Origin of the sequence: Streptomyces sp. NPDC085481 (assembly GCF_044541845.1) — a bacterium.
Lineage (GTDB): Bacteria > Actinomycetota > Actinomycetes > Streptomycetales > Streptomycetaceae > Streptomyces.
This window is the reverse complement of record NZ_JBITTJ010000001.1, coordinates 1,240,879-1,285,092: the sequence shown is the minus strand read 5'-3', so window position 1 is coordinate 1,285,092 and position 44,214 is coordinate 1,240,879. Positions and strand designations below refer to the sequence as shown.

The window sequence follows — 44,214 nt, the reverse complement described above, 5'->3', positions numbered from 1 at the left end:
CGGATGTGGAAGCCCAGTAATGGGTGGAGCTGACCGGTACTAATAGGCCGAGGGCTTGTCCTCAGTTGCTCGCGTCCACTGTGTTAGTTCTGAAGTAACGACCGTGTTGTCATCCGGTTGGTCAACTTCATAGTGTTTCGGTGGTCATAGCGTTAGGGAAACGCCCGGTTACATTCCGAACCCGGAAGCTAAGCCTTTCAGCGCCGATGGTACTGCAGGGGGGACCCTGTGGGAGAGTAGGACGCCGCCGAACAATCATTGTGGGAAAGCCCCGCACCTTATGGTGCGGGGCTTTTCTGCGTTCAGCGGCCAGTGGGGCGGCCCCGGTCCGGCCCGGAGCTGCCCTGCTGCTTACAGCCGGCCTGCCGCCTTCAAAGCCAGATAGGCGTCCGCGAGTGCGGGGGCCAGGTTGTCAGGAGTGGCGTCCACGACCGTGACGCCGTGGCGTTGGAGTTGTTCCCCGGTGCGGAGGCGCTGGGCCTGGGCCTGGGTGGCGGCCGCGGCCTCGTAAACGCCGTCCAGGGTGCCGCGGTTGGCGGCCATGCGGGCGATGTGCGGGTCGGCGACGGAGGCCACCAGGACCGTGTGGCGCTGGGTGAGTCGAGGGAGGACCGGGAGGAGGCCCTCTTCGGTGGGGGCCGCGTCCAGGCCGGTCAGGAGGACGATCAGGGAGCGTCGGGGGGCGCGGGCCAGGGCGGTGGCGGCCAGGCCGCGGGCGTCGGTCTCGACGAGTTCGGGTTCGAGCGGAGCCAGGGCGTCGACGACGGCCGGCAGGACGTCGCTCGCGGAGCGGCCCTGGACCTGGGCGCGGAGGCGGCGGTCGTAGGCCAGCAGGTCCACGCGGTCGCCGGCGCGGGAGGCCAGGGCGGTCAGGAGGAGGGCGGCGTCCATCGAGGCATCGAGCCGGGGGACGTCGCCGACACGGCCGGCCGACGTGCGGCCGGTGTCGAGGACGATCAGGATGTGGCGGTCGCGTTCGGGGCGCCAGGTGCGGACGGCGACGGTGGTCTGGCGGGCGGTGGCCCGCCAGTCGATGGAGCGGGTGTCGTCGCCCGGCACGTACTCGCGGAGGCTGTCGAACTCGGTGCCCTCACCGCGGGTCAGAACGCTGGTGCGGCCGTCGAGTTCGCGGAGGCGGGCCAGCCGCGAGGGCAGGTGCTTGCGGCTGGTGAACGGCGGCAGGACGCGGACCGTCCAGGGGACCTCGTGGTTGCCCTGGCGGGCGGCGAGTCCGAGCGGTCCGTAGGAGCGGACCGTGACGCGCTCGGCGCGGTTGTCGCCGCGGCGGGTCGGGCGCAGGGCCGTGGTGATGCGCCGGCGTTCGCCGGCGGGGACCGTCAGGTCTTGGCGGGAGGGGGTCTGGGTGCTGCTCGGGGGCCAGGCGTCGCGGAGTTGGGCGCGCAGGCGGCGGCGCGACGGGTTGGTGACCGTGAGCTGGACGTCGGCACCGTCACCGAGTCGAACGCTTGTATCACCACTTCGGGTGAATCGGAGCGTTCGCACTGGCGCGGCCATCGCGTAGTCGCACAGAATTGCGAGTGAGAGGGGCGCGTTGACCGCGAGCATCCCCGTCCAACTGGGCGCGAGGATGCCCACGGGAAGCGATCCGAGGGCGGCGAGCAGCGCGGTTCGTCCGGTGAGGGCCATGGGGCGCCGTTCTCAGCGGGGTACGGGGACGTGGGCGAGGATCGAGCTGATGACGGAGTCGCAGGTGACTCCCTCCATCTCGGCCTCGGGCCGCAGTTGGATGCGATGACGCAGGGTCGGCAGGGCCAGGGCCTTCACGTCGTCCGGGGTGACGTAGTCCCGGCCGGTGAGCCAGGCCCAGGCGCGGGCCGTGGAGAGAAGGGCGGTGGCTCCTCGGGGGGAGACGCCGAGAGTGAGCGAGGGGGATTCACGCGTGGCACGACAGATATCGACGACATAGCCGGCGATCTCGGGGGAGACCGCCACCTTGGTCACGGCTTCCCGGGCGGCCTCGAGTTCGGCGGGGCCCGCGACGGGGCGGACTCCCGCGGCCTTCAGGTCGCGGGGGTCGAAGCCGGCGGCGTGGCGGGTCAGGACGCTGATCTCGTCCTCGCGTGAGGGCAGAGGGACCGTCAGCTTGAGCAGGAAGCGGTCGAGTTGGGCCTCGGGGAGAGGGTAGGTGCCCTCGTACTCGACGGGGTTCTGGGTCGCCGCGACCAGGAAGGGCTCGGGCAGCGGGCGGGGGGTGCCGTCCACGGTGACCTGGCGTTCCTCCATGGCCTCCAGGAGCGAGGACTGGGTCTTCGGAGGCGTGCGGTTGATCTCGTCGGCGAGCAGCAGGTTAGTGAAGACCGGGCCGGGCTGGAAGGAGAACTCGGCGGTCCGGGCGTCGTAGACCAGCGAGCCGGTGATGTCGCCCGGCATCAGGTCGGGGGTGAACTGGACGCGCTTGGTGTCGAGTTCGAGGGCCGAGGCGAGCGCGCGGACCAGGAGGGTCTTGGCGACGCCGGGGACGCCCTCGAGGAGGACGTGTCCGCGGCAGAGCAGGGCGACGACGAGACCGGTCACGGCGGGGTCCTGGCCGACCACGGCCTTGGCGATCTCGGTGCGCAGGGCCTCCAGGGAGGCGCGGGCGCTGTCCGAGCTCGTGGCGGTCTCGGGGGTCGGGGCGCTCATGAAGTGCGTACCTCTCTTTCGAGGGCGTCGAGTTGGTCTGCCAGGCGGATGAGAGCGGCGTCCTCGGAGGGAGCCGCGCCGAAGAGGAGCTGCCGGTGGTGTCCGGAGTCGGTGGGGAGCCGGGAAGAGAGCGCGGGGAGGAGGAGCTCGGGGGAGTGGGCGTCCTTGGTGGGGACGCCGAGGAGCGGGGCCAGCCGGCCGCGGGTGGCGGTGCGCAGGACCGTGGCGGCGCGGTCGCGGGCGCCGGCCTTGCGGTAGAGGCGGGCGCGGCCCTCGGTGGCCTCGGAGGCGCGGACGGCGACCGGGAGCCGTTCGGTCACCAGGGCGCCGAGGCGGCGGGCGCGCCAGACGGCGGCCAGGAGGGCTGCGACGGCGAGTTGGAGCGTGCCCCACAGCCAGCCGGAGGGGATCAGTTCGAGGAAGGTGCTGCCGGGGGAGTCCGCGGAGTCGGGGGTGGCAGGCGCGTCGGCGAGGGAGGGGAGGTACCAGACGAGATGGGGCCGGGAGCCGAGGAGTTGCAGGGCGAGCGAGGCATTGCCCCGCTGGTCGAGACGCTTGTTGGAGAGAAGCTCGGGGGAGCCGAGCAGGACGGTGTCGCCGGCGCCCCGGCCGGGGATGCGGACCAGGGTCGGCCGGCCGTCGGCGAGGTAGCAACGGTCTGCGGTGCCGTGGCTGGTGAGGTAGCGCTCGCCGCCCAGGTCGACGGTTCCGGCGCGGGTCGCGGCGGTCAGGGTGCAGGCGGGCTCGAGCGGTTCCACGTGCGTGCTGACGTCCGTGCTGACGCTGGGGACGAGGGTGGCGAGGGAGGCAGGGCCGGGGCCGAGGAGGACGGTGCGGCCGGCCGAGCGGGCCATCGTCTCGTGCAGGGTGGACTGCTGGTCCCCGGTCAGCAGGTCCGGGGTGGTGACCAGGAGGGTGGTGTCCGCGCCGGTGGCGGCGGTGGCCTCGGCGAGGGTGCCGGCCAGGTCGACGGTGACGCCCTGGGCCTTGAGGAGTTCGGCGACGGCCCGGCTGCCGGACGGGTCGGCGGAGCGCGGGTCGAGGCGGCCGTGGTGATCGGCGGAGCGCATCGTGGCCACGACGATGCCGCCGATCAGGATCAGGGCGAGGATCAGGAGGGCGCTGCGCGCGCGGGTCCAGATCTGGCGGGCGGACAGCGAGGTCGACGTGGGGCTGGTGGCCGTCCGGCTCATCGGGGAGCCGCCGCGAAACCGGGGGCGGCGGTGGCCGGTTCGAGGGTCGGCTTGGTCCGCTCCAGGGCGGTGTCGAGTTCCTCGATGCGGCGGTACGCGGGTTCGTCGGCGGTGCGGCCGCCGTACGTCACGTCGTCGAAGGCGCGGGCGGCGGTTCGCAGTGCGTCGGCATGGGCGGGCAGGTGCCGGCCGGCTTCGGCGGCCGCCTCGTCGGCGGTGCGGCCGGGGCGCGGGTCGAGCAGGGTGCGCTCTTCGAGGGAGCGGACGATGGCCCGCATGCGCTCCTGGACGGCCTGGTTCCACTGGCCCGCGGAGGCGTGGCGGGCGGCGGCGATCCGGTGCTCGGCGGCGGTGCGGGGGCCTTCCTCGAACAGGGAGTCGGCGCCGGTGGAGGGTGAGCGGCGCGGGGTGCCCAGGCGCCACCACAGGGCGCCGATCAGGGCGAGCACGACCATGACGATGGCCACGAGGCCGACGACGCCGCCGGGGGTCGCCCCCGCGGCCGAGTCGAAGAGCCGGCCGATCCAGTCCCAGAAGCGGTCGAGGCCGCGCTGGAGCAGGTTGGGATCGTTCTCGTGGTACATCGGTTTGGACAGTTCCCGCTCCGCCGCCTCCTGGGCGGGGACGCGGGGGATGTCCACCGGTACGTCGCCGGTCGTGCCCCCCGTGACCGTCACGCCATCAGCCTCCGTAGCCGGGCAGTCCGGCGGCGCGGGCCAGTTCGAGGTCCAGTGCCTCCCGGCGGATGCGCTGGTCGACGTAGAGGAGGGCGGTGACTCCGGCGGAGATCGGGTAGGTGATCGCGTTGATGATCACGCCGCCGATGCCGGTGATGATCAGGAACGACCAGGTGTTCTCCGGGACGGTGCCGGCGAGGAAGCCGTCGAAGCCGCCGTCGCTCGCGCCTATCGCGATGGCCGCGAAGGGGATCGTGATGATCATCGCGACGAGGAAGATGAGCAGCTGGGTGAGCAGGGTGATGCCGAAGATCCGCCACCAGGAGCCCTGGACCAGTTTGGCCGAGCGCTTCAGCGACTTGATCACGCCCTCGCGCTCCAGCATCAGCGCGGGCGAGGCGAGGCTGAAGCGGACCGTCAGCCAGATGACGGCGACGGACGCGCCGACGCCTCCGAGGAAGGCGAGGCCGGCTCCCCCGGCACCGCCGAGGATGAGGCCGGGCAGCAGGCCGGCGAGCATGATGCCGGCGCTCATCGCCATCAGCAGCAGGGTCAGTCCGAGCAGCTGGAGGAGCCGCGGGCGGGCCTCCTGCCAGGCGGCGCCGATGGTGACCGGCTTGCCCAGGACGGCGCGGCTGATCACCACGGTGAGCAGGGCGGCGCTGACCAGTGTCGCGGCCACCATGATGAGGAAGGCCGGCGCCATGCCGATCAGGCTGCTCTGCATCGAGTCGACGGACTGCCGGAGCATCTCGGCCTGGCTGGCGTCCCGGTCGATCTCCGGGGGTGCCGGGACCAGATAGCGCTGGGCCAGGATCTCGGCGATCTGGCTGATCACGCCGACCGTGACGGAGACGGCCAGGACGGTCTGCCAGTAGCGGCGCATGGTCGACACGGCGCCGTCGAGGATCTCGCCCATGGTCAGCGGGCGCAGCGGGATCACTCCCGGCTTGGCGGCCGGCGGCCTGCCCCACGGGCCGGCCGGGCGCTGTCCGGCCCGGCCGAGACCCGCCTGGGCCGGCGGCGGGGTGCCGGGGACCGGGCCGGTCGGCGGCTGCCACTGGCCGGCGGGCGGCTGGTCCTTGGACCACTGGGGGGCGGAGCCGTCCGCGTCGCCGGGCGAGGCGGGCCGGGGAATCCCGGTGTCGTCCTGGCCGTCGGAGGGAGCAGATCCGGGCGAGGTCCAGCCCGGAGTGTCGTTCACGGTCGTCCACCTCGAGGAATGGTCGCGGGGCCGGATCGGCGAACCGGCTCGGTCACTGAGGCCGTTCGCCAGGCGTGGCAGCGGGCCGGGAGCCATCGTGCCACGCGCGACCCGCCCGCGGGCCGGGCCGGTATCAGCGCCCGGTGTCCCTCCTCAGGACACCGGTCGGGTTGTCACGGTGGTGACGGATTCCCGGAAAGCCACGACACGTTGAAGCGCGGAGCGACGCGCTCTACTCCACCGTGACCGTCTGCGGTACCGCCGGCTTCGGAGCGGTCGGCCCGCGAAGCGAACCGGTCCGGCTGTCGGTCACCGGGCAGTTGGTCCGCGACCTGCTGCTGATCGGTGTCGCTGCCCGAATGCCGGTGCCGGCAGTCGAACGAGGCAGGGGGCAGTCGGGCCGTTCGGGGACGCGACCGTAGGCCCCGGCCAGCGGCGCGGGGTACGGTTCTGGGCGGCCACGGGGGTGACTTCCATGACTGACGTCCACACCCACGGACACGGACGGTCATCAGCAGCCGTTCCGGGACGATGCCGCAGGTCAGTGAGGTATCTCACCAGCCGCCTTACGACTGATACGGAAATGGGATGATGTCGATATGAAGGGACGCGTTCTTGTCGTCGACGACGACACCGCACTGGCCGAGATGCTCGGGATCGTGCTGCGTGGTGAAGGATTCGAGCCGTCGTTCGTCGCGGACGGCGACAAGGCGCTCGCCGCATTCCGTGAGGCCAAGCCGGACCTGGTGCTGCTCGACCTGATGCTGCCCGGACGGGACGGCATCGAGGTGTGCCGGCTCATCAGGGCCGAGTCGGGTGTGCCGATCGTCATGCTCACGGCCAAGAGCGACACGGTCGACGTCGTGGTGGGCCTGGAGTCCGGGGCCGACGACTACATCGTCAAGCCGTTCAAGCCGAAGGAGCTCGTCGCCCGGATCCGGGCGCGGCTGCGGAGGTCGGAGGAGCCGGCGCCGGAGCAGTTGGCGATCGGCGATCTGGTGATCGACGTGGCGGGTCACTCGGTGAAGCGGGACGGGCAGTCCATCGCCCTGACGCCGCTCGAGTTCGACCTGCTGGTGGCGCTGGCCCGCAAGCCGTGGCAGGTGTTCACCCGTGAGGTCCTGCTGGAGCAGGTGTGGGGCTATCGGCACGCGGCCGACACCCGACTGGTGAACGTGCACGTCCAGCGACTGCGCTCGAAGGTCGAGAAGGACCCCGAGCGCCCGGAGATCGTGGTCACCGTGCGCGGTGTCGGGTACAAGGCGGGGCCGAGCTGACATGAGCGCAGGCAGTACTGCTCCGAAGCCCGGGGAGCCGGGAGTCCGGACGGGGCGGGCTGCCGGACCGGGGCGGGGGGGTTCCCGTTTCGGCCGTCTGCTTCAGGACGGGGCACCGGGTGGGCCGGTGTTCCGGCTCGTGGCGCGCTGGGTGCGCCGTCCGTTGCTGCCCGCCGTACGCCTGTGGCGGCGCAACCTGCAGGTGCGGGTGGTCGCGGGCACCCTGCTCATGTCCCTCGGAGTGGTCCTGCTCCTCGGCCTGGTCGTCATCGGCCAGGTCCGCAACGGTCTGCTCGACGCCAAGGAGAAGGCCGCGCAGAGCCAGGCCGCCGGCGGTTTCTCCGCCGCCCAGGACCGGGCGGCGACCACGCCGCCGGCCCCGGGCGGGCAGGACGGCGGCCGGGCCGGCTCGTCGGTGAACTGGCGCTCGACCCTCGTCGAGCAGCTGGCCAGCGGCGGGCAGAGCGCGTACAACGTGGTGGCGCTGTCCCTGGAGACCGGGGACACCGCGAGCCGCGGCGCGCGCGCCTCCGGTGAGGTCGATCCGACCACCAGCATCCCCGCCGACCTGCGGCACAGCGTGGCCCAGGGCACCAGTACCTTCCAGAAGTTCGCCAGGATCCACTACACCAGCGGCAAGGCGTCCGAGGCCGGGCTGGTGATCGGCAAGCGGCTCAACGACGCCGACGGCACCCCGTACGAGCTGTACTACCTCTTCCCGCTCACGCAGGAGGAGGACTCCCTCGCCCTGGTCAAGGGCACCCTCGCGACCGCGGGTCTGTTCGTCGTGGTGCTGCTCGGCGCGATCGCCTGGCTGGTGGTGCGGCAGGTCGTCACTCCCGTACGCATGGCCGCCGGGGTCGCCGAGCGGCTGTCCGCCAGTGGGCTCCAGGAGCGGATGAAGGTCACCGGCGAGGACGACATCGCGCGCCTCGGCGAGGCCTTCAACAAGATGGCCCAGAACCTCCAGCTGAAGATCCAGCAGCTGGAGGACCTGTCGCGGATGCAGCGGCGGTTCGTCTCGGACGTGTCGCACGAGCTGCGCACCCCGCTGACGACCGTACGGATGGCGGCCGACGTCATCCACGAGGCGCGGGTCGACTTCGACCCGGTCACCGCGCGCTCCGCCGAGCTCCTCGGCGACCAGCTCGACCGTTTCGAGTCGCTCCTGTCCGACCTCCTGGAGATCAGCCGCTTCGACGCGGGCGCGGCGGCCCTGGAGGCCGAGCCGATAGACCTGCGCCAGGTGGTACGGCGGGTCATAGGCGGAGCGGAGCCGCTGGCCGAGCGCAAGGGCTGCCGGATCCTCGTCGTGGGCGACGAGCAGCCCGTCGTGGCCGAGGCGGACGCCCGCCGGGTCGAGCGGGTGTTGCGCAACCTGGTCGTGAACGCCCTGGAGCACGGTGAGGGCCGGGACGTGACCGTGAAGCTGGCCGCCGCCGGCGGGGCCGTCGCCATCGCCGTACGCGACCACGGTGTCGGGCTCAAGCCGGGCGAGGCGGCCCGGGTCTTCAACCGGTTCTGGCGGGCCGACCCGGCCCGTGCGCGGACCACCGGCGGTACGGGCCTCGGTCTGTCGATCGCCGTCGAGGACGCCCGGCTGCACGGTGGCTGGCTGCAGGCGTGGGGCGAGCCGGGCGGCGGCTCGCAGTTCCGGCTCACCCTGCCGCGTACGGCGGACGAGCCGCTGCGTGGCTCCCCGATCCCACTGGAGCCGGAGGACTCGCGGCGCAACCGCGAGCAGGCGGCGGCCACGGCCGGCTCGGGGCCGCGCCTGACGGCGGTGCCGGTGCAGCCCGCAGGGGGCCACCCGGCGCTGCCCGTACCGCCGCGGATGACGCCCGTGCCGCGGGCGACGGTGGACCCGACGGCCCTGCCGGGCAGCGGCGCCCGGGTGGTCGCCCGGTCCGCGGCGGGCGCGGACGACGACGGGGGAGAGGCGATGGCGTCGACGCGCGCCGAGGGGGAGGACGGGACAGGTGGGCGCTGACCTTCGAGGGAAGCGGGAGACACCGGGGCGGGGAAGGCCGGTGCGCGGTGCCGTGCTGCTCGCGTGCTGCTCGCTGCTCGCGGCGGGCTGCGCGACCATGCCCGACAGCGGGGACGTACAGCCCGTGAAGGCCTCCAACCCGGGCGACTCGCAGGTGCGCGTGTACGCGGTCGCGCCGCGGGACAACGCCGATCCGGAGGAGATCGTCGACGGCTTCCTCGAGGCCATGACCAGCGACGACCCCGGTTTCGCCACGGCGCGGAAGTATCTGACGAAGCAGGCCGCCCGCACCTGGCAGCCCGAGGCGCGGATCACCGTGCTCTCCACCGCCCCCGACCGCGACCAGGCCGACCGGATGGTCGACCAGGAGACCCGGGGGCGGACCTATCCGATCTCGGGGCGGCGGATCGCGACGGTCGACGCCCGGCACGCGTACGGGCCGGAGGTCCCCGCCGAGTACAACGAGGCGATCCACGTGGTCCAGCAGCCGTCGGCGGACGGCAAGACCAAGGAGTGGCGCATCGACAGCCTGCCGTCGGGCCTGGTGCTCGGCGAGGCGGACTTCCTGCGCAACTACCGCTCGGTCAACAAGTACTACTTCGCCTCCGGGGAGAACTGGGTCGTCGCCGACCCCGTCTACATCCGGCAGCGCCAGGACCCGGTCACCCGCATGGACCCGGTGACGCAGACCGTCAAGGCGCTCCTGGAGGGCCCGACGCGCTGGCTGAGCCCCGCCGTCGACTCGCGCTTCCCGTCCGGCACGGAGCTGAGGAAGGGCGTCACGTCGCTGACGACCGACGACCAGTCCACGCTGAAGATCCCGCTCAACGCCAAGGCGGACCGGGCGAGCGCCCTCGCCTGCAAGGGGATGGCGGCGCAGCTGCTGTTCACCCTCGGCGACCTGACCTCGGTGCGGGTCGAGCAGGTGGAGCTGCAGGGCAGCGACGGCAACCGGCTGTGTCTGCTCGGCAAGGGGCAGGCCCTGGACGAGTTCTCGCCGGTCGAGGACCCCGGCCGGGCCGAGAACACGTACTACGTCGACGCGCACGGCAGGCTGATGGTGCTGTCGGCCGGCGGCAAGCAGCCGGACAAGCCGCTGGCGGTGCCCGGCCCGTTCGGCCAGAGCACGCAGCCGCTGCGGTCCGTCGCCGTGGACCGCGAGGAGAACCGCGCCGCGGGGGTCGTGCAGGAAGGGCGCGAACTGCGCGTCGCGTCGATCACCGCGGACGCCTCGGACTTCTCCGACAGCTACGGGACGTCCGGCGCCGCCGGGACCACCGAGGAGCTGCCGGCGCCGGTCGTGACCAGCAGCGCGCTGAGGCCCCAGGACCGCCTTTCCGCGCCGAGCTGGGACGGCCACGGCGACCTGTGGGTCGCCGACCGCAACCCGGTCAGGCCGCGGCTGTGGATGGTGCCCGGCGGGACGGGGGAGCGGGTCGAGGTCAGCACGCCGTGGCTGAAGGACGGTGCGCGGATCGAGTCGCTGCGGGTCTCCGCGGACGGTGTGCGGATCGCGCTCCTGGTGAAGAAGAACGACCGCACCACCCTGCAGATCGGTCGGGTCGAGCGGTCCGCCGCAGGCGGTCAGGAGACCGTCTCCGTCGTCGACCCGAAGCGGGTGGCGCCGCGCCTGGAGTCGGTCACGGCCGTGTCCTGGGCGGGTCCGAGCCGGCTCGTCGTGGTCGGTACGGAGGCCGGTGGGGTGCAGCAGGTGCGGTACGTGCAGACGGACGGCTCGACGTCGGCCACGTCGGTCCTGCCGGGCCTGAACGGGGTCACCGCGGTCGCCGCGCCGCACGGCGACCAGGTGCCGGTGGTCGCGGACTCCGGCAACGACGGCATCGTGCGCCTCGTGCCCGGGGCGAACTGGCAGCCCATGGTCAAGGACGGGACCTCGCCGGTCTACCCGGGGTGACCCGTGGCCCGGTGCTCCGGTCGATGCCCGGGTGAGTCTCTTGCCGGTCGACGCCCGGGTGAGTCTCTCCCGCCTCTGCCGGGCCCGGGCCGACGCTCTGCCGACGCCTCTGCCGGCGACCGGGTGGCCCGTCGCCGCTGTCCTGTCCGCCCCTGGTTTTCCACAGGGGTGGCCGGACTCGCGCGGCGGGGGGACAGTGGATCCATGCGGGGGTGGTGGCGCGAGATCGCCGGGCTGGTGCTGCCGGTCGCCTGCGGAGGCTGCGGGAGACCCCGTACGGCACTGTGCCCGCGGTGCGGGACCGAGCTGACCGGGCGCGGTCCGCGCCGGGTGCGGCCGCGGCCCGAACCGGCCCGGCTGCCCGTCGTCCACGCCGCCGCGCCCTACGAGGGTGCGGTGCGCGCGTTGCTCCTCGCGCACAAGGAGCGCGGGGCGCTGCCGCTGGCCGGACCCCTGGGCGGCGCGCTCGCTCGGGCCGTGGAGGCCGCCGCCGGGCCCTGTGACGCGATCGGGGCAGGCCCCCTTCTCCTCGTACCGGTGCCGTCCTCGCGGAGCTCCGTACGCGCGCGTGGCCACGATCCGACCCGGCGGATCGCGCTGGCCGCGGCCGGGCGGCTGCGGCGGGCCGGCCGGGCGGCGCGGGTCCTGCCGGTGCTGCGGCAGTGCCGGCCGGTGGCCGACCAGTCGCAGCTCGACGCGCGCGGTCGGCTCGCCAACCTCGCGGGGGCACTGGAGGTCGCCGCGGGTGGCGTACGGCTCCTGGACGAGGCCGCGCGGACGGCCGGGCGGGTGGTGCTCGTGGACGACCTGATGACGACCGGGGCGTCGCTCGCGGAGGCGGCGCGGGCACTGGATGCCGCACGCTCGGGCGTACACCGGCAGTTCATTCCCGGATTACGGGACAGCTCGAAGGAGCACGTGGCGGAAGGCGTATTCGAACAGCCGGTGGCGGCGGTAGTCGCATCCTCTCCGTCGTCGTTCGAAATAAACCGGAACTCGCGGGGAAGTTGCATCGTTGCAGGTGGTGAGAGGTGAGAGCACCCGAATGGAGGTAACTGCCGTCAGCGGGTGCCGACACCCGGCCGAACGAGCTATGTTCGGTTGTGAGGAATGGCGAAGGCTACGCCTCATCGAAAACACGGGTGCGCCTACAGGACAGGAGTTCAAGGCGAATTAACCTCGCGTTGGTGGGGTGGGGAGCTGGTCGGCGGGGGAGGAGAGGCTTAAGTCGCCAAGTCCGAGACCCCGGTAATCGCCGGAGTCTGGTGCAAAGGGAGAGGCTCGACGGCCAAGGAGCCGTACCGAGCGAATCCGGGAACGGAGTTCTGCGTGGACATCGTCGTCAAGGGCCGCAAGACCGAGGTGCCCGAGCGGTTCCGGAAGCACGTGGCCGAGAAGCTGAAGCTGGAGAAGATCCAGAAGCTCGACGGCAAGGTGATCAGCCTCGACGTCGAGGTGTCCAAGGAGCACAACCCGCGGCAGGCCGACCGGTCCGACCGCGTGGAGATCACCCTCCACTCCCGAGGCCCGGTGATCCGGGCGGAAGCTGCGGCTGCCGACCCGTACGCAGCGCTCGACCTCGCCAGCGACAAGCTCGAGGCGCGACTGCGCAAGCAGCACGACAAGCGGTTCACCCGCCGTGGCAACGGCAGGCTTTCGGCGGCCGAGGTCGCCGACGTGGTGCCCGGCGTCGCCCAGCTCAACGGAAGCGGCGAACTGGTCGCCGACGAGTCCGGCACGGTGCCCACCACGATGATGGGCTCGATCGAGGTGCAGGGCGAAGGGCCGCTGGTGGTCCGCGAGAAGACCCACAGTGCCGCACCGATGACGCTCGACCAGGCGCTCTACGAAATGGAGCTGGTCGGGCACGACTTCTATCTCTTCGTCGACTCCGACACCAAGCAGCCCAGCGTCGTCTACCGGCGACACGCGTACGACTACGGCGTCATCCACCTGGAGAGCGACCCGCTCGCTGAAGGCGGCGGCGCCGGCGGCGCACTCGGTGGCTGACCCGAAGTCGCGGACCTGACACACAACTGACACTCATGGTGCCCCTGGAGCGCCCCGCGCGCCCCCAGGGGCACCCCTGTGCGACCCCGTGCGACCCATGGGTTCACCGCACGGTCGCCCAGGCATGAAATCATGGCGTGCACGCCCAACCGGTGCTCTCCGAGGAGCGGTTGGACGCCAAAAGTGATGCAGGCACGACTTCAGGCCACGGCCTTCATGGGGGAGGAACGATGGCGGACAGCTTCGGGCCGGTGCACAGCGGGCGAGAGTCCCTTGGCACGGTGAACCCGGAGGGATCGGATTCGGACACCGGCGCGTCCCGCGACGAGCCGATCCGGGTTCTCGTCGTGGACGATCACGCCCTTTTCCGCCGCGGTCTCGAGATCGTCCTCGCGCAGGAGGAGGACATTCAGGTCGTCGGTGAGGCCGGGGACGGCGCGGAGGCCGTCGACAAGGCCGCCGATCTGCTTCCCGACATCGTTCTGATGGACGTACGGATGCCCAAGCGCGGCGGCATCGAGGCCTGCACCTCCATCAAGGAGGTCGCACCCAGCGCGAAGATCATCATGCTGACGATCAGCGACGAGGAGGCCGACCTCTACGACGCGATCAAGGCGGGGGCCACCGGCTATCTCCTGAAGGAGATCTCCACCGACGAGGTAGCCACCGCGATCCGCGCGGTCGCCGACGGCCAGTCGCAGATCAGCCCGTCGATGGCCTCGAAGCTCCTCACCGAGTTCAAGTCGATGATCCAGCGCACCGACGAGCGCCGGCTCGTGCCCGCGCCCCGGCTGACCGACCGCGAGCTGGAGGTCCTCAAGCTCGTCGCGACCGGGATGAACAACCGGGACATCGCCAAGGAACTGTTCATCTCCGAGAACACCGTGAAGAACCACGTCCGCAACATCCTGGAGAAGCTGCAGCTGCACTCCCGGATGGAGGCCGTGGTGTACGCGATGCGGGAGAAGATCCTCGAGATCCGCTGAGTCGCCCTACCTCGCGTCGCCCTACCTCGCGTCGCCCTACCTCGCGTCGCGCTTCTTCGGTCGCGCGCGCTTCCTCTAGTGCTTTCAGCCGAGGGCCTTCACCAGTTCGGGTGCAAGGTCCGGGGCGTCCACGCGCTCCACCGCCACGGCGTCGCAGCCCACCCACTCGGCCGCCTCGCGCAGCGCGGTCGCCACCGCGGGCACCGCCTTGGGGCCCTCCAGGGTCACCTGCCGGGCGACCAGGGTCCGGCCGTCCCGCGCCGGGTCCACCCGGCCGACCAGCCGGCCACCGGCCAGGACCGGCATCGCGAAATACCCGTACACCCGCTTCTGCTTCGGCACGTACGCCTCCAGTCGGTGCGTGAAGCCGAAGATGCGCTCGGTGCGGGGCCGCTCCCAGATCAGCGAGTCGAAGGGCGAGAGCAGCGTCGTGCGGTGCCGGCCGCGCGGCTCGGTCGCGAGCGCCGCCGGATCGGCCCAGGCCGGCTTCCCCCAGCCGGCCACCGTGACCGGGACCAGACCCGAGGCCTCCACCACGGAGTCGAAGGACTCGGCCTTGATCCGGTGGTAGTCGGCGATGTCCGTGCGGGTGCCGACGCCCAGGGCCTCCCCGGCCTGCCGTACGAGACGGCGCAGGCACTCCGTGTCGTCGAGGTCGTCGTGCAGCAGCGCGTCCGGGATCGCCCGCTCGGCCAGGTCGTAGACCCGCTTCCAGCCGCGCCGCTCGGTGACCACCACCTCGCCGTACATCAGCGCCCGCTCGACGGCGATCTTCGAGTCGGACCAGTCCCACCACTCGCCCTTGTTCTTGGCGCCGCCCAGCTCGGTCGCGGTCCGCGGCCCCTCGGCCCTGAGCTGCGCGATCACCGCCTCGTAGGCGCCGTCCGAGAGCTGGTGGGCCCAGTGCGGGCGGTCGCGGTAGGCGCGGCGGCGGAAGGCGAAGAGCGGCCACTCCTCGACGGGCAGGATGCAGGCCGCGTGCGACCAGTACTCGAAGGCGTGGCCCTCGGTCCAGTAGGCGTCCTCGACCGTGCGGCGGCCGACGGCGCCCAGGCGCGCGTACGGGATCAGCTCGTGCGAGCGGGCCAGGACCGAGATGGTGTCCAGCTGGACCTGGCCGAGATGGCGCAGCACGCCCCGCACCCCGGCCCGGCGGTCGGGGGCCCCGAGGAACCCCTGGGCCCGCAGGGCGATCCGGCGGGCTTCGTCGGCGGAGAGTTCGGCGGCGGGGCGCGGCGCAGTCGTCATGGTCCGCACCCTAGAGGGCGGCACTGACAGCGGGCCGGGCACCGGTGCGTACGGCAATGGCGGGGGCCCGGGCCCGGTGGGTGCGGCAATGGCGGGGGCCGGGCCCGGTGGGTGCGGAGTGCGGGCCGGGCCCGGTGTGTGCTCGCGCCGGGCCCGGTGTGTGCGTCGTGTCGGGCCCCCTGCGTGCGCCTGGTCAGTCGTGGGTGCGGACCTGCGCCGGCAGGTACGGGACCGGGGACGGCAGGCCCAGGTCGGAGGGGAGCAGCGAGCCGATCCACGCGTCGCGGACCGTGCCGTTGTTGACCAGACCCGCCCGCTCGACGCCCTCCAGCGTGAAGCCGGCCCGCTCGGCGACCGCCCGCGAGGCCGTGTTGCCGACCTCGGCGCGCCACAGCAGGCGGTGCACGCCGAGCGCGGTGAAGGCCCAGTGGGCGAGGGCGCCGACGGCCTCCGTCATGTAGCCGCGGCCCCGGTGCTCCTTGCCCAGCCAGAAGCCGACCTCCCGGATGCCCTGGCCCCGCGCGTGCAGACCCGCCGCGGCGAGCAGCGGCCCGCCCTCCAGCGGCTCGACCGCGAAGGAGTACTCCCCGTCCTGGCGCCAGCCGTCCGGCACGATGCGGGTCACGAACAGCTCGGCGTCCGCCCGGACGTACGGCGAGGGGACCGTCGTCCAGCGCTGGATGTCGGGGTCCTGACAGGCAGCGTGGACCGCCTCGGCGTCCTCCGGCACGAAGGGGCGCAGCCGCAGTCTGTCGGTGGTGAGTGTGATCGGGTCCATGACGGAATTGTGGTGACCCGCCCGGGTCGATGCGAACACTTTTCGGCCGGGCGGCACCTTCGGGCCACCTCGTGCGTTCTCTCTTACGGGCGGGAGAGGGGCCTCCTGGCATGCGGGCCTCCCTCCGCGCGTGCGGTCTCGCTTACGATGGCCGTTGCGGTGGGGACCACCTGCCGTGCCCGCGCCCGAGTCATGACAAGACCCAGTGCCAGGCCCGACCGGCAAGGAGACCAGCCTCAGTGTCCGTCTTCAACAAGCTCATGCGTGCAGGCGAAGGCAAGATCCTGCGCAAACTGCACCGCATCGCGGACCAGGTCAACTCCATCGAAGAGGACTTCGCCAACCTCTCCGACGCCGAGTTGCGGGCGCTCACCGAGGAGTACAAGCAGCGGTACGCCGACGGTGAGAGCCTCGACGACCTGCTCCCCGAGGCGTTCGCCACCGTCCGCGAGGCCGCCAAGCGCGTCCTGGGCCAGCGTCACTACGACGTCCAGATCATGGGCGGCGCGGCCCTCCACCTCGGCTATGTCGCCGAGATGAAGACCGGTGAGGGCAAGACCCTCGTCGGTACCCTCCCGGCGTATCTGAACGCGCTGTCCGGCAAGGGCGTGCACCTGATCACGGTGAACGACTACCTGGCCGAGCGCGACTCCGAGATGATGGGCCGGGTGCACCGCTTCCTGGGCCTGAACGTCGGCTGCATCCTCGCCAACATGACGCCCGCCCAGCGCCGCGAGCAGTACGCCTGCGACATCACGTACGGCACGAACAACGAGTTCGGCTTCGACTACCTGCGCGACAACATGGCGTGGTCCCAGGAGGAGCTCGTCCAGCGCGGTCACAACTACGCGTGCGTCGACGAGGTCGACTCGATCCTCGTCGACGAGGCCCGTACGCCGCTGATCATCTCCGGCCCGGCGGACCAGGCCACCAAGTGGTACGGCGACTTCGCCAAGCTGGTCACCCGCCTCACCAAGGGCGAGCCCGGCAACCCGCTGAAGGGCATCGAGGAGACCGGCGACTACGAGGTCGACGAGAAGAAGCGGACCGTCGGCATCCACGAGTCCGGCGTCGCCAAGGTCGAGGACTGGCTGGGCATCGACAACCTCTACGAGTCCGTGAACACCCCGCTCGTCGGCTACCTGAACAACGCCATCAAGGCCAAGGAACTGTTCAAGAAGGACAAGGACTACGTCGTCATGGACGGCGAAGTCATGATCGTCGACGAGCACACCGGCCGTATCCTCGCCGGCCGCCGCTACAACGAGGGCATGCACCAGGCGATCGAGGCGAAGGAAGGGGTGGCGATCAAGGACGAGAACCAGACCCTCGCCACGATCACCCTCCAGAACTTCTTCCGCCTCTACGACAAGCTCTCCGGCATGACCGGTACGGCCATGACCGAGGCGGCCGAGTTCCACCAGATCTACAAGCTGGGCGTCGTGCCGATCCCGACGAACAAGCCCATGCAGCGACTGGACCAGCCGGACCTGATCTACCGGACCGAGGTCGCCAAGTTCGCCGCCGTCGTCGACGACATCGCCGAGAAGCACGAGAAGGGCCAGCCGGTCCTCGTCGGCACCACCTCGGTCGAGAAGTCCGAGTACCTCTCGCAGCAGCTCAGCAAGCGCGGCATCCAGCACGAGGTGCTGAACGCCAAGCACCACGAGCGCGAGGCCGCGATCGTCGCCCAGGCGGGCCGCAAGGGCGCCGTCACCGTCGCCACGAACATGGCCGGCCGCGGTACGGACATCAAGCTCGGCGGCAACCCCGACGACCTCGCCGAGGCCGAGCTGCGCCAGGCGGGCCTGGACCCGGTCGAGCACGTCGAGGAGTGGGCCGCGGCCCTTCCGGGCGCCCTCGAGCGGGCCGAGAAGGCCGTGAAGGCGGAGTTCGAGGAGGTCAAGGAGCTCGGCGGGCTCTACGTCCTCGGCACCGAGCGGCACGAGTCGCGGCGTATCGACAACCAGCTGCGCGGTCGTTCCGGTCGTCAGGGCGACCCGGGCGAGTCGCGGTTCTACCTTTCGCTGGGCGACGACCTGATGCGGCTGTTCAAGGCGCAGATGGTCGAGCGGGTCATGGCGATGGCCAACGTGCCGGACGACGTGCCGATCGAGAACAAGATGGTCACCCGGGCCATCGCCTCCGCGCAGGGGCAGGTCGAGAGCCAGAACTTCGAGACGCGTAAGAACGTCCTGAAGTACGACGAGGTCCTCAACCGGCAGCGCGAGGTCATCTACGGCGAGCGCCGCCGCGTCCTCGAGGGCGAGGACCTGCACGAGCAGGTGCGCCACTTCATGGACGACACGATCGACGACTACATCCGCCAGGAGACCGCCGACGGCTTCGCCGAGGAGTGGGACCTGGACCGGCTGTGGACCGCGTTCAAGCAGCTCTACCCGGTCAAGGTCACGGTCGACGAGCTGGAGGACGCGGCCGGGGACCGGGCCGGCATCACCGCCGAGTTCATCGCCGAGTCGGTCAAGGACGACATCCACGAGCAGTACGACGCGCGTGAGAAGACGCTCGGCTCGGACATCATGCGTGAGCTGGAGCGGCGGGTCGTCCTGTCGGTGCTCGACCGCAAGTGGCGTGAGCACCTCTACGAGATGGACTACCTGCAGGAGGGCATCGGCCTCCGGGCGATGGCCCAGAAGGACCCGCTGGTCGAGTACCAGCGCGAGGGCTTCGACATGTTCTCCGCGATGATGGAGGGCATCAAGGAGGAGTCCGTCGGCTACCTGTTCAACCTGGAGGTCCAGGTCGAGCAGCAGGTCGAGGAGGTCCCGGTGCAGGGCGCCGTCGAGGGCACCTCGCTGGAGAAGCAGGACGCCGTGCCGGCGGGCGCCGGGCGACCGGAGATCCGCGCCAAGGGGCTGGACGCGCCGCAGCGGCCGGACCGGCTGCACTTCTCCGCGCCGAAGGTCGACGGGGACGGGTCGGTCATCGAGGGTGACTTCGCCTCGGACGAGGGCGGGGCCGGTTCTGGTGACGGGATGACGCGTGCCGAGCGCCGTAAGGCGCAGAAGAGTGCGGGTGGGCGTCGGCGTAAGAAGTAGCGCGCCGTTTGAGCGGAAAGGGCCGGTCGCCGTTGTGGTGGCCGGCCTTTCGTGTGGTGGGTGAGGGTCGGTCGTCGTTGTGGTGGTCGGTGCGTGGGGGCCGCTGCGGGGGCTGTGTTCGGGACTGCATGATTTACGGCGCGGTCGGCTGCCTGAGAAGCGCGGGGCCTTGTTCCGCGCCACAAATCACGCTTTACGTCCCGAACCCAGCCCCCGCAGCGGCCCCCACTCCCGTTGTCGGCGGGTCGGCGCGCCGGTGGGGGGCTCAGGGGCGCCTCGTGGTCCCTACGCGGGTAGGCCGTCCAGTTCCACTGCCGCGCAGCGCCAGCGGCGGTCCTGGCCCCGTTCCAGGCGGAAGGCGAGGGCTCGGACGCGGTCGCCGGTGGTGAAGTTGGCGCAGACCTCGACCGCGTCGGGGCCTGGTGGGTGGGCGGAGCAGCGGCGCAGGACCGGGCGGCCGCCGGAGCGGAGTGGTGTCTCAGGGGCCAGGGCGACCAGCTGGTCGTACGCCTCGCCGACGGTGTGGCCCAGCATCCAGTGGACCGGGCGTTCCCCGCTCAGTACGGCCAGGAGGCGTTCGGCGAACATCACGTGCGGCAGTACGTGGCGTGGTGGCCTCGTGCCAGCCCGCCCGCGCGGGCCCGTTCCGGCCGGCCCGGCGGGGCGGGCCGGCCTGGGGTGGGTGGGTGTCGTCGGCATGGGATCCCCGTTCGTCGCGTTGAGTCACCGTCGTTTACCAGTCGGTAACTTTGTTGGTGATCTTGTACGGGGATGGGGCCGCGGGTGGCAAGGGCGGGTGGGGTGGGGTGTTCGCGGTTGGCGGATTCACCTATCAGGGTGATGGGGCGGTGTCGTAGCCGTATTCGGGGGGTGCGTGCGCCGTCGGCGAGGGGTCGCGCGGGGGCTGGGTCCTGCCCCCGAAGGGGGACTCCGCACGTATCCTGAGGGCGTCTCCGACTACGAAAGCGGCCAGCCATGCGCGTGTACGTCCCCCTGACCCTTCCCGGTCTCGCACAGGCGCACAAGGCGGGCGAGCTCGGGCCCGGGCCCCTCACCGCCTACGCCGTCACCCCGGCTTTGCGAGAGTGGTACGTCTCCGACGACATCGAGGAGCTGGAGTACGCCGCCCTCAACCGTGCCGCCGCCGCCTCCCTCCGGCTGCTCGCCGGTGACCCGGGCGCGGCCAGGCGCCGGATCGTCGTCGCCGTCGACGTCCCGGACCGGGACGCGGTCGTCGACCCCGATCGTGGGCTCGACGCCAGTGCGCTCGGGGAGGTGCGTATCGCCGCCGCTGTCCCGCTGGTCAAGGCCGCGGCCGTGCATGCGGATGCCGATGACGCCGAGGGTGACGTCTCGGCCGCCGCGGACGCGCTGGGGGCCGCCGACCAGGGTGACGACGACGCGCAGTTCGTGGTGGACGGTGCCGAGGACCACGAGCTGCTCTGGTTCGGGGTGCAGGAGATTCCGGGGCTGCTCGGCTGACCCGGCGCGGTACCGTGGCCTGCTATGGGGAAGCACGCTAAGCACCTGGTCTGGGACTGGAACGGCACTCTGCTCGACGACATCAGTGCGGTCATCGGGGCGACGAACGCCGCCTTCGCCGAGCTGGGGCTCGAATCGATCACTCTGGAGCGGTACCGGGAGCTGTACATGGTGCCCGTGCCGAAGTTCTACGAGCGCCTGATGGGGCGGCTGCCCACGGATGAGGAATGGGTCCTCATGGACGGTGCCTTTCACCGGCACTACTGGCAGCGGGCCGAGGGCTGCGGGCTCACCGCGGGCGCCGCGGAGCTGCTCGCGGCGCGGCAGGCGTCCGGGCTCACCCAGTCGCTGCTGTCGCTCGCGCCCCACGGGGAGCTGATACCGCTGGTGCGGCGGCACGGGATCGCCGAGCGGTTCCTGCGTGTCGACGGGCGGGTCGACCGGTCCACGGACGGCAAGTCGGGGCACATGGTGCGGCACCTCGCGGCGCTGGAGGGGGTGCCGGCGGAGCGGGTCGTGGTCATCGGTGACGCGGCGGATGACGCTGTCGCGGCGGCGCACGTGGGCGCCAGGGCGGTGCTCTACACCGGGGGGTCGCACAGCCGGGCGTCGCTTGAGCGGGTCGGTGTGCCCGTCGTCGACTCGCTGGAAGAGGCGGTCGCCGTGGCGGAGGAGCTGGTCTAGGCCTGTCTTCCGGATCAGCCCGATGCATGGCTTGGGTGCCTTCGGGGTGCAGATGTGCCGCACCCCGCGGCCCCGGGATGATCCGAAAGGCACGGGTCAGGCGCGGGTCGGCTGCGGGGGGTTCGCCTTGCTCCCGCCCGCGCGTCCTTACGCCTTCGTTTCCCGCAGGACCCTCAGGAACTCCCGCATCCACGTCGGGTGGTCCGGCCATGCGCGGGACGACACCAGCATGCCGTCGACCACCGCCGCAGTGTCCTGGAAGCTCGCGCCCGCGGCCTGCATGTCCAGTTCCAGGGCCGGGTAGGCCGTGACGCGGCGGCCCTCCAGGCTGCCGATGGCGGCGGTCAGGAGCGGGCCGTGGCAGATCTGGGCCACCGGCTTGTCCGCGTCGAAGAACGACTTCAGGATCTTGCGGAGTTCCGGGTCGTTGCGCAGGTACTCCGGTGCCCGGCCGCCCGGGATCACCACCGCCACGTACTCGCCCGGGTCGACCTCCGAGAAGGCCAGGTCGGCCGGCCAGGTGTAGCCGGGCTTCTCCGTGTACGTGTCGTAGCCGGGCTCGAAGTCGTGGACGACGAACCGCAGCTGTTTGCGGGCCGGGGCCGCGATGTCGACCTCGTAACCCTCTTCGAGGAGGCGCTGGTACGGGTACATGACCTCCAGCGACTCCGCCGCGTCCCCGGTCACGATCAAGATCTTCGCCATGGCGACTCCCAGATCCCTGATGTCGATGGGCCCCGGGTAACCATTCGTCGCTGTCCAGATCGTCAAACTTCCCGTCCTGCTTTTGTACACATAAGGCTCATGACGGCCAGGGGGGCAACAGCGATAGGCTTTTGCCGTGATCAGCGCGATACGCCGAGGGGGCAGTGCAGCCCCCGGCCTCCGCCCGGCGCGCCACAGGCGCCGGGCCGACGGTGCGTTCGCCGATTCTCTCCGTCCGGGCGCGACAGGCGCGACACCCGTCGTGGCCGAGAACGGCCCGGACATCTCTCATCGCGGCATAACGTCTCTTTCGACCGGTACCACCGCGTCGTGGCGTTGTGTCCTTTCTTCCACCGACGTCACGCAATGGCGCGCGACAGGAGTCAGAGGACATGCAGACCAAGCTGGACGAAGCCAAGGCCGAGCTGCTCGAACGGGCCGCCCGGGTAGCTGAGAACAGCCCGGTCGGGGGGCGACTTCCGACGGGGCCGGAGAACGGGGAGCGTCCGGACCGGGACACCCTGCTCGACTACCTCCAGCGCTACTACCTGCACACGGCGCCCGAGGACCTGACGGGCCGCGATCCCGTCGACGTCTTCGGTGCCGCGCTCTCGCACTACCGCCTCGCGGAGAACCGCCCGCAGGGCACCGCGAACGTCCGCGTCCACACGCCCACGGTGGAGGAGAACGGCTGGACCTGCAGCCACTCCGTCGTCGAGGTCGTCACCGACGACATGCCCTTCCTCGTGGACTCCGTCACCAACGAGCTGTCCCGCCAGGGCCGCGGCATCCACGTCGTCATCCACCCGCAGGTCCTCGTCCGCCGGGACCTGACCGGCAGGCTCATCGAGGTCGTCACCCACGAGCCCAAGGGCGACCTGCCGCACGACGCCCTCGTCGAGTCCTGGATCCACGTCGAGATCGACCGCGAGACCGACAAGGCCGACCTCAAGCAGATCACCGCCGACCTGCTGCGCGTCCTGTCCGACGTCCGCGAGACCGTCGAGGACTGGGAGAAGATGCGCGAGGCCGCGCTGCGCATCGCCGACGGACTGCCCGGCGAACCCACCCCCGCCGACCTGCGGCCCACCGAGGTCGAGGAGGCCCGCGAGCTGCTGCGCTGGCTCGCCGACGACGCCTTCACCTTCCTCGGCTACCGCGAGTACGAGCTGGTCAACGGTGACGCCGCGCTGTCCGCGATCCCCGGCACCGGCCTCGGCATCCTGCGCTCCGACCCGCACCACAGCGGTGACGACCAGCACGCCCACCCCGTCTCGCCGTCCTTCAGCCGGCTGCCCGCCGATGCCCGCGCGAAGGCGCGTGAGCACAAGCTGCTCATTCTGACGAAGGCCAACAGCCGGTCCACCGTGCACCGGCCGTCCTACCTCGACTACGTCGGGGTGAAGAAGTTCGACGCCGACGGGAACGTCGTCGGTGAGCGGCGGTTCCTCGGGCTGTTCTCCTCGGCCGCGTACACCGAGTCCGTGCGCCGTGTGCCCGTCATCAAGCGCAAGGTCCAGGAGGTCCTGGAGGGCGCCGGCTTCTCGCCGAGCAGCCACGACGGCCGCGACCTGCTCCAGATCCTGGAGACCTACCCGCGCGACGAGCTCTTCCAGACCCCGGTCGACGAGCTCCAGTCCATCGTCACCAGCGTCCTGTACCTGCAGGAGCGGCGGCGGCTGCGGCTCTACCTGCGCCAGGACGAGTACGGCCGCTACTACTCGGCCCTCGTCTACCTGCCGCGGGACCGCTACACCACCCGCGTCCGGCTGCGGATCATCGACATCCTGAAGGAGGAGCTGCAGGGCACCAGCGTCGACTTCACGGCCTGGAACACCGAGTCGATCCTCTCCCGCCTGCACTTCGTCATCCGCGTCGAGCCCGGCACCGAGCTGGCCAAGCTCACCGAGGCCGACATCGACCGCATCGAGACCCGGCTGGCCGACGCCGCCCGCTCCTGGGCCGACGGCTTCGGCGAGGCGCTCAACGCCGAGCTGGGCGAGGAGCGCGCCGCCGAGCTGCTGCGCCGCTACGGCAACGCCTTCCCGGAGGGCTACAAGGCCGACCACTCGCCGCGCGCCGCCGTCGCCGACCTGGTCCACCTGGAGGCCCTGGCCGGCAGCGACAAGGACTTCTCGCTCTCCCTGTACGAGCCGGTCGCCACCGCCCCCGGCGAGCGCCGTTTCAAGATCTACAAGACGGGCGACCAGATCTCGCTCTCCGCCGTCCTGCCGGTCCTCAACCGGCTCGGCGTCGAGGTCACCGACGAGCGCCCGTACGAGCTGCGCTGCTCCGACCGCACCCACGCCTGGATCTACGACTTCGGCCTGCGGATGCCCGCGGCCACCGGCAACGGCGGCGACTACCTCGCCGACGACGCCCGCGAGCGCTTCCAGGAGGCCTTCGCCGCTACCTGGACGGGCGAGGCCGAGAACGACAACTTCAACTCGCTCGTCCTGTCCGCCGGGCTCACCTGGCGCGAGGCGATGGTGCTCCGGGCGTACGCGAAGTACCTGCGCCAGGCCGGTTCTACCTTCAGCCAGGACTACATGGAGGACACCCTCCGCAACAACGTCCACACCACCCGGCTGCTCGTCTCCCTCTTCGAGGCCCGGATGGCGCCGGAGCGCCAGCGCGCCGGCACCGAGCTGATCGACGGTCTCCTGGAGGAGCTGGACGGCGCCCTTGACCAGGTCGCCTCCCTCGACGAGGACCGGATCCTGCGGTCGTTCCTCACCGTCATCAAGGCGACCCTGCGGACCAATTTCTTCCAGAAGTCGGCCGACGGCAACGCGCACTCCTACGTGTCGATGAAGTTCGACCCGCAGGCCATCCCCGACCTGCCCGCGCCCCGCCCGGCCTTCGAGATCTGGGTGTACTCGCCGCGCGTCGAGGGCGTCCACCTGCGCTTCGGCAAGGTCGCCCGAGGCGGTCTGCGCTGGTCCGACCGGCGCGAGGACTTCCGTACCGAGATCCTCGGCCTGGTCAAGGCGCAGATGGTGAAGAACACCGTCATCGTGCCGGTCGGCGCCAAGGGCGGCTTCGTCGCCAAGCAGCTCCCGGACCCGTCCGTGGACCGCGACGCCTGGCTGGCCGAGGGCATCGCCTCGTACCGGACCTTCATCTCGGCGCTGCTCGACATCACCGACAACCTCGTCGGCGGCGAGGTCGTGCCCCCGGTCGACGTGGTCCGCCACGACGAGGACGACACCTACCTGGTCGTCGCCGCCGACAAGGGCACCGCGACCTTCTCCGACATCGCCAACGGTGTCGCGGAGTCGTACGGCTTCTGGCTCGGCGACGCCTTCGCCTCCGGCGGCTCGGCCGGCTACGACCACAAGGGCATGGGCATCACCGCCCGCGGCGCCTGGGAGTCGGTCAAGCGGCACTTCCGCGAGCTGGGCCACGACACGCAGGCCCAGGACTTCACCGTCGTCGGCGTCGGCGACATGTCCGGCGACGTCTTCGGCAACGGCATGCTGCTGAGCGAGCACATCCGGCTCGTCGCCGCGTTCGACCACCGGCACATCTTCATCGACCCCAACCCGGACGCGGCCACCTCGTACGCCGAGCGCCGCCGGCTCTTCGAGCTGCCCCGTTCGTCCTGGGCCGACTACGACACCTCGCTGCTCTCCGCGGGCGGCGGCATCCACCCGCGTACCGCCAAGTCGATCCCGGTCAACGCGCACATCCGGGCCGCCCTCGGCATCGAGGACGGGGTCACCAAGATGACCCCGGCCGAGCTGATGAAGGCCGTCCTGCATGCGCCCGTCGACCTGCTGTGGAACGGCGGCATCGGCACGTACGTGAAGTCCTCGGTCGAGTCCAACGCCGATGTCGGCGACAAGGCCAACGACGCCATCCGCGTCGACGGCCAGGACGTCCGCGCCAAGGTCATCGGCGAGGGCGGCAACCTCGGCGCGACGCAGCTCGGCCGCATCGAGTTCGCCCGCACCGGTGGACCCGCGGGTCTGGGCGGCAAGGTCAACACCGACGCCATCGACAACAGCGCCGGCGTCGACACCTCGGACCACGAGGTCAACATCAAGATCCTGCTCAACGGTCTGGTCGCCGACGGCGACATGACCGTCAAGCAGCGCAACAAGATCCTCGCCGAGATGACGGACGAGGTCGGCGCGCTGGTGCTGCGCAACAACTACGCGCAGAACACGGCCCTCGCCAACGCCGTCGCCCAGTCGCCGTCCCTGCTCCACGCCCACCAGCGCTTCATGCGCCGGCTGGGCCGCGACGGGGCGCTCGACCGGTCGCTCGAGTTCCTGCCCAACGACCGGCAGGTCCGCGAACTGCTGAGCGGCGGCCGTGGCCTGAGCCAGCCGGAGCTGGCCGTCCTCCTCGCGTACACCAAGATCACGGTGGCCGACGAGCTGATCGGTACGGAGCTGCCGGACGACCCGTACCTGCGCGGGCTGCTGCACGCGTACTTCCCGACGCTGCTGCGCGAGTCCTTCACCGACGCGGTGGACCACCACCCGCTGCGCCGGGAGATCATCACCACGGTCCTCGTCAACGACACCGTCAACACCGGCGGCTCGACCTTCCTGCACCGGCTGCGCGAGGAGTCCGGCGCCTCGATCGAGGAGATCGTCCGCGCGCAGACCGCGGCCCGTGCGATCTTCCGGCTGGGCGAGGTCTGGGACGCCGTCGAGGCGCTCGACAACAAGGTTCCGGCCGAATTCCAGACCCGGATGCGCCTGCACTCGCGCCGCCTGGTCGAGCGCGCCACCCGCTGGCTGCTCAACAACCGGCCGCAGCCGCTCCAGATCGGCGAGACCATCGAGTTCTTCTCGGACCGGGTCGCGCAGGTCTGGGAGAAGCTGCCGCAGCTGCTGCGCGGCGCGGACCTGGAGTGGTACCAGTCCATCCTGGACGAGCTGACCGCGGTCGGCGTTCCGGAGGAGCTGGCGCTGCGCGTGGCCGGGTTCTCCTCCGCGTTCCCGACGCTCGACATCGTCGCGACCGCGGACCGCACGGCCAAGGACGCGCTGGCCGTCGCCGAGGTGTACTACGACCTGGCCGACCGGCTGCGCATCACCGACCTGATGGACCGGATCATCGAGCTGCCGCGCAGCGACCGCTGGCAGTCGATGGCCCGGGCCTCCATCCGCGAGGACCTGTTCGCCGCGCACGCCGCGCTCACGGCGGACGTCCTGGCGGCCGGGAACGGCACCTCCACGCCGGAGGAGCGGTTCAAGGCATGGGAGGAGAACAACGCGGCGATCCTGGGCCGGGCGCGCTCGACCCTGGAGGAGATCCAGGGCTCGGACGCCTTCGACCTGGCGAACCTGTCGGTGGCGATGCGGACGATGCGGACGCTGCTTCGTACGCACAGCTAGTCACTGTCGGCGGCGGCGGAGTCGTCACGGGTCGAGGGGCGCCCTCGCCGGTTCACCGAGAACCGGTGGGGGCGCCCCCTTTTTGTCTCAGGTGGTCGGGCCTTCCGCCGTGACCGAGGCCGTCCACAGGCGCCTCGCCGCCAGGGCCGCCGCCGCGAGCAGCACGCCGTTGCGCAGGGTCATGACGGTGAGGCCCGCCGGGGTGCCGGCGAGGACGTCGTCGTAGAGGACCGGGTAGGCCAGCGCGCTCAGGGCGGCGGCCGGGAGGAGCAGCAGGGCGACCGGGCGCATGACCGTGCGGCGTGAGGTCAGACAGACGGCTCCCAGGCCGAGCAGCCAGATCAGGTACTGGGGGCTGATCACCCGGCTGGTGACGGTGAACAGCAGCACGGCGGCGAACGCGGCGTCGAGCGGCGTTGCCTCGGTCCAGCGGCGGGCCTGGAGCCGCCACAGGAGCAGCCAGATGAAGGCGGCGACGGTGAGCAGCAGGGCGAGGTGGCCGATGGTGGAGACGTACGGGCCGACGTACTCGAAGGCGCCGTAGCGGAACTGGACGGTGCCCGGCCAGGCGCCGGTCGCCTTCGCCAGGGCGAGGGCGGTGCCGCCGAGGGACTCGATCTGGACGCCCCGGTGGCCCTGCTGGCGCAGGAAGCCGAGGGACCCGGAGAAGAACAGCGCCAGGGTGGCGAGCAGGACCGCGGCGGTGACGGCGGCGGCGGTCCAGGCCTCGCGGGTGGTACGGCCCCGGGGGGTGCCGATCAGGGTGAGAGCGGGCCAGACCTTGACCATGGCGCCGAGTCCGGCGAGCGCTCCGCCGAGCCGGTGGGCGGCGCTGGAGCGGGACTTCAGGGCGAGCAGGGCGAGTACGGCGAGGGCGGTGGTCTGCACGTCGTAGCGGGCGAGCGGGGTGTGCAGGAGCAGGGGGAGTCCGGCGGCCCAGTACCAGGCGCCGTGGGTGAGGCGGTCGCTGTCGGCGTGGGCGAGGGCCGCGGTGACGGCGGCGTCGGCGATCAGGGTGAGCAGGACGAAGCCCTGAAAGTAGGTGAGCCAGGGGACGAGGCCGGGCGACATGATGACCAGGCCCGCGCCCGGCGGGTACTGCCAAGCGACGTCGCCGGGCGGGAAGGTGCCCTGGGCGAACTGGCCGTACCACTGCCGGTAGAGGACGTAGACCTCGCTGGCGACGCCCCGGATGCCGAGGTTGTCGCGCCACAGCAGGAGCAGCATCCCGGCGCGGGTGAGCAGCCAGAGCACGGCCAGGGCGAGCCGGGGGCCGCCGCCGACGGTCACGAAGGTGGCGGAGGTGAAGGTCTCCGACTCGAAGGGGGAGCGGGTGAGGGACGGTGGCGCGGGGGTGGTCGCACGGGTGGGGTCGTGCGGCGCGGGGGCGGCCGCCGGGGTGGGTTCGTGCGGGGGCGGGTCGGTGGTCATCCCTCCGCACTCTAGTCCGCTATGCCCCCTTTCTTCCGTGTCTTGGCGGCCGACCCGGTGAACTCTTCGTACGCCGCCACGACCTCCTGGGCCGGCCCGTCCATCCGCAGCGTGCCCGCCTCGAGCCACAGCGCGCGGTCGCAGGTCTCGGTGATGGTGGAGTTCGAGTGGCTGACCAGGAAGACCGTGCCCGCCTCGGCGCGCAGCTCGTCGATCCGCTGCCGGCTGCGGCGGCGGAAGGGCGCGTCGCCGGTCGCGAGCGCCTCGTCGATCAGCAGGACGTCGTGGCTGCGGGCCGCGGCGATGGAGAAGCGCAGCCGGGCGCCCATGCCGGAGGAGTAGGTCCGCATCGGGCGGGAGATCGCGTCCTCGTCCTTGTCGTTGATCCCGGAGAACGCGACGATGTCGCCGTAGCGCGCGCCGATCTCCTTGCGGCTCATGCCCATCGCGAGGCCGCCGAGGATGACGTTCCGTTCTCCTGTCAGATCGCCCATCAGGGCCGCGTTGACGCCGAGCAGGGCGGGCCTGCCGCGGGTGTAGACCCGGCCCTCGCTGGTGGGGAGCAGGCCGGCGACGGCCTTGAGGAGGGTCGACTTCCCCGATCCGTTCGAGCCGATCAGGCCGATCGCCTCGCCCCGGTACGCGGCGAAGCTGACGCCCCGGACCGCGTGGACGCTGCGGGCGCCGCCGCGCTCGGTGTACGTGACGTGGACGCCGTCGGCGACGACGGTGGGTTCACGCTCCTGGTGCTCAGCCACGGCCGTACGTCTCCTCGGCCTTCCAGAAGTAGACGAAGCCGCCCGCGAAGGTCAGCGCCGCCCAGCCGGCCGCCACCGCCCAGACGTGCGGCGGGAGCTGGGCGCCGGTGAAGCTCTCGACCAGCGCGAAGCGCATGAGGTCGATGTAGACCGCCGCCGGATTGCACTGCAGGGCGAGCACCACCGCGTCCGGGAAGCGCCCGCCGCCCGCGAGGTGCTGGATCGACCACATGACCCCGGACGCGTACATCCAGGTGCGCAGCACGAAGGGCATCAGCTGCGCGATGTCCGGCGTACGGGACGCGAGCCGGGCCAGCGCCATCGCGAGGCCGGTGCTGAACAGGGCCTGGAGCAGCAGTGCGGGGACGGCCAGGAGCCAGCTCGGGCGCGGGAACTCGCCGAAGCAGAGCAGGATCACCACCAGCGCGCCCAGCGAGAAGGCGAGCTGCTGGAGCTGCTGGAGGGCGAGCGCGATGGGCAGGCTGGCGCGCGGGAAGTGCAGGGCGCGGACCAGGCCCAGGTTGCCGCTGATGGCCCGGGTGCCGGTCATGACCGTCTGCGAGGTGAAGGTCCACACGAACACGCCCGTGATCAGGAACGGGACGTAGTCGGGGATGCCGTGCTTGACGTCCATGAGCACGCCGAAGATCGCGTAGTAGACCGCCGCGTTGAGCAGCGGGGTCATCACCTGCCAGACCTGGCCGAGCCGGGCCTGGCTGTACTGCGCGGTCAGCTTGGCCGTCGCGAAGGCGGTGATGAAGTCCCGCCGGGACCACAGCTGCCGTACGTACGCGGGGAGCGGGGGGCGGGCGCCGCTCACGGTCAGGCCGTGGCGCCGGGCGAGGGCCCGCAGCTCCTCGGAGGAGGGCGGGGCGGGCGGGGTGAGTGTGTGCGGGGTGGGGGTGTGGGGGGTGGCGAGGGTCTGCGTGGTCACGGGCATCGCTTTCGATGGAACGGGTCCGTATCGTCGCTACGGGGAGAGTAGGACGCCCGCACGTCGAAACGCAACCGTGTCGTCGTCACGTAACCGGTGGTTAAGATCCTGTGCATGACGACACCTTCGGGAACCCCTCGCCGCACCCCCGCGGGCGCCGCCGTGCTCCGGGAGGACGTCACGGAGGCCATCCGCACCGCCGTCCTCGAGGAACTGGCCGCGGTCGGGTTCGCCCGGATGTCCATCGAGGGCATCGCCCGCCGCGCCGGGGTCGGCAAGACCGCCGTCTACCGGCGCTGGAAGTCCAAGCTCTCCCTCGTCCTCGACCTGGTCGGGGCCTTCGCCGTCCAGGGGCTGCCCGCGCCGGCCACCGGCTCGCTCCACGGCGACGTACGCGCTCTCCTTGAGGTCGCCGCACACGCCCTGCGGCACCCGGTGGCCTCGCAGGTCATCCCGGATCTGCTGGTCGAGTCGGTACGGAACCCCGAGATCGCGGACACCCTGAAGGCCGCCCTGCTCGACCCGCAGCAGGGCGTCGTGGCCCAGGTCGTCCGCTCCGCCGCCGAGCGCGGCGAGCTGCCCGCGGGCGCCGACGCCGACCGCGCCCTCGACCTCGTGATCGGGCCGCTCTACTGGCGGCTCGTGGTCGTGCGCACCGAGCCGCCCAAGGGCTACCTGGACGACCTCGCGCGGTCGGCGGTGGCCGCGCTCACCGCGTGACGCCCCGGCCGCACGGACTACTTCACCGCGCCCGCCATCACCCCGGACACGAACTGCCGCTGGAAGGCGAAGAAGACCAGCAGCGGGATCACCATCGACACGAAGGCGCCGGGCGCCAGCACGTCCACGTTGTTGCCGAACTGCCGCACCTGCTGCTGAAGCGCGACCGTGATCGGCGGCGACTGGGCGTCCGCGAAGATCAGCGCCACCAGCATGTCGTTCCACACCCACAGGAACTGGAAGATGCCGAGCGAGGCGACCGCGGGGCCGCCCAGCGGCAGGACCACCCGGGTGAACAGCCGGATCTCGCCCGCCCCGTCGAGGCGGGCCGCCTCGAGCAGCTCGCGCGGGATCTCCGCGAAGAAGTTCCGCAGCAGGAAGATCGCGAACGGCAGCCCGAAGGCCGTGTGGAACAGCACCACGCCGAGCGTCGTCTCGAAGATCCCGACCGTGCCGAACAGCTTCGACACCGGCACGAGCGCCACCTGCACCGGGACCACGAGCAGCCCCACGACCACCAGGAACCACCAGTCCCGGCCGGGGAAGTCCAGCCACGCGAAGGCGTAGCCGGCGAGCGCGCCGATCACGATGACGAGCAGGGTCGCGGGGACGGTGATCAGGACGGTGGAGACGAGCGAGTCGGTGATGGCGTCGTCGGCGAGCAGGTTCCGGTAGTTCTCGGTGGTCAGCTGGGCCGGGGTGGTGAAGACCTGCCACCAGCCGCCCGAGGCGATGTCGGACGGGGAGCGCAGCGAGGAGAAGAGCAGTCCCACCGTCGGCATCAGCCAGAACAGCGCGATGAGGACGAGGAAGACGCGTAGGGCGCCGCCGGCGGTGCGGGCGGCGATCCGGGACGCCGTGGACGCGGGCCTGGAAGGGCTCCGGGAGGACGGGGTGCGGGACGAGCTCCGGGAGGACGGGGTCCTGGAGGCGAGGGACGTCACCTGCGGGTCTCCCTTCGCATGCGGCGGATGTTGACCGCCATCACCGGCAGGACGAACAGCAGGAGCAGCACGGCGATGGCCGAGCCGATCCCGAGATCGGCGTCCGTGCCGAACGACGAGCGGTACAGCTGGAGGGCGAGCACGTTCGCGTCGTCCTGCGCCGAGCCCGGCGCGATGATGAACACCAGGTCGAAGACCTTCAGGACGTTGATCATCAGGGTGACGAGGACGACGCCGAGGACGGGGGCGAGGAGCGGGACGGTGATCCGCCGGAACACCTGCCACTCGTTCGCCCCGTCGACCCGCGCGGCTTCGAGGAGTTCGCGCGGCAGTCCCGCGAGCCCCGCCGCGATGAGCACCATCGCGAAGCCGGCCCACATCCACACGTAGCTGCCGATGATGGCCGGGGTGACGAGCGAGGGGCCGAGCCACTGCACGCCGTTGTACTGCTCGCGGAAGTTGCTCGCGGGCAGGCGCAGTACGGCTCCGTCGGCGGCGGCCGGCAGGGTGAAGGTGCCGTCGGCGGCCGCCGTGGCGCGCGCGACCACCGTGCCGTCCTTCACCGCCTCGATCCGCAGCCCCTTCAGGCCGAGTTCCTTCGGGTCGACCGTGTTCGGCCGCCCGCCGCCGCCCCGGGTGAAGTCCAGCCAGGCGACGCCGGTGACGGCGTCGTTCGTGGTCGGCGGAGCCGGGCTGGCGGGGCGGGCGTCCTTCGGCATCTGCGCCGGGGCGACGCCGATCAGCGGCAGCCGGGCGATCTCCCCCGTACGGACCGGGGACCTGGTCTCGTACGCCCCGCCGCCCGCCTCCTTCAGCGGGTGCACGGGCAGCGGCCGGGCGCGCGGGAAGCCGGACGCCTCGGCGAAGGTGTCGTGGACGCCGACCCAGACCGCGTTGGCGACCCCGCGGTCCGGGTCCTGTTCGTACACGAGCCGGAAGATGATGCCCGCGGCGAGCATGGAGATCGCCATCGGCATGAAGACGACCAGCTTGAACGCCGTTCCCCAGCGCACCCGTTCGGTCAGCACCGCGAAGACCAGGCCGAGGGCCGTCGCCACGGCGGGGGCGACGACCACCCAGACCACGTTGTTGCGGACGGCGGTGCGGATCGACTCGTCCGTGAAGAGGGTGACGTAGTTGTCCAGGCCCGCGAAGGAGTCGCCGGCCTTGTCGAAGAACGAGCGCTGGACGGAGTAGCCGATGGGGTAGACGACCAGCGCGCCGAGCAGGAGGAGGGCGGGGAGGAGGAAGGCCGCGGCGGTGACGGTCCCACGGCCCTTGCTCCGCGTGCGGGTGCGGGTGGTGCTGCGCGTGGCGGTCACCGGTCAGCCCTTGTACGCCTTGGCGGCCTCGGCCTCCAGCCTCGCCTGGGTCCCCGCCACGTCCTTCGGGTTCTTCAGGAAGTCCTGGAGCGCCTTCCACTCGCCCTTGCCCGGCGTCCCGCCGAACGACTGCGGCATCTGGTCCGACATGTCGAAGCGGAAGCCGTCGCCCGCCCCGATCAGCGCAGTGGCGATCTTGCGCTGGACGTCGTTCGGGTACACGGCGGTGTCCAGGGACTTGTTCGGGGAGAGGAAGCCGCCCTCGGCCGCCCAGATCCCGGCCGCGTCGGGCGAGGCGAGGAAGGTCAGCAGGGCCTGCGCGCCCTTGGTGTCCTTCAGGGCCACGGCCGCGTCGCCGCCGGTCACCACCGGGGCGGCGCCGGAGCCGACGGCCGGGAAGGGGAACACCTTTGCGTCCGTGCCGACCTTGGCGCCGGTCTCCGCGATGTTGACCGCCGAGAAGTCGCCCTCGAAGACCATCGCCGCCTTCGCCCGGTCGCCGCCCGTGAAGGTCTGTGTGACGGAGACGGGGAACTCGGTCTGCAGCGCGCCGTTCGTCCCGCCCGCGAGGAGGGCCGGCTTGCCGAACAGCTCGGCCAGCGTGTTCAGGGCCTGGGTGACGGACGGGTCCGTCCACTTGATGGTGTGCTTGGCCAGCTGGTCGTACTTCTCCGGCCCGGCCTGGGAGAGGTAGACGTTCTCGAACCAGTCCGTGAGGGTCCAGCCGTCCGCGCCGCCGACGGAGACCGGGGTGACGCCGGAGGCCGAGATCGTCTCGGCGGTGGCGAGGAAGTCCTTCCAGGTCTTCGGCTCGCTCGCGCCCGCGTTGTCGAAGGCGGCGGTGTTGTACCAGACGAGGGACTTGTTGGCGGCCTTGAAGTAGACGCCGTACGGGGTGCCGTCGACGGCGCCGAGGTCCTGCCAGCCCTTCGAGAAGTTCTTGGTCAGCTGGGCCTTGGCCTCCGGGCCGAGCGGCTTGATCCACTTCTGGGCGGCGGCCTGCTGGATCGCGCCGACCTGGGGGAGCATCGCCACGTCGGGCGGGGAGCCGCCGGCGATCTTCGTACCGAGGAAGTTCACGATCGGGTCCTGGGCGGGCACGAAGGTGACGGTCGCGCCCGTGCGCTTCTCGAACTCCTTCAGGACCTTGGTGAAGTTCTCCTGCTCGGGGCCGGTCCAGACGGCGGCGACCTCGATCTTCTCGCCCTTCAGGGAGGGGAGCGTGAGCCCCGTCCCGCCCGTGCCGGCACTCGCCGTGGGGCCGCTTCCCTTGCCGCCGTCCCCGCTGCCGCAGCCGGCGGCCGTGAGGACGGCGACGGCCGTCACGGCGACGAGTTGAAGAGTTCTGGTGGTACGCATTCGAGCCCCGCCTCTCCCGCGTTTCCTGGTCCCGTGGGCTCAGGTCTACGCCGGGGCCGCGGGGCCCGCAATACCGCCTTCCGTGTCAAGTGGAGGATCGTGATCGGCTCGTGACGTGCTGTCAGGCGTGCGTGGGCGAGGTCAGCGGGGGTACCGGAGCGGCGTCGACGGAACGGGCGGCGCGGTCGAGCGCACTGGCCAACAGGGCCAGGTCCGTCGGGCCGTTGCCCAGCTCACGGACCGGGCGACGGGTGGGCGGGTCGCCCATCCGCTCCCACTCCAGCGGGACGACCGTGGGGCGCAGGGTCGCCGTGCGCGGGATGCGCCCGGTGACCCGGCCGGCCTGGAACGGGGTCACCCGGCCGTCCGGGTGACCGAGCCGCCCGCGGCCAGGCTGCGGCGCGTCAGGGCCGGGCGCGGCGGGCGGCGCGTCCAGCACGATCCGCAGCCGTGCTCCGTGCGCCAGCTCCGTGTCCGCGGTCCGGTCCGGCCGCGCCGAGGTGGCGACCAGATGGACCCCGAGCCGCGCCCCGTTCCGCGCGACCGCCTCCAGCGCCCGTACGACGGACCCGGCCGCGGGCCGCCCGGGCGCGCCGAGCGCGGGTGCGACCAGCGCGTCGAAGTCGTCCACGAGCACGACGAGGCGGGGGAGCGAGCCGGCGCTCTCGGGGCCGGGGGCGCGCCCGCCGGGCGTGGCGCCGTGGGGCGGGTTGCGGTCGCCGGTACCGGGGTGGGGGAGGCGGTCGCCGGGGGTGTCGCCGAGCAGGTCGGTGTCGGGGGGCGGGGTGCGGTCGGCGGACCCGGAGCGGGGCAGCCGCCCGCTGGGCGTGCTGCCCAGGTCCCCGGCTCCTGCGGGGTACGCCCGCCCGTCGGCGTGCTCGCGCAAGTCGTGGGCGCCGGTGCGCAGGGTGCGGCTGCCGGGGCGGTCGCCGAAGTCGGTGGCCGCGGGGCGCGGCAGGCGGCCGCTGGGCGTGTCACCGACGCCACCGCCGGCGGCCGTGCGCAGGGTGCGGCCGCCGGCGCGGCCGTCCGGTTCGGCGGCGCCGGGGTGGGAGCCGTGCGCCGGGGACCGGTCGGCGGCCGTGTGCAGGGTGCGGCCGCTGGTGCGGTCGGTCGGGTCGCCGGCGCCCGGGCGGTCACCGGCGCCCGGGCGGGGCACGCGGCCACTGGGGCGGTCCGCGAGGTCCGCGCCCGCCTCCCCGCGGGCGTCCGGGACGCGGGTGGTGGCGCGGGGGCCCGGGGGCATCGACTCGGCGGGGCTCGCCGCGCGCTGGGCGATGAGGCGGCCGGAGCGGCGGTCGGCGAAGTGGGTGTCGCCCAACAGCTCGGCGCGGCGCTTCAGTTCGGCGCCCAGGGCCTGCGCGAACTCGCGCATGCGGACCGGGTCCGAGGCGACCAGGTGTTCGGTGACGTGCGGCAGCTCCGTACAGGCCGCGAGGCCCTCGCCGCGCTCGCCGCCCGCGCCGTCGACCAGCAGGAGGCCGAGGCGGTCGGGACGGCCGCCCGCGGCGAGGGAGGCGGCGATGGAGCGCAGCAGCTCGGTGCGGCCGCTGCCCACCGGGCCCTCGATCAGCAGGTGCGGGCCCTCCGCCGTCAGGTCCACGGCGACCGGCCCGCGCGGCCCCGCGCCCAGGACCGCCGTGCCGTCCGCGGCCGAGGCCCAGCGGGCCATCAGGGACGCGGGGGTGGCCCGGGCCAGGCCCAGCTCGTCAAGGAGGCGTGACGAGGGCGGCAGTGCGGCCGCCCGGCCGTACCCGGCGCCCGCGGCCGTCTCCGTGCGCAGCGGGGCCAGCGCCCTGCCGAACCGCTCGGCCCAGGCGGCCGACACCGCGTCCACCACGCCGACCGTGCCGTGCCCCGCGGCCCGGCCGCCGGCCGTCCGCAGCAGCCGCAGGGCCGTCGCCACGTCACCGCTGAGCAGCGCGGCCGCCCCGCACTCGCGGAAGGCGAGGGAGGCCGCACACGCCGTCTCGTAGGTCGCGGCGACCGGCGAGGACGGCGAGGCGGCCGGCGCCTCGGCCAGGCACAGCAGATGGATGCCCGCAGCGGCGCCCGCCCCGGCGAGCCGCGCCGCGGTCTCGCGCAGGGCGGCGGAGCCCGGGTCGCCGTCCACGATGACGACCGTCGCCGGTCCCTCGTGGCGCGCGGCGGCCTCGGCGACCGCCGCCCGGTCGGCGCTGGGCCAGCCGGGCCCGAGCGGCCCGTCGTCCAGGCGCCGGGTCAGCTCCGTCATCCGCGCGTGGGCCTGGTCGCGGTCGTACGCGAGGAGCAGCCGGCAGTCCTGGCCGTGGCCGGGCCGGACGTGCGGGAGCCAGCCGAGCCAGCCCCAGGTCCGGCGCCGCTCCTCCAGGGGGCGGTTCCGGTCGGCGCTGATCAGCACGATCTCCAGATCGGCGGGGGAGTGCAGGGCCGCGAGCTGGGCGACGACCGAACGGGCCAGGCCCGTGAGCCGCGGGCCCGGTCCGGCGAGCCCGAGGGCGCCGGCCTCGCGCAGGCCGACCGTGACCGGCACCCCGGACAGCTCGGCCCGGTCCGTCGTGCCGAGCCGGACGACCAGGGCCTCGGGGTGGTCGAGGCCCCGCTCCCAGAGGCGCGGCCCGGGGCCGAGGGCCGTGAGGAGTACGGCGGCGGGGTCGGGCCAGCTGTCGGGCGAGGGGCCGGTGGCGTCCCCGGCGCCGCCTCCGGGGCGGGCCCCGGCGAAGGCGGGGACGGGCGCCACGCCGTACTCGGCGTCCTGCGCCCCGTCCTTGCCGCCCGCCAGCCGCCGCGCCCAGGCCCCGAGCCCGCGCCGGCGTGCCTGTCGGGTCCTGCTGTGGGCATGGAGCTCGGCCTCGCGCTCGTCGGGGAGCTCCGCCGCGCGGGCGTGACCCTCCCCGTCGCCGCGGCCAGGAGCTCCGCCGCGGGTGGCGTCGGCGCTGTCACGGCCCCGAGCCCCGCCGTGGGTGGCGTCAGCCGCGCCGCGGCCACCGGATCCGCTGCCAGGGGTGTCCGCGGTGCCGCGCCTACCCGGCCCGCCGTCGGTGGCGTGTGTGTCCCGGAGCCCGCGAGCTCCGCCGCCGGAGCCGTCCGCGTCGCTGCGGCCACCGGTTCCGCCGTGGGCGGCGTCGCCGTCGTCGCGTCCGAGGGTCCCGCCGCGCGAGGCGTGCGTGTCGCCGCGTCCGCCCGGCCGGCCTGGGTCGGCGTACGCGCCGTCGCGTCCGCCCGCCCGGCCGCCGTCGGCGTCCGCGCCCTCGTGCCCCGGGGCCCCCGTCCCCCGGCCGCCGCCCTGGGCGCCGTCCCCGGCACCCCGCGCCCCGCCGTACGTCACCTCCCCGGCACCCCGCCGGCCGCCGCCGTACGGCGCTGCCTCATAGGGCGCCGCCCCCTGACCCGTACCGCCGTGGTCCACGCGCAGGTGGCCCTCGCCGTCCGGGGTCGTGGGGAGGTGCCCTGCCACGCCGTCCCGGCCGCCGGTGAGGCGCAGGGCGGACTCGCCGACGCGCAGCACCGCGCCGGGCGGGAAGCGGACGGGCTGGGGGCCGACGGCGACGCCGTCGAGGGTCGTGCCGTTCGTGGAGCCCGGGTCGGTGACCGTGACGCGGCCGTCCGGGCCGACCGTCACCGTGCAGTGGGACCGCGAGACGTCCGGGTCGTCCAGCGGCACGTCGGCGTCCACGGAACGGCCGATTCTGATCGCTCCGCCGTGCAGGAGATGGACGCCGCCGGCGTCCGGACCCGCCACCACGTGCAGCCGGGCCGCGGCTCCCTCGTCGATCGCGTCGTCCGCGCCGGGCACCTGGAGGGAGAGCACGGCCCCGTCGACCAGCGGCGGCTCGCCGAGCAGGCAGCGCCGGGTGTCGAGGCGCTCGCCGCCCGCGTAGAGGACGGTGGTGCCGGAGGAGGAGGTGTCGGGGCCGGAGACGGCAGCGGCGAGGGAGGAGGCCACGGCGGCCAGCTCCGTCCCCGCGGGGGCGGTGACGAGCACGTCGCAGGCGCGCCCGACGCCGTGGCCGGCGTGCGGCGCGAGGACGGTCAGCCGGATCTGCATCGCCGTCAGCGGTCCCTTCTGCGCGGCGCGCCCGGCAGGGGAACCACCCGCTGTCTCCCCCCACCCGACACGGACGCGTCGTCCGGTACAGGTCGGCACGGCGCGGGGGCTCCCGACCCCCGACACGACGTGCTGTACGCATCCTCGCACCTGCCACCGACAGCCCGCCCCCGGGTCGCCCTCAAGTGATCTTGTTCGGTCGCCTGTCGACGTGAAAACGCCTGGTTACGTACGTCTCGCGTCGCTTCCGGCAACCTCCGCCCCGCTCCGGGCGTCTCCTTTCCGGACACGTCCGGTGACCGTATTCCGCCGGAGCCCTGCCGGAATCCGCCATCCCGGGGACGGTCGGTGACCCGATCGGCGGCACTAAAGTGGGTCGGACACCCGGACGGGTCACAGAACACACAGGAACCCCGGGGACCCTCCACCGACCACCCCAGGACCACGATCAGCAGGGAGCGCGTGACGTGCGGCCTATCGGCAGCAAGTACCTGCTCGAGGAGCCGCTCGGCCGCGGCGCCACGGGCACCGTCTGGCGAGCCCGCCAGCGGGAGACGGCCGGCGCCGACGCGGCCGTGCAGGGCCGGCCCGGCGAGACCGTCGCGATCAAGGTCCTCAAGGAGGAGCTGGCCAACGACGCGGACATCGTGATGCGCTTCCTGCGCGAGCGGTCCGTGCTGCTGCGGCTCACCCACCCCAACATCGTGCGCACCCGCGACCTGGTCGTGGAGGGCGATGTCCTCGCCCTGGTCATGGACCTCGTCGAGGGCCCCGACCTGCACCGCTACATCCGCGAGAGCGGCCCGCTCACCCCGGTCGCCGCCGCCCTGCTCACCGCGCAGATCGCCGACGCCCTCGCCGCGAGCCACGCCGACGGCGTCGTCCACCGCGACCTCAAGCCGGCCAACGTGCTGCTCGCCGAGCGGGACGGCGCCATGTTCCCGATGCTCACCGACTTCGGCATCGCGCGGCTCGCCGACTCGCCGGGCCTGACCCGCACCCACGAGTTCGTCGGCACCCCCGCGTACGTCGCCCCCGAGTCCGCCGAGGGCCGGCCGCAGACCTCCGCCGTCGACATCTACGGCGCCGGCATCCTGCTGTACGAGCTGGTCACCGGCCGGCCCCCGTTCGCCGGCGGCACCGCCCTCGAGGTGCTGCACCGGCACCTGAGCGAGGAACCGCGCCGCCCCTCGACCGTGCCCGGGCCGCTGTGGACGGTGATAGAGCGCTGCCTCAGCAAGAACCCGGACCACCGGCCCAGCGCCGAGAACCTGGCCCGTGGCCTGCGTACGGTCGCCGCCGGCATCGGCGTGCACGCCACCCCCGCCCAGATCGAGGCAGCGGACGGCGTGGGCGCGCTCCTCGCCCCCGACCCGGCCCCGGCGCCGGTCCCGGGGGCCCCGGGGGCGGCGGACCCCACGCAGGTCCTGCCCAGCGGCGCCGGTCAGTACGACCCCGCCGCGCCGACCAGCGTGATGCAGACCAGCGGCCCGGCCGGCGGTCCCGCCGGTGCGGCCGACCCGACGGCGGTGCTGCCCGCGACGGGCGCCGCCGACCCGACGGCGGTCATGCCGCCCGTACCGCCGCAGCCGCCGCAGTCCGGGCAGCAGAGCGACGAGCCGCACCCGTGGCAGAGCCAGCTGCGCGCGGCCCGCGACCGCAACGAGCAGACACAGGTGCAGTACCTGGACCCGAGCCAGGACCCGCTGCGCCGCCGCCCGCAGCGCCAGCCGCAACAGCCCCACCAGCAGCAGCCGCAGCAGTACCAGCAGCCGCAGCGGCCCCCGCAGCCGCAGCAGTACCAGCAGCCCCAGCGGCCGCCGCAGCCCCAGCCATACCAGCAGCAGCCCCAGCCGTACGCCCCACAGCGGCAGCAGTACGCGCCCCAGCCGCAGCAGCAGCAGTACGCGCCCCCGCAGCCGCCGCCCCAGGGCCCGGCCCCGGCCCCCGCCCAGCGCGAGCCGCGCGAGCCGCGCCGGCGCAGCTCCAACCCGATGCGGATCCCGGGCCTCGGCTGCCTCAAGGGCTGCCTGTTCACGATCGTGCTGTTCGTGGTCGCGGGCTGGCTGATCTGGGAGCTCACCCCGCTCCAGGACTGGGTCGCCCAGGGCAAGGGCTACTGGCAGGCGATCGGCGACGGCATCTCGTCCTTCACCGACTGGGTCTCCTCGCTCGCCGACAGCGGGAGCGGTACCGGAGGCACGGGCACGGGACCGTAAGGGCTCCCGGGGCCCCCGAGAGGGGTCACACTGTCGCTTTGTCGACTTCCGAGGGGTGATTTCCCCTCGGAAGTGCCGGTGGGCGCCCTCGGACGCGTAACTTTGACGCGAACCGCAGCCGCTGAGGGAGCAGTCTTGGCACGGAATATCGGCAGCCGCTACACGGCCCACCAGATCCTCGGGCGGGGCAGCGCCGGCACGGTGTGGCTCGGCGAGGGCCCCGAGGGCCCCGTCGCCATCAAGCTGCTGCGCGAGGACCTCGCCTCCGACCAGGAGCTCGTCGGCCGCTTCGTCCAGGAGCGCACCGCCCTGCTCGGGCTCGACCACCCGCACATCGTGTCCGTCCGCGACCTCGTCGTCGACGGCAACGACCTCGCGCTCGTCATGGACCTCGTCCGCGGCACCGACCTGCGCACCCGCCTCGACCGCGAGCGCCGGCTCGCCCCCGAGGCGGCCGTCGCGATCATCGCCGACGTGGCCGACGGCCTCGCCGTCGCCCACAAGGCCGGCGTCGTGCACCGGGACGTCAAGCCCGAGAACATCCTGCTCGACATGGAGGGCCCGCTCGGCCCCGGCGGCGCCCACCCCGCCCTCCTCACCGACTTCGGCGTCGCCAAGCTGATCGACACCCCCGGCCGCACCAAGGCCACCAGGATCATCGGCACCCCCGACTACCTCGCCCCCGAGATCGTCGAGGGCCTCCCGCCGCGCGCCGCCGTCGACATCTACGCCCTCGCGACCGTCCTGTACGAGCTGCTCGCCGGCTTCACTCCCTTCGGCGGCGGCCACCCCGGCGCCGTACTGCGCCGCCATGTCACCGAGACGGTCGTCCCGCTGCCCGGCATCCCCGAGGAGCTGTGGCAGCTGATCGTGCAGTGCCTGGCCAAGGCCCCGGCCTCCCGGCTGCGCGCCTCGGAGCTCGCGACCCGGCTGAGGGACGTGCTGCCGCTGCTCAAGGGCATCCCGCCGCTCGACGTGGACGAGCCGGACGCGGACCCGGCGGCGGAGCCCGCGTACGAGGAGGACCCCTTCCCGACCGGCACGGGCGAGCCCGCCCCGCGCCGGGCTGCCGTCCCCCTCGTCCCCGGCGCCTCGACCGACTCCAACCGGGACACCCACACCTCCATGCGGGTCCCCGGCCCCGACGAGCTCTCCGGCGGCCCGCTCGGCACCGCCCGGGCCCCGCGCCCGGCGGGCGCCCGGCGGCCCGGCTCGGCCCGGCACAAGGCGGACGCGGTCCGCAAGCGCCGGATCACGCTCACCGTCGCGGCGGTCGTGATCGCGGGCGCGCTGGGCGCGGGCGGCTATCTGGTGGCGTCGGGCGACACGGACACCCCGCCGCAGGATTCGAAGCAGTCCTCGCAGCCGTAAGGGCGTACCGGGCCGGGCGGGGGTATCCCCCGGGGCACTTGCGGGCGGCGGCGGCCGTCCCGGCCGTCCTCCAGCCCGCCCGGCGCCGGGCCGCCGCAGGTCCCGGGCGGCCGTAGGTCCGGGTCCTTGCCGCGAGCCGTTACGCTGGACGCGTGGCAGTCGTCGATGTATCCGAAGAGCTGAAGTCCCTCTCCTCGACCATGGGGTCGATCGAGGCCGTTCTGGACCTCGAGAAGATGAGGGCAGACATCGCCGTGCTCGAAGAGCAGGCCGCGGTCCCGTCCCTGTGGGACGACCCGGAGGCGGCGCAGAAGATCACGAGCAAGCTTTCGCACCTCCAGGCCGAGGTCCGCAAGACCGAGGCCCTGCGCGGCCGCATCGACGACCTCGGAGTCCTCTTCGAGCTCGCCGAGGAGATGGACGACCCGGACACCCGGGCCGAGGCGGAGTCCGAGCTGGTCGCTGTCCGCAAGGCGCTGGACGAGATGGAGGTCCGCACCCTGCTCTCCGGCGAGTACGCCGAGCGCGAGGCGCTGGTCAACATCCGCGCCGAGGCCGGCGGCGTCGACGCCTCCGACTTCGCCGAGCGCCTCCAGCGCATGTACCTGCGCTGGGCCGAGCGGCACGGCTACCCGACCGAGGTGTACGAGACCTCGTACGCGGAGGAGGCCGGCATCAAGTCGACCACCTTCGTCGTGAAGGCCCCGTACGCGTACGGCACGCTCTCCGTCGAGCAGGGCACCCACCGCCTCGTGCGCATCTCGCCCTTCGACAACCAGGGCCGCCGCCAGACCTCCTTCGCGGGCGTCGAGGTGCTCCCGGTCGTCGAGACGAGCGACCACGTCGACATCGACGAGTCCGAGCTGCGCATCGACGTGTACCGCGCGTCCGGCCCCGGCGGCCAGGGCGTCAACACCACCGACTCGGCCGTGCGCATCACGCACCTCCCGACCGGCATCGTGGTCTCCTGCCAGAACGAGCGCTCGCAGATCCAGAACAAGGCCAGCGCCATGAACGTCCTCCAGGCGAAGCTCCTCGAGCGCCGCCGCCAGGAGGAGCAGGCCAGGATGGACGCCCTGAAGGACGGCGGCAGCTCCTGGGGCAACCAGATGCGCTCCTACGTCCTGCACCCGTACCAGATGGTCAAGGACCTCCGTACGGAGTTCGAGGTCGGCAACCCGCAGTCCGTCCTGGACGGCGAGATCGACGGCTTCCTGGAGGCCGGAATCCGCTGGCGCAAGCAGCAGGAGCAGACGCAGTAACCCGCCTCTCCTGTGGCGTACTCGCGCCGGGCCCCGCTCACTTGTGGTGAGCGGGGCCCGGCGCTTTGCGGGTCCTTTCCGGCTGCTTCCGGGCCGAAACGGCCCGGTTCGGAATTCGCGAGCGCAAGCGGAAGTTGTGGTTGTCTGACGCTTTGTCGACATGGGAACTGCCCTGGCGGGAGCGGAAGTTCCGCGTTTACGTCACAGTTGCATCCCCGCATGACGGTCAACTGGTGATCTTTCGGGCATCGCACGCGCAACGACCTTGACGGGTCATCGGAAACTCGCAAGGGTGGCTCGCGGCATGCGTTGTCATGGGGCGCGTGTGAACGGGGGCAGGTTCAGCGAGCTTGACCGCGCCCACTGTCCGAGCCCCGAGCGCAGCTCTACAGACGATTTTGAGCTACTGGGGGTAGCAGCCAGATGACGAAGAAGACGCGGGTCCGCATCGCGCGGATAGCTGCCGGTGCCGTGATCGCGGCCGGCGCGTCGCTCACTGCCGCGGGTGCCGCCTCGGCCGTGGGTGTCAACATCACGCTCGGCGCCGAGGTCGGTGGCGACGAGCCGCCCACCTGCGAGATCGACCCGACGCTGTGCCAGACGGGCGGCAACGAGAACGGCGGTACCGAGAACGGTGGTACCGAGAACGGTGGTACCGAGAC

30 protein-coding genes, 1 rRNA gene and 1 pseudogene are annotated in these 44,214 nt (G+C 72.5%); 16 read left to right on the top strand and 16 right to left on the bottom strand.

Going from position 1 to position 44,214, the window contains the following annotated elements; genetic code table 11:
• The first annotated feature begins 136 nt into the window (after positions 1 to 136).
• Positions 137 to 253: ribosomal RNA gene (gene rrf, locus ACIGEZ_RS05850) — 5S ribosomal RNA — on the top strand.
• 98 nt (positions 254 to 351) lie between these two features.
• Here rrf and ACIGEZ_RS05845 read toward each other — a convergent pair.
• Genes ACIGEZ_RS05845 through ACIGEZ_RS05825 form a run of 5 tightly spaced genes read right to left on the bottom strand, consistent with a single transcriptional unit; the run spans position 352 to position 5,717 of the window.
• Entirely contained in the window at positions 352 to 1,647 is a 1,296-nt protein-coding gene (locus ACIGEZ_RS05845; protein WP_399826117.1) for a DUF58 domain-containing protein, read from the bottom strand.
• Between the two features lie 12 nt (positions 1,648 to 1,659).
• Positions 1,660 to 2,643 carry an AAA family ATPase gene (locus ACIGEZ_RS05840; RefSeq protein WP_399826115.1) on the bottom strand — a complete coding sequence of 328 codons (984 nt, stop codon included), beginning with the start codon at positions 2,641 to 2,643 and terminating at the stop codon, positions 1,660 to 1,662.
• Positions 2,640 to 3,836, bottom strand: coding sequence for a DUF4350 domain-containing protein (locus ACIGEZ_RS05835; RefSeq protein ID WP_399826112.1), 1,197 nt, complete (start codon positions 3,834 to 3,836; stop codon positions 2,640 to 2,642). The genes ACIGEZ_RS05840 and ACIGEZ_RS05835 overlap by 4 nt, the downstream gene beginning before the upstream one ends.
• A complete protein-coding gene (locus ACIGEZ_RS05830; RefSeq protein ID WP_399826110.1) occupies positions 3,833 to 4,513 on the bottom strand; it encodes a DUF4129 domain-containing protein in 681 nt (226 codons plus the stop codon). Before ACIGEZ_RS05830 ends, ACIGEZ_RS05835 begins: the two co-directional genes overlap by 4 nt.
• Positions 4,514 to 4,517: 4 nt before the next feature.
• Positions 4,518 to 5,717, bottom strand: a complete 1,200-nt coding sequence (locus ACIGEZ_RS05825; protein ID WP_399826108.1) for a hypothetical protein — start codon at positions 5,715 to 5,717, stop codon at positions 4,518 to 4,520.
• A 599-nt stretch (positions 5,718 to 6,316) separates the two neighbouring features.
• On the opposite strand from ACIGEZ_RS05825, the gene mtrA reads away from it, so the two are divergent.
• From mtrA to ACIGEZ_RS05795, 6 genes are all read left to right on the top strand, one after another.
• Complete coding sequence (mtrA, locus tag ACIGEZ_RS05820) at positions 6,317 to 6,994, top strand: two-component system response regulator MtrA (RefSeq protein WP_009333493.1); 678 nt, start codon at positions 6,317 to 6,319, stop codon at positions 6,992 to 6,994.
• A gap of 1 nt (position 6,995) precedes the next feature.
• Positions 6,996 to 8,984, top strand: coding sequence for an MtrAB system histidine kinase MtrB (mtrB, locus tag ACIGEZ_RS05815; protein WP_399826103.1), 1,989 nt, complete (start codon positions 6,996 to 6,998; stop codon positions 8,982 to 8,984).
• Complete coding sequence (locus tag ACIGEZ_RS05810) at positions 8,974 to 10,899, top strand: LpqB family beta-propeller domain-containing protein (RefSeq protein ID WP_399826101.1); 1,926 nt, start codon at positions 8,974 to 8,976, stop codon at positions 10,897 to 10,899. Before mtrB ends, ACIGEZ_RS05810 begins: the two co-directional genes overlap by 11 nt.
• 204 nt (positions 10,900 to 11,103) lie before the next feature.
• Positions 11,104 to 11,934 (top strand): ComF family protein, encoded by an 831-nt coding sequence (locus ACIGEZ_RS05805; RefSeq protein WP_399826099.1) that lies wholly within the window; start codon positions 11,104 to 11,106, stop codon positions 11,932 to 11,934.
• A 294-nt stretch (positions 11,935 to 12,228) separates the two neighbouring features.
• Positions 12,229 to 12,909, top strand: a complete 681-nt coding sequence (gene hpf / locus ACIGEZ_RS05800) for a ribosome hibernation-promoting factor, HPF/YfiA family (RefSeq protein ID WP_399826098.1) — start codon at positions 12,229 to 12,231, stop codon at positions 12,907 to 12,909.
• A 230-nt stretch (positions 12,910 to 13,139) separates the two neighbouring features.
• Positions 13,140 to 13,895, top strand: coding sequence for a response regulator (locus ACIGEZ_RS05795; RefSeq protein ID WP_399826095.1), 756 nt, complete (start codon positions 13,140 to 13,142; stop codon positions 13,893 to 13,895).
• 84 nt (positions 13,896 to 13,979) lie between these two features.
• Here the strand turns inward: ACIGEZ_RS05795 and ACIGEZ_RS05790 are convergent, their stop codons facing one another.
• Together ACIGEZ_RS05790 and ACIGEZ_RS05785 are read right to left on the bottom strand one after the other, a co-directional pair.
• A complete protein-coding gene (locus ACIGEZ_RS05790; protein ID WP_399826093.1) occupies positions 13,980 to 15,143 on the bottom strand; it encodes a winged helix-turn-helix domain-containing protein in 1,164 nt (387 codons plus the stop codon).
• A 193-nt stretch (positions 15,144 to 15,336) separates the two neighbouring features.
• Positions 15,337 to 15,921 carry a GNAT family N-acetyltransferase gene (locus ACIGEZ_RS05785; protein WP_399826090.1) on the bottom strand — a complete coding sequence of 195 codons (585 nt, stop codon included), beginning with the start codon at positions 15,919 to 15,921 and terminating at the stop codon, positions 15,337 to 15,339.
• A 239-nt stretch (positions 15,922 to 16,160) separates the two neighbouring features.
• Between ACIGEZ_RS05785 and secA the strand changes: the two genes are divergently transcribed.
• Complete coding sequence (secA, locus tag ACIGEZ_RS05780; RefSeq protein ID WP_399826087.1) at positions 16,161 to 18,980, top strand: preprotein translocase subunit SecA; 2,820 nt, start codon at positions 16,161 to 16,163, stop codon at positions 18,978 to 18,980.
• A 285-nt stretch (positions 18,981 to 19,265) separates the two neighbouring features.
• On the opposite strand, the gene ACIGEZ_RS05775 is transcribed toward secA, so the two are convergent.
• Positions 19,266 to 19,568 carry an Rv3235 family protein gene (locus tag ACIGEZ_RS05775; RefSeq protein WP_399826085.1) on the bottom strand — a complete coding sequence of 101 codons (303 nt, stop codon included), beginning with the start codon at positions 19,566 to 19,568 and terminating at the stop codon, positions 19,266 to 19,268.
• A gap of 387 nt (positions 19,569 to 19,955) precedes the next feature.
• On the opposite strand from ACIGEZ_RS05775, the gene ACIGEZ_RS05770 reads away from it, so the two are divergent.
• Complete coding sequence (locus ACIGEZ_RS05770; protein ID WP_399826083.1) at positions 19,956 to 20,462, top strand: DUF6912 family protein; 507 nt, start codon at positions 19,956 to 19,958, stop codon at positions 20,460 to 20,462.
• Between the two features lie 24 nt (positions 20,463 to 20,486).
• Complete coding sequence (locus ACIGEZ_RS05765; protein WP_399826080.1) at positions 20,487 to 21,146, top strand: HAD family hydrolase; 660 nt, start codon at positions 20,487 to 20,489, stop codon at positions 21,144 to 21,146.
• Between the two features lie 147 nt (positions 21,147 to 21,293).
• Here ACIGEZ_RS05765 and ACIGEZ_RS05760 read toward each other — a convergent pair whose 3' ends face one another.
• On the bottom strand, positions 21,294 to 21,851 hold the full coding sequence (locus ACIGEZ_RS05760) for a DJ-1/PfpI family protein (protein ID WP_399826078.1): 558 nt from the start codon (positions 21,849 to 21,851) through the stop codon (positions 21,294 to 21,296).
• 392 nt (positions 21,852 to 22,243) lie between these two features.
• Here ACIGEZ_RS05760 and ACIGEZ_RS05755 point away from each other — a divergent pair, with 392 nt between their 5' ends.
• Positions 22,244 to 27,205, top strand: a complete 4,962-nt coding sequence (locus tag ACIGEZ_RS05755; RefSeq protein WP_399826076.1) for an NAD-glutamate dehydrogenase — start codon at positions 22,244 to 22,246, stop codon at positions 27,203 to 27,205.
• Positions 27,206 to 27,292: 87 nt separating this feature from the next.
• Here ACIGEZ_RS05755 and ACIGEZ_RS05750 read toward each other — a convergent pair whose 3' ends face one another.
• Genes ACIGEZ_RS05750 through ACIGEZ_RS05740 form a run of 3 tightly spaced genes read right to left on the bottom strand, consistent with a single transcriptional unit; the run spans position 27,293 to position 30,334 of the window.
• Complete coding sequence (locus ACIGEZ_RS05750) at positions 27,293 to 28,636, bottom strand: glycosyltransferase 87 family protein (RefSeq protein ID WP_399826073.1); 1,344 nt, start codon at positions 28,634 to 28,636, stop codon at positions 27,293 to 27,295.
• Between the two features lie 11 nt (positions 28,637 to 28,647).
• The gene (locus ACIGEZ_RS05745; RefSeq protein ID WP_399826070.1) at positions 28,648 to 29,394 is read right to left on the bottom strand and encodes an ABC transporter ATP-binding protein; all 747 of its coding nucleotides are present in this window, start codon (positions 29,392 to 29,394) and stop codon (positions 28,648 to 28,650) included.
• Positions 29,387 to 30,334, bottom strand: a complete 948-nt coding sequence (locus ACIGEZ_RS05740) for an ABC transporter permease (RefSeq protein WP_399826067.1) — start codon at positions 30,332 to 30,334, stop codon at positions 29,387 to 29,389. The genes ACIGEZ_RS05745 and ACIGEZ_RS05740 overlap by 8 nt, the downstream gene beginning before the upstream one ends.
• A gap of 108 nt (positions 30,335 to 30,442) precedes the next feature.
• Here ACIGEZ_RS05740 and ACIGEZ_RS05735 point away from each other — a divergent pair, with 108 nt between their 5' ends.
• On the top strand, positions 30,443 to 31,048 hold the full coding sequence (locus ACIGEZ_RS05735) for a TetR/AcrR family transcriptional regulator (protein ID WP_399826064.1): 606 nt from the start codon (positions 30,443 to 30,445) through the stop codon (positions 31,046 to 31,048).
• 17 nt (positions 31,049 to 31,065) lie between these two features.
• On the opposite strand, the gene ACIGEZ_RS05730 is transcribed toward ACIGEZ_RS05735, so the two are convergent.
• The 4 genes from ACIGEZ_RS05730 to ACIGEZ_RS05715 all read right to left on the bottom strand — a co-directional run bounded on the left by ACIGEZ_RS05730 (position 31,066) and on the right by ACIGEZ_RS05715 (position 38,700).
• On the bottom strand, positions 31,066 to 31,896 hold the full coding sequence (locus ACIGEZ_RS05730; protein ID WP_399826244.1) for a carbohydrate ABC transporter permease: 831 nt from the start codon (positions 31,894 to 31,896) through the stop codon (positions 31,066 to 31,068).
• Between the two features lie 92 nt (positions 31,897 to 31,988).
• Positions 31,989 to 33,314, bottom strand: coding sequence for a carbohydrate ABC transporter permease (locus ACIGEZ_RS05725; protein WP_399826062.1), 1,326 nt, complete (start codon positions 33,312 to 33,314; stop codon positions 31,989 to 31,991).
• 3 nt (positions 33,315 to 33,317) lie between these two features.
• On the bottom strand, positions 33,318 to 34,673 hold the full coding sequence (locus ACIGEZ_RS05720) for an ABC transporter substrate-binding protein (RefSeq protein ID WP_399826060.1): 1,356 nt from the start codon (positions 34,671 to 34,673) through the stop codon (positions 33,318 to 33,320).
• Between the two features lie 121 nt (positions 34,674 to 34,794).
• The gene (locus tag ACIGEZ_RS05715; protein WP_399826058.1) at positions 34,795 to 38,700 is read right to left on the bottom strand and encodes an FtsK/SpoIIIE domain-containing protein; all 3,906 of its coding nucleotides are present in this window, start codon (positions 38,698 to 38,700) and stop codon (positions 34,795 to 34,797) included.
• Positions 38,701 to 39,167: 467 nt separating this feature from the next.
• Here ACIGEZ_RS05715 and ACIGEZ_RS05710 point away from each other — a divergent pair, with 467 nt between their 5' ends.
• From ACIGEZ_RS05710 to ACIGEZ_RS05695, 4 genes and pseudogenes are all read left to right on the top strand, one after another.
• Positions 39,168 to 40,919: a serine/threonine-protein kinase gene (locus ACIGEZ_RS05710; RefSeq protein WP_399826055.1), complete on the top strand. Its 1,752-nt coding sequence runs from the start codon at positions 39,168 to 39,170 to the stop codon at positions 40,917 to 40,919.
• Positions 40,920 to 41,054: 135 nt separating this feature from the next.
• Complete coding sequence (locus ACIGEZ_RS05705; protein ID WP_399826053.1) at positions 41,055 to 42,290, top strand: serine/threonine-protein kinase; 1,236 nt, start codon at positions 41,055 to 41,057, stop codon at positions 42,288 to 42,290.
• Between the two features lie 152 nt (positions 42,291 to 42,442).
• Positions 42,443 to 43,552: a peptide chain release factor 2 gene (prfB, locus tag ACIGEZ_RS05700; RefSeq protein WP_399826051.1), complete on the top strand. Its 1,110-nt coding sequence runs from the start codon at positions 42,443 to 42,445 to the stop codon at positions 43,550 to 43,552.
• A 423-nt stretch (positions 43,553 to 43,975) separates the two neighbouring features.
• Positions 43,976 to 44,214 (top strand): annotated as a pseudogene (locus ACIGEZ_RS05695) (hypothetical protein); the annotation flags it as partial.

Bases quoted from the DNA above. Each gene is read 5' to 3' on its own strand.
- ACIGEZ_RS05765 (WP_399826080.1), top strand. From the start codon at position 20,487: ATGGGGAAGCACGCTAAGCACCTGGTCTGGGACTGGAACGGCACTCTG.
- ACIGEZ_RS05775 (WP_399826085.1), bottom strand. From the start codon at position 19,568: ATGTTCGCCGAACGCCTCCTGGCCGTACTGAGCGGGGAACGCCCGGTC.
- mtrB (WP_399826103.1), top strand. From the start codon at position 6,996: ATGAGCGCAGGCAGTACTGCTCCGAAGCCCGGGGAGCCGGGAGTCCGG.
- ACIGEZ_RS05785 (WP_399826090.1), bottom strand. From the start codon at position 15,921: ATGGACCCGATCACACTCACCACCGACAGACTGCGGCTGCGCCCCTTC.
- mtrA (WP_009333493.1), top strand. From the start codon at position 6,317: ATGAAGGGACGCGTTCTTGTCGTCGACGACGACACCGCACTGGCCGAG.
- ACIGEZ_RS05835 (WP_399826112.1), bottom strand. From the start codon at position 3,836: ATGAGCCGGACGGCCACCAGCCCCACGTCGACCTCGCTGTCCGCCCGC.
- ACIGEZ_RS05740 (WP_399826067.1), bottom strand. From the start codon at position 30,334: ATGCCCGTGACCACGCAGACCCTCGCCACCCCCCACACCCCCACCCCG.
- ACIGEZ_RS05735 (WP_399826064.1), top strand. From the start codon at position 30,443: ATGACGACACCTTCGGGAACCCCTCGCCGCACCCCCGCGGGCGCCGCC.
- ACIGEZ_RS05720 (WP_399826060.1), bottom strand. From the start codon at position 34,673: ATGCGTACCACCAGAACTCTTCAACTCGTCGCCGTGACGGCCGTCGCC.
- ACIGEZ_RS05845 (WP_399826117.1), bottom strand. From the start codon at position 1,647: ATGGCCCTCACCGGACGAACCGCGCTGCTCGCCGCCCTCGGATCGCTT.
- ACIGEZ_RS05750 (WP_399826073.1), bottom strand. From the start codon at position 28,636: ATGACCACCGACCCGCCCCCGCACGAACCCACCCCGGCGGCCGCCCCC.
- ACIGEZ_RS05840 (WP_399826115.1), bottom strand. From the start codon at position 2,643: ATGAGCGCCCCGACCCCCGAGACCGCCACGAGCTCGGACAGCGCCCGC.
- ACIGEZ_RS05715 (WP_399826058.1), bottom strand. From the start codon at position 38,700: ATGCAGATCCGGCTGACCGTCCTCGCGCCGCACGCCGGCCACGGCGTC.
- ACIGEZ_RS05760 (WP_399826078.1), bottom strand. From the start codon at position 21,851: ATGGCGAAGATCTTGATCGTGACCGGGGACGCGGCGGAGTCGCTGGAG.
- ACIGEZ_RS05805 (WP_399826099.1), top strand. From the start codon at position 11,104: ATGCGGGGGTGGTGGCGCGAGATCGCCGGGCTGGTGCTGCCGGTCGCC.
- ACIGEZ_RS05795 (WP_399826095.1), top strand. From the start codon at position 13,140: ATGGCGGACAGCTTCGGGCCGGTGCACAGCGGGCGAGAGTCCCTTGGC.
- ACIGEZ_RS05755 (WP_399826076.1), top strand. From the start codon at position 22,244: ATGCAGACCAAGCTGGACGAAGCCAAGGCCGAGCTGCTCGAACGGGCC.
- ACIGEZ_RS05770 (WP_399826083.1), top strand. From the start codon at position 19,956: ATGCGCGTGTACGTCCCCCTGACCCTTCCCGGTCTCGCACAGGCGCAC.
- ACIGEZ_RS05790 (WP_399826093.1), bottom strand. From the start codon at position 15,143: ATGACGACTGCGCCGCGCCCCGCCGCCGAACTCTCCGCCGACGAAGCC.